This is a genomic window from Burkholderia sp. AU15512 (genome assembly GCF_002223325.1).
Taxonomy (GTDB): Bacteria; Pseudomonadota; Gammaproteobacteria; order Burkholderiales; family Burkholderiaceae; genus Burkholderia.
The window spans coordinates 283,319-338,894 of record NZ_NKEX01000005.1; the positions used below are offsets into that span (position 1 = coordinate 283,319).

Annotated in this window: 53 protein-coding genes and 1 pseudogene (1 of these 54 only partly in view); 18 read left to right on the top strand and 36 right to left on the bottom strand. The window is 66.8% G+C overall.

Annotation, left to right across the window (positions count from 1 at the left end; all coding sequences use genetic code 11):
- Positions 1–75: 75 nt before the first annotated feature.
- The 7 genes from CFB43_RS18825 to CFB43_RS18855 all read right to left on the bottom strand — a co-directional run bounded on the left by CFB43_RS18825 (position 76) and on the right by CFB43_RS18855 (position 6,473).
- Entirely contained in the window at positions 76–612 is a 537-nt protein-coding gene (locus CFB43_RS18825) for a DUF3455 domain-containing protein (RefSeq protein WP_089496091.1), read from the bottom strand.
- A gap of 177 nt (positions 613–789) precedes the next feature.
- Entirely contained in the window at positions 790–1,794 is a 1,005-nt protein-coding gene (locus tag CFB43_RS18830; RefSeq protein WP_089496092.1) for an aldo/keto reductase, read from the bottom strand.
- A gap of 22 nt (positions 1,795–1,816) precedes the next feature.
- Entirely contained in the window at positions 1,817–2,932 is a 1,116-nt protein-coding gene (locus tag CFB43_RS18835; protein ID WP_089496093.1) for an alkene reductase, read from the bottom strand.
- A 72-nt stretch (positions 2,933–3,004) separates the two neighbouring features.
- The gene (dkgB, locus tag CFB43_RS18840; RefSeq protein WP_089496094.1) at positions 3,005–3,811 is read right to left on the bottom strand and encodes a 2,5-didehydrogluconate reductase DkgB; all 807 of its coding nucleotides are present in this window, start codon (positions 3,809–3,811) and stop codon (positions 3,005–3,007) included.
- A 133-nt stretch (positions 3,812–3,944) separates the two neighbouring features.
- Entirely contained in the window at positions 3,945–4,904 is a 960-nt protein-coding gene (locus CFB43_RS18845; RefSeq protein ID WP_089496095.1) for a TIGR03571 family LLM class oxidoreductase, read from the bottom strand.
- A gap of 13 nt (positions 4,905–4,917) precedes the next feature.
- A complete protein-coding gene (locus CFB43_RS18850; protein ID WP_089496096.1) occupies positions 4,918–5,241 on the bottom strand; it encodes a MoaF-related domain-containing protein in 324 nt (107 codons plus the stop codon).
- 29 nt (positions 5,242–5,270) lie between these two features.
- Complete coding sequence (locus tag CFB43_RS18855; RefSeq protein ID WP_089496097.1) at positions 5,271–6,473, bottom strand: MFS transporter; 1,203 nt, start codon at positions 6,471–6,473, stop codon at positions 5,271–5,273.
- Positions 6,474–6,584: 111 nt separating this feature from the next.
- Between CFB43_RS18855 and CFB43_RS18860 the strand changes: the two genes are divergently transcribed.
- A complete protein-coding gene (locus tag CFB43_RS18860) occupies positions 6,585–7,532 on the top strand; it encodes a LysR family transcriptional regulator (protein ID WP_089496098.1) in 948 nt (315 codons plus the stop codon).
- 90 nt (positions 7,533–7,622) lie between these two features.
- On the opposite strand, the gene zwf is transcribed toward CFB43_RS18860, so the two are convergent.
- Together zwf and CFB43_RS18870 are read right to left on the bottom strand one after the other, a co-directional pair.
- On the bottom strand, positions 7,623–9,098 hold the full coding sequence (gene zwf / locus CFB43_RS18865) for a glucose-6-phosphate dehydrogenase (RefSeq protein WP_089428943.1): 1,476 nt from the start codon (positions 9,096–9,098) through the stop codon (positions 7,623–7,625).
- Positions 9,099–9,380: 282 nt separating this feature from the next.
- Positions 9,381–10,001 carry an FMN-dependent NADH-azoreductase gene (locus CFB43_RS18870; protein WP_089496099.1) on the bottom strand — a complete coding sequence of 207 codons (621 nt, stop codon included), beginning with the start codon at positions 9,999–10,001 and terminating at the stop codon, positions 9,381–9,383.
- Between the two features lie 111 nt (positions 10,002–10,112).
- On the opposite strand from CFB43_RS18870, the gene CFB43_RS18875 reads away from it, so the two are divergent.
- Entirely contained in the window at positions 10,113–10,547 is a 435-nt protein-coding gene (locus CFB43_RS18875; RefSeq protein ID WP_089496100.1) for a winged helix-turn-helix transcriptional regulator, read from the top strand.
- A gap of 41 nt (positions 10,548–10,588) precedes the next feature.
- On the opposite strand, the gene CFB43_RS18880 is transcribed toward CFB43_RS18875, so the two are convergent.
- The 3 genes from CFB43_RS18880 to acuR form a co-directional block, all read right to left on the bottom strand.
- Positions 10,589–11,167: a peroxidase-related enzyme gene (locus CFB43_RS18880; protein ID WP_089496101.1), complete on the bottom strand. Its 579-nt coding sequence runs from the start codon at positions 11,165–11,167 to the stop codon at positions 10,589–10,591.
- Positions 11,168–11,252: 85 nt separating this feature from the next.
- Complete coding sequence (acuI, locus tag CFB43_RS18885) at positions 11,253–12,236, bottom strand: acrylyl-CoA reductase (NADPH) (protein WP_089496102.1); 984 nt, start codon at positions 12,234–12,236, stop codon at positions 11,253–11,255.
- A 45-nt stretch (positions 12,237–12,281) separates the two neighbouring features.
- A complete protein-coding gene (acuR, locus tag CFB43_RS18890) occupies positions 12,282–12,920 on the bottom strand; it encodes an acrylate utilization transcriptional regulator AcuR (RefSeq protein WP_089496103.1) in 639 nt (212 codons plus the stop codon).
- A 184-nt stretch (positions 12,921–13,104) separates the two neighbouring features.
- Here acuR and CFB43_RS18895 point away from each other — a divergent pair, with 184 nt between their 5' ends.
- Together CFB43_RS18895 and CFB43_RS18900 are read left to right on the top strand one after the other, a co-directional pair.
- On the top strand, positions 13,105–14,295 hold the full coding sequence (locus CFB43_RS18895) for a M20 aminoacylase family protein (RefSeq protein WP_089496104.1): 1,191 nt from the start codon (positions 13,105–13,107) through the stop codon (positions 14,293–14,295).
- Between the two features lie 55 nt (positions 14,296–14,350).
- Positions 14,351–15,682, top strand: a complete 1,332-nt coding sequence (locus tag CFB43_RS18900) for an MFS transporter (protein WP_089496105.1) — start codon at positions 14,351–14,353, stop codon at positions 15,680–15,682.
- 46 nt (positions 15,683–15,728) lie between these two features.
- On the opposite strand, the gene CFB43_RS18905 is transcribed toward CFB43_RS18900, so the two are convergent.
- Positions 15,729–16,649 (bottom strand): LysR family transcriptional regulator, encoded by a 921-nt coding sequence (locus tag CFB43_RS18905; RefSeq protein ID WP_089428962.1) that lies wholly within the window; start codon positions 16,647–16,649, stop codon positions 15,729–15,731.
- Between the two features lie 136 nt (positions 16,650–16,785).
- Between CFB43_RS18905 and CFB43_RS18910 the strand changes: the two genes are divergently transcribed.
- Both CFB43_RS18910 and CFB43_RS18915 read left to right on the top strand, forming a co-directional pair.
- Positions 16,786–17,559 (top strand): transporter substrate-binding domain-containing protein, encoded by a 774-nt coding sequence (locus CFB43_RS18910; RefSeq protein ID WP_089496106.1) that lies wholly within the window; start codon positions 16,786–16,788, stop codon positions 17,557–17,559.
- Positions 17,560–17,618: 59 nt separating this feature from the next.
- Positions 17,619–18,734, top strand: coding sequence for a succinylglutamate desuccinylase/aspartoacylase family protein (locus tag CFB43_RS18915; RefSeq protein WP_089496107.1), 1,116 nt, complete (start codon positions 17,619–17,621; stop codon positions 18,732–18,734).
- Positions 18,735–18,994: 260 nt separating this feature from the next.
- Here CFB43_RS18915 and CFB43_RS37795 read toward each other — a convergent pair.
- Positions 18,995–19,078 (bottom strand): annotated as a pseudogene (locus tag CFB43_RS37795) (IclR family transcriptional regulator); the annotation flags it as partial.
- A 102-nt stretch (positions 19,079–19,180) separates the two neighbouring features.
- Here CFB43_RS37795 and CFB43_RS18920 point away from each other — a divergent pair.
- Positions 19,181–20,305: a PDDEXK nuclease domain-containing protein gene (locus CFB43_RS18920; protein WP_226274766.1), complete on the top strand. Its 1,125-nt coding sequence runs from the start codon at positions 19,181–19,183 to the stop codon at positions 20,303–20,305.
- A gap of 179 nt (positions 20,306–20,484) precedes the next feature.
- Here the strand turns inward: CFB43_RS18920 and CFB43_RS18925 are convergent, their stop codons facing one another.
- The gene (locus tag CFB43_RS18925; RefSeq protein WP_039367952.1) at positions 20,485–21,273 is read right to left on the bottom strand and encodes an IclR family transcriptional regulator; all 789 of its coding nucleotides are present in this window, start codon (positions 21,271–21,273) and stop codon (positions 20,485–20,487) included.
- A 228-nt stretch (positions 21,274–21,501) separates the two neighbouring features.
- On the opposite strand from CFB43_RS18925, the gene pcaF reads away from it, so the two are divergent.
- Positions 21,502–22,704, top strand: a complete 1,203-nt coding sequence (gene pcaF / locus CFB43_RS18930) for a 3-oxoadipyl-CoA thiolase (protein WP_071331902.1) — start codon at positions 21,502–21,504, stop codon at positions 22,702–22,704.
- A gap of 92 nt (positions 22,705–22,796) precedes the next feature.
- Here the strand turns inward: pcaF and CFB43_RS18935 are convergent, their stop codons facing one another.
- The 3 genes from CFB43_RS18935 to CFB43_RS18945 all read right to left on the bottom strand — a co-directional run bounded on the left by CFB43_RS18935 (position 22,797) and on the right by CFB43_RS18945 (position 24,821).
- A complete protein-coding gene (locus CFB43_RS18935) occupies positions 22,797–23,297 on the bottom strand; it encodes a DUF523 domain-containing protein (RefSeq protein WP_373452554.1) in 501 nt (166 codons plus the stop codon).
- 109 nt (positions 23,298–23,406) lie between these two features.
- The gene (locus CFB43_RS18940; RefSeq protein ID WP_089496110.1) at positions 23,407–23,967 is read right to left on the bottom strand and encodes a GNAT family N-acetyltransferase; all 561 of its coding nucleotides are present in this window, start codon (positions 23,965–23,967) and stop codon (positions 23,407–23,409) included.
- Entirely contained in the window at positions 23,964–24,821 is an 858-nt protein-coding gene (locus CFB43_RS18945; protein ID WP_089496111.1) for a class I SAM-dependent methyltransferase, read from the bottom strand. The genes CFB43_RS18940 and CFB43_RS18945 overlap by 4 nt, the downstream gene beginning before the upstream one ends.
- Positions 24,822–25,145: 324 nt before the next feature.
- On the opposite strand from CFB43_RS18945, the gene CFB43_RS18950 reads away from it, so the two are divergent.
- Positions 25,146–26,690 carry a methyl-accepting chemotaxis protein gene (locus CFB43_RS18950; protein ID WP_089433395.1) on the top strand — a complete coding sequence of 515 codons (1,545 nt, stop codon included), beginning with the start codon at positions 25,146–25,148 and terminating at the stop codon, positions 26,688–26,690.
- 412 nt (positions 26,691–27,102) lie between these two features.
- Positions 27,103–28,647, top strand: coding sequence for a methyl-accepting chemotaxis protein (locus CFB43_RS18955; protein WP_089496112.1), 1,545 nt, complete (start codon positions 27,103–27,105; stop codon positions 28,645–28,647).
- Between the two features lie 118 nt (positions 28,648–28,765).
- On the opposite strand, the gene CFB43_RS18960 is transcribed toward CFB43_RS18955, so the two are convergent.
- The 12 genes from CFB43_RS18960 to CFB43_RS19015 form a co-directional block, all read right to left on the bottom strand.
- Positions 28,766–29,344: a TerD family protein gene (locus tag CFB43_RS18960; protein WP_089496113.1), complete on the bottom strand. Its 579-nt coding sequence runs from the start codon at positions 29,342–29,344 to the stop codon at positions 28,766–28,768.
- A gap of 32 nt (positions 29,345–29,376) precedes the next feature.
- On the bottom strand, positions 29,377–29,952 hold the full coding sequence (locus CFB43_RS18965; RefSeq protein WP_089428971.1) for a TerD family protein: 576 nt from the start codon (positions 29,950–29,952) through the stop codon (positions 29,377–29,379).
- A gap of 28 nt (positions 29,953–29,980) precedes the next feature.
- A complete protein-coding gene (locus CFB43_RS18970) occupies positions 29,981–31,012 on the bottom strand; it encodes a TerC/Alx family metal homeostasis membrane protein (RefSeq protein WP_089496114.1) in 1,032 nt (343 codons plus the stop codon).
- Positions 31,013–31,023: 11 nt separating this feature from the next.
- Positions 31,024–31,473, bottom strand: coding sequence for a tellurite resistance TerB family protein (locus tag CFB43_RS18975; RefSeq protein WP_089496115.1), 450 nt, complete (start codon positions 31,471–31,473; stop codon positions 31,024–31,026).
- 47 nt (positions 31,474–31,520) lie between these two features.
- On the bottom strand, positions 31,521–32,729 hold the full coding sequence (locus tag CFB43_RS18980; RefSeq protein WP_089496116.1) for a TerD family protein: 1,209 nt from the start codon (positions 32,727–32,729) through the stop codon (positions 31,521–31,523).
- Complete coding sequence (locus CFB43_RS18985; protein WP_089433390.1) at positions 32,726–33,319, bottom strand: TerD family protein; 594 nt, start codon at positions 33,317–33,319, stop codon at positions 32,726–32,728. Before CFB43_RS18985 ends, CFB43_RS18980 begins: the two co-directional genes overlap by 4 nt.
- 256 nt (positions 33,320–33,575) lie before the next feature.
- A complete protein-coding gene (locus CFB43_RS18990) occupies positions 33,576–34,526 on the bottom strand; it encodes an HpcH/HpaI aldolase/citrate lyase family protein (protein ID WP_256990047.1) in 951 nt (316 codons plus the stop codon).
- The gene (locus tag CFB43_RS18995; protein ID WP_089496117.1) at positions 34,523–35,617 is read right to left on the bottom strand and encodes a cysteine protease StiP domain-containing protein; all 1,095 of its coding nucleotides are present in this window, start codon (positions 35,615–35,617) and stop codon (positions 34,523–34,525) included. Before CFB43_RS18995 ends, CFB43_RS18990 begins: the two co-directional genes overlap by 4 nt.
- Complete coding sequence (locus CFB43_RS19000; protein WP_089496118.1) at positions 35,610–36,368, bottom strand: trehalose phosphatase; 759 nt, start codon at positions 36,366–36,368, stop codon at positions 35,610–35,612. Before CFB43_RS19000 ends, CFB43_RS18995 begins: the two co-directional genes overlap by 8 nt.
- The gene (locus tag CFB43_RS19005; RefSeq protein WP_179254854.1) at positions 36,358–37,485 is read right to left on the bottom strand and encodes a phosphoribosyltransferase domain-containing protein; all 1,128 of its coding nucleotides are present in this window, start codon (positions 37,483–37,485) and stop codon (positions 36,358–36,360) included. Before CFB43_RS19005 ends, CFB43_RS19000 begins: the two co-directional genes overlap by 11 nt.
- A gap of 448 nt (positions 37,486–37,933) precedes the next feature.
- A complete protein-coding gene (gene gabD, locus CFB43_RS19010; RefSeq protein WP_021156413.1) occupies positions 37,934–39,403 on the bottom strand; it encodes an NADP-dependent succinate-semialdehyde dehydrogenase in 1,470 nt (489 codons plus the stop codon).
- A 92-nt stretch (positions 39,404–39,495) separates the two neighbouring features.
- Entirely contained in the window at positions 39,496–40,785 is a 1,290-nt protein-coding gene (locus CFB43_RS19015; protein WP_179254855.1) for a 4-aminobutyrate--2-oxoglutarate transaminase, read from the bottom strand.
- A 119-nt stretch (positions 40,786–40,904) separates the two neighbouring features.
- On the opposite strand from CFB43_RS19015, the gene pdxR reads away from it, so the two are divergent.
- Positions 40,905–42,416: a MocR-like pyridoxine biosynthesis transcription factor PdxR gene (pdxR, locus tag CFB43_RS19020; protein ID WP_089496120.1), complete on the top strand. Its 1,512-nt coding sequence runs from the start codon at positions 40,905–40,907 to the stop codon at positions 42,414–42,416.
- Between the two features lie 118 nt (positions 42,417–42,534).
- On the opposite strand, the gene CFB43_RS19025 is transcribed toward pdxR, so the two are convergent.
- The 3 genes from CFB43_RS19025 to CFB43_RS19035 are packed head-to-tail and all read right to left on the bottom strand — an operon-like array spanning position 42,535 to position 45,767.
- The gene (locus tag CFB43_RS19025; protein ID WP_089496121.1) at positions 42,535–44,067 is read right to left on the bottom strand and encodes an SLC13 family permease; all 1,533 of its coding nucleotides are present in this window, start codon (positions 44,065–44,067) and stop codon (positions 42,535–42,537) included.
- 30 nt (positions 44,068–44,097) lie between these two features.
- Positions 44,098–44,871 (bottom strand): IclR family transcriptional regulator, encoded by a 774-nt coding sequence (locus CFB43_RS19030; protein WP_089475750.1) that lies wholly within the window; start codon positions 44,869–44,871, stop codon positions 44,098–44,100.
- Positions 44,868–45,767, bottom strand: a complete 900-nt coding sequence (locus CFB43_RS19035) for an N-formylglutamate amidohydrolase (RefSeq protein WP_089496122.1) — start codon at positions 45,765–45,767, stop codon at positions 44,868–44,870. Before CFB43_RS19035 ends, CFB43_RS19030 begins: the two co-directional genes overlap by 4 nt.
- Before the next feature lie 349 nt (positions 45,768–46,116).
- On the opposite strand from CFB43_RS19035, the gene CFB43_RS19040 reads away from it, so the two are divergent.
- Entirely contained in the window at positions 46,117–47,220 is a 1,104-nt protein-coding gene (locus CFB43_RS19040) for a porin (RefSeq protein ID WP_179254856.1), read from the top strand.
- Between the two features lie 36 nt (positions 47,221–47,256).
- Here CFB43_RS19040 and CFB43_RS19045 read toward each other — a convergent pair whose 3' ends face one another.
- On the bottom strand, positions 47,257–48,093 hold the full coding sequence (locus tag CFB43_RS19045; protein WP_089496177.1) for a DMT family transporter: 837 nt from the start codon (positions 48,091–48,093) through the stop codon (positions 47,257–47,259).
- Between the two features lie 115 nt (positions 48,094–48,208).
- Here CFB43_RS19045 and selD point away from each other — a divergent pair, with 115 nt between their 5' ends.
- The 3 genes from selD to CFB43_RS19060 all read left to right on the top strand — a co-directional run bounded on the left by selD (position 48,209) and on the right by CFB43_RS19060 (position 51,271).
- Positions 48,209–49,273 carry a selenide, water dikinase SelD gene (gene selD / locus CFB43_RS19050; RefSeq protein WP_076841442.1) on the top strand — a complete coding sequence of 355 codons (1,065 nt, stop codon included), beginning with the start codon at positions 48,209–48,211 and terminating at the stop codon, positions 49,271–49,273.
- Positions 49,274–49,345: 72 nt separating this feature from the next.
- Positions 49,346–49,936, top strand: coding sequence for a LysE family translocator (locus CFB43_RS19055; RefSeq protein WP_089496124.1), 591 nt, complete (start codon positions 49,346–49,348; stop codon positions 49,934–49,936).
- A gap of 255 nt (positions 49,937–50,191) precedes the next feature.
- On the top strand, positions 50,192–51,271 hold the full coding sequence (locus tag CFB43_RS19060) for a purine-nucleoside phosphorylase (protein ID WP_089496125.1): 1,080 nt from the start codon (positions 50,192–50,194) through the stop codon (positions 51,269–51,271).
- A 219-nt stretch (positions 51,272–51,490) separates the two neighbouring features.
- On the opposite strand, the gene CFB43_RS19065 is transcribed toward CFB43_RS19060, so the two are convergent.
- Together CFB43_RS19065 and ceoR are read right to left on the bottom strand one after the other, a co-directional pair.
- Positions 51,491–51,784 (bottom strand): DUF4148 domain-containing protein, encoded by a 294-nt coding sequence (locus tag CFB43_RS19065; RefSeq protein WP_089496126.1) that lies wholly within the window; start codon positions 51,782–51,784, stop codon positions 51,491–51,493.
- Positions 51,785–52,191: 407 nt separating this feature from the next.
- Positions 52,192–53,196, bottom strand: a complete 1,005-nt coding sequence (ceoR, locus tag CFB43_RS19070; protein ID WP_039367883.1) for a putative multidrug efflux transcriptional regulator CeoR — start codon at positions 53,194–53,196, stop codon at positions 52,192–52,194.
- 174 nt (positions 53,197–53,370) lie between these two features.
- Here ceoR and CFB43_RS19075 point away from each other — a divergent pair, with 174 nt between their 5' ends.
- The 3 genes in view from CFB43_RS19075 to ceoB are tightly spaced (at most 45 nt apart) and all read left to right on the top strand, a layout consistent with a single transcriptional unit that may run on beyond the window.
- Complete coding sequence (locus CFB43_RS19075; RefSeq protein WP_089496127.1) at positions 53,371–54,231, top strand: alpha/beta hydrolase; 861 nt, start codon at positions 53,371–53,373, stop codon at positions 54,229–54,231.
- A 32-nt stretch (positions 54,232–54,263) separates the two neighbouring features.
- Positions 54,264–55,481: a multidrug efflux RND transporter periplasmic adaptor subunit CeoA gene (gene ceoA, locus CFB43_RS19080; RefSeq protein WP_069252569.1), complete on the top strand. Its 1,218-nt coding sequence runs from the start codon at positions 54,264–54,266 to the stop codon at positions 55,479–55,481.
- A 45-nt stretch (positions 55,482–55,526) separates the two neighbouring features.
- Positions 55,527–55,576, top strand: the start of a protein-coding gene (gene ceoB / locus CFB43_RS19085) for a multidrug efflux RND transporter permease subunit CeoB (RefSeq protein WP_089433382.1). The gene runs 3,151 nt beyond the window's last position; only the first 50 of its 3,201 coding nucleotides appear in the window; its start codon is at positions 55,527–55,529; the stop codon falls past the right edge of the window.

Here is a 55,576-nt window from a genome sequence, read left to right on the forward strand (position 1 = left end):
AGGATAACTGATCAATGTGATGCGAAAGTCGGACAATACCGCAGCGGCGCCCGGCGCGTCGGGCGCCGTCGCGCGTTATTTCAGGAACACGTAGCGCGCGAAGTACGGAAAGCGGCCGACCGCATGCTCGGTCGAACACGCTGCATCCGGCGGCATGCCGCCCGCGGTATCGAGCCGCTGCACGAAGCGCACGCCGGCGAGCGTGCCGGCCGCGGCCTTCGCGTCCGTTGCGGTCGGCGTCGCGGCGAGCAGGAGTTGCGGAATGCTGCCCGGGCGTGCGCTCGGCGCTTCCGCGAGTTTCTTGCCGGTGATGCGGCTACCGTCGAGCGCTTCCCATGACGGCCCCGTGCCGTGCCGGACGACGAGCGTGCCGCTCGCGTCGAACAGCATCGCTTCCGGGTGCTGGAACACCCACGCGAGCTTGTGTCCGGCATCGTAGTCGCACGTGTAGACCTGTAGGCCAGCCGCGGTCGTCGACAGCACGGGCGTGGCCGGCTGCGGCGGCGCGAGGCCGGCGGCGGCGTCGGCGCGGGCGGACGACGCGCAGAAGGCGAGTGCAACGCAGGCCGCGGCGGCCGGCAGCATGGGGCGTTTCGGGAAGCGGCTTCGCATGGCGAGGCATCCTTTCAGGGCGGGTGACGGGTATTCGTCGACGAACCCGTAAACGCTAGACGCCAATTGCACCGGCTGCAATGCGCAAATGGCAATCGTGCCGATAGCCGTTGCGATTGCGTGCGGCCCCGGATGCGCGGCCGTAGGGTGACGCGGCCGCGCCTGCGCGATTCAACCTCAATCCGAGCCAACCGGCGTCGGTGCCTGCGCGGCAATCAGGCGTTCGGCCTTCAGCACATCCCACAGTTCGGCCGGGATCGACATCGCCGCGAGACGCAGGTTGTCGGCGATGCGATCGGGCCGGCTTGCGCCGGGAATCGCGGCCGCCACGGCCGGGTGCGCGAGCGAGAATTGCAGCGCCACCGCGCGGACATCGACGCCGAATCGTTCGCAGATCCGGCGGATGCGCGCGACGCGGTCGCGCATGGCCTGCGTGGCCGGCTGATACTCGTAATGGGTGCCGCCCGCCAGCACGCCCGAGTTGTATGGGCCGCCGACGATGATCCCGAGCCCGCGCGCGGCGCTTTCCGGCATCAGCCGTTCGAGCGCGCCGGCATGGTCGAGCAGCGTGTAGCGGCCGGCGAGCAGGAAGCCGTCGGGGTCCGCGCGTTCGAGCGCGCGTTCGCACGGCTCGACGCGGTTCACGCCGAGGCCCCAGCCCTGGATCACCTTCTCGTCGCGCAGCCGCGTGAGCGCCCGGGCCGCGCCCGACATCGCGACGTCGAACACGTCGCGCCACGCGTCGCCGTGAAAGTCGACGGCCGGGTCGTGAATCCACACGGTGTCGAGCCGGTCGGTGCGCAGCCGCTTCAGGCTCGCGTCGATCGAGCGCAGCGTGCCGTCTTCGGTGTAGTCGTAGACGATCCGGTTCGGCAGCCCGTGGCGGAACAGGCCGCCTTTTTCGCCGAGATCGCGTTGCGATGCGTCCTCGTGTTCGTCGAGGACGAGCCGGCCGACCTTGGTGCCGAGCGAATACGCGTCGCGCGGGCGACCCGCGAGCGCTTCGCCGAGGCGCAGCTCGGCGAGGCCGGCGCCATACAGCGGTGCGGCGTCGAAGTAGCGGATACCGCTTTCCCACGCTGCGTCGACCGTGGCCAGCGCTTCTTCGTGCGGGATGTCGCGGTACATGTTGCCCAGCGGCGCGGTGCCGAAACCCAGGCGGGAAGGGAGCGTGATTCTCATGAGCAGTCTCGGGTAGGCCGATTCAGGCCGCGGCCTGGGCCAGCGTCGGATAGTCGGTCAGCCCGCGCTCGCCGCCGCCGAACAGCGTATTGCGGTCGTGCGGTGTGAGCGCGGCACCGGTGCGCAGCCGCTCGGGCAGGTCGGGGTTCGCGACGAACGGGCGGCCGAACGCGACGAGGTCGGCCCAGCCGGCGGCGATCGCTTCGCGGGCGCGCTCGGCGGTGTACGCGCCGGCATAGATCAGCACGCCCGGGAACGCGGCGCGCAGTTGCCGCTTGAATTCGACCGGCATCAACGGCGCGTCGTCCCAGTCGGCTTCCGCGATGTGCAGGTAGCCGACGCCGAGTTCGCCGAGCAGCGTTGCAGCGGCGAGGTAGGTCGTTTCCGGATCGTCGTCGACGCAGCCGTTCAGCGTCGTCAGCGGCGCGAGGCGAATGCCGACGCGCGACGCGTCGCCCGTGCCGTCGATCAGCGCCTGCGTGACGTCGCGCAGGAAGCGCAGCCGGTTTTCGAGCGAACCGCCGTACGCGTCGGTGCGCGTGTTGGCATTCGAGTCGATGAACTGGTTCACGAGATAGCCGTTCGCGCCGTGCAGCTCGACACCGTCGAAGCCGGCCTCGATCGCATGGCGCGCGGCGGCGCGGTATTGATCGCCGATCTCGCCGATTTCGTCGATCGTCAGCGCGCGCGGCTCGGACGCCTGCACGAAGCCCGGCGTGCTGCCGTCTTCACCCGCGATGAACACGTTCACGCCTTTCGCCTGGAGCGGCGAAGACGACACCGGCTGCCGGCCACCGAGCAGGCTCGTGTGGCTCAGCCGGCCGACGTGCCACAGCTGCGCGAAGATCCGGCCGTGCGCGGCATGCACGGCGTCCGTCACCTTGCGCCAGCCGGCGACCTGCGACGGCGTGTGAATGCCGGGCGTCCACGCGTAGCCCTTGCCGAGCGGCGCGATATAAGTGCCTTCGCTGACGATCAGGCCCGCGCTCGCGCGCTGCGCGTAATACGCGGCCATCAGTTCGTTGGCTTCGTCGCCGGGCTGGCTGGCGCGCGAGCGCGTCATCGGCGGCATCACGATGCGGTTCGGCAGCGTCAGCGCGCCGAGTCGCAGCGGTTGGAAAAGCGGGTCCTGGGTCATGGTGCTGATGTCCTGTCGGTGCCGCGCCCGGCGGGCCACGGCGAATCAAAGGGTGAGTGGCGGGCGGCGCGTTCAGTCCCACTTCGGCGCGAGGCCGGCCGGGTCGACTTCGCGGCCGTTGCGTTCGAGCGCGGCGATCTGCGCCATGTCTTCGTCGGTCAGGCGCAGCGTCTGCGCGAGCAGATTGCTCGCGAGGTTCTCGCGCTTCGTCGACGACGGGATCACCGAGTAGCCGAGTTGCAGCGCCCACGCGAGCGCGACCTGGGCGGGCGTCGCGTCGTGACGCTGCGCGATCGCGCCGATCACCGGATCGCCGAGCACCTTGCCGTATGCGAGCGTCATGTACGACGTGACGTGGATGCCTTCGGCGTTCAGGAATTCGACGAGCTTGCGGTTCTGCAGGTACGGGCTCAGCTCGATCTGGTTCGTCGCGATCGTGTCCTTGTCGACGGCCGCGATCGCTTCCTTCGTCAGCGCGATGTTGAAGTTCGAGATGCCGATCCGGCGCGTGAGGCCCTGCGCCTTCGCATCGGCGAGCGCGGTCATGAACGTGTCGAGTGCGACGCCGTTGTCGGGGGCCGGCCAGTGGATCAGCGTCAGGTCGACGTGGTCGGTGCGCAGCTTGCGCAGGCTTTCCTCGAGGCTCGGCACGAGCTTGTCCGGCGCGTAGTGGTCGACCCAGATCTTGGTCGTGAGGAACAGCTCGTCGCGGCGTACGCCCGACGCGGCGATCGCTTCGCCGACTTCGGCTTCGTTGCCGTAGATCTGCGCGGTGTCGATCGCGCGGTAGCCGACTTCGAGGCCGTTGCGGACCGAGTCGATGACCGTCTGGCCTTGCAGGCGGAACGTACCGAGGCCGAATGCGGGAATCTTGCTCATCAGGTGCTCCTGGGAGAGTGGAACGGGTTCGCTATGGAAGTCATTCTGGCGTGTTGGATTGGTGAGATAAACGCCGTTGCAGGTCAAAAATATTTGATCTGGAATCAAGTATCGGGAGCCGCTCGGGGCGGTGTCATGCAGCGCGCGTCCGTGCGTTTTCATCCGCATGGAACACCGGCAGCACCTCCGCCGCGATCTCGGCCATCGTCTCGTCGAGCGGACGCAGGTTGCGGCGGAAATGCAGGCCGATGTGCCGCACGCCCGCGTCGCGCATGGCCGCCAGCTCCCCGATGAGCGCGAGACGCCCCGCGCGGGCGCCGAAGCGGTGACGCTGCAGCGGCGCGTGCGGGTCGTCCGCGAGGTCGAGGTGGAGGAAGCTCACGTACGGCTTGTCGCCGGCCACCGCGCGCCAGTTCGCGGCGCGCTGCCGGTGGTCGTCCGGCGTGCCGGGATACGCGAGGCAGCCGTCCATGTGCTCGCCGATCCACGCGGGCGTTTGCTGCGCGAGACCGGCGACGAGCAGCGGCAGCGGCGCACGGGCGGCGGGCAGCACGTCGAGGCCGGGCGGCAGATGCCCGCGCGCGCCGGCGCGCAGCAGCGCGATCTGGTCGCGGAAATTCGCGCCGCGCGATGCGAAGTCGCGGCCGAACAGCGAATATTCGACCGGCCGGTCGCCGCTGGCGACGCCGAGCAGCAGGCGGCCGCCGCTCAGTTCCTGGATCGTCGCGGCCGATTTCAGCGTGAGCAGCGGCTCGCGCAGCGGCAGCACGACGGCCGCCGTGCCGAGCAGGATGTCGTTCGTGATGCCGGCGAGGTAGCCGAGATACGAGAAGGTTTCGAATACCTGCGCGGCGTCGCCGAACGCGGGGTCGTACACCGGCACGTCGCGCACCCAGAGCGCGCGGAAGCCGAGCGTGTCGGCCCGTTGCGCGAGCGTCGCGTGGCGCGCGAGGTCGGGTACGCCGGGGTAGCGACGGTCGTGCTGGCGCTTCGCGTTGCCGGCCGGCGACCAGTCGTTGTCGAGCGGCAGTTCGATGCCGATGCTGAAGCCGCCATCGGCGAGTTTGTCGAGTGCGGTGAGGGAAGGGGACATGGTCGGGCTCCGTTCAGATCGCGCGCAGGCTGCCTTCGAGCCGATAGAAATCGAGCGACGACGCGGTGAAGAAAGACCGCGACGTGCCGGCGGCGAAGTCGTCGAGATGTACGACCGTCGCGCGGTCGGCTTCCTGCCACGAGATCGCGTAGGTATCGCCGGCGATGTGCAGCCACGTGTAGGCGACTTCGCCTTTCGCACCCGCGTACGGGCCTTCGGTGATCTCGTAGCGCATGTGGCGGCCGTCGTCGTCGTACGCGTTGAGCGCGGTGAGGCCGTCGTAGCGCACTTCGAACGTCTTGCCGGCGAACGGCGGGCGTGGGCTCGATGCGTTCATGTGTGCACACTCCTGCAAGAAAGTGACGTTCAGTGCGCGAGCTGGACGGGTTCCGCCGTGCGTTCCGGCAGGCCTGCGCTGCGGTCGAGGCGACCGCTCAGTGCGGTGAGTGCGAATGCGCCGAGCGTGACGGCTGCCGCGATCCATGGCGTATGGCCGAGGCCGACGTGCGCGACGATCACGCCGCCGAGTGCCGAGCCGCCCGCGACGCCGAGGTTGAACGCGGCGATGTTGAAGCCGGATGCGACATCGATGGCGTCGGGCGCGAAGTGCCGTGCCTGCTTCACGACGTACACCTGCAGGCCCGGCACGTTGCCGAACGCCACCGCGCCCCACGCGAGCATCGTCAGCACGGCGAGCCATTTCACGTGGATCGTGAAGGTGAGCGCGAGCAGCACGATCGCGAGCAGCAGGAAGATCCGCTTGAGCGCCTTCACGGGGCCGACGGCGTCCGCGAGCTTGCCGCCCCACACGTTGCCGAACGCGACCGACACGCCGTAGCCGACGAGCACGAGGCTCACTTGCGACGGCGTGAAGCCGGCGATCTGCTCGAGCAGCGGGGCCATGTACGTGAACGCGATCAGCGAGCCGCCGTAGCCGACGGCCGTCATCGCGTAGACCAGCAGCAGGCGCGGCTGCGCGAGCACGCGGAACTGGCGGCCGAGCGGCGCGGGCGCCGTTTGCGGCAAGCCGCGCGGCACGAAGGCCACCGCGCCGACGAACGCGACGAGGCCGAACAGCGCGACGACCAGGAACGTCGCGCGCCAGCCGAAGTGCTGGCCGATGAAGGTGCCGAGCGGAATGCCGGCGACGAACGCGACGGTCATCCCGCTGAACATCGTCGCGATCGCGCTGGCGGCCTTCTCCTTCGGCACGAGCGTGGTCGCGATGATCGAGCCGACCGAGAAGAACACGCCGTGCGCGAGGCCGGTGAGAATGCGCGCGACGATCAGCGATTCGTAGCCGGGCGCCTGCCACGCGACGAGGTTGCCGACGGTGAACAGCGCCATCAGCGCGGCGAGCAGGGTCTTGCGCGGCACGCGGCCGGTGAGCGCGGTGAGGAGCGGCGCGCCGATCGCGACGCTCAGTGCGTAAAGGCTGACGAGCAGGCCGGCGGACGGCAGGCTGACGCCGAGGTCGGCGCCGATCGTCGGGATCAGCCCGACGATCACGAATTCGGTGGTACCGATGGCAAATGCGCTGATGGTCAGCGCAAGCAGGGCGAGTGGCATGACGGGTGCTCCAGGGTCCGGTGAGGATGGAGCGCAGTGTGCCGACTTTACTTTTGCTGAAAAACAGGTCTATAAACCAAATTGTTTTGATTTGAAATCAAGAATGCAGCGATGAAGATTACGCTCGACGAACTCCAGGCCTTTGCCGCCGTGGTCGATTCCGGTTCGATCACGGCAGCCGCGCAGCAGCTCGACCTCACGGTGTCGGCGACGAGCCGCACGCTCGGGCGGCTCGAGGAGAAGCTGAAGACCACGCTGCTGCGCCGGACCACGCGCCGGCTCGAGCTGACCGAGGAAGGGCGCGCGTTCCTGCAGGATGCGCGCGCGATCATCGAATCGGTCGAGACGGCGGAAGAGCAGATGCTCGCGCGGCGCGAGATGCCGTCGGGACGGCTGCGCGTGGACGCGGCGACGCCGTTCATGCTGCACGTGATCGTGCCGCTCGTGCGCGGCTACCGCGAACGCTTCCCGAAAGTCGAGCTGGAGCTGAACAGCAACGAGGGCATCATCGACCTGCTGGAGCGGCGCACCGACGTCGCGTTCCGGATCGGCCGGCTGAAGGATTCGACGCTGCACAGCCGCCGCATCGGCACCAGCCGGATCCGCATGCTCGCGAGCCCCGCGTACGTGGCGGCGCACGGCCAGCCGCGCAAGGTGGAGGATCTCGACAAGCACACGCTGCTCGGCTTCACGCAGCCCGAATCGCTGAACGTGTGGCCGATCCTCGGCACCGACGGCGAGCCGTGCCGTATCGAGCCGGGCATCCGCTCGTCGAGCGGCGAGACGCTGCGGCAGCTGGCGCTCGACGGCGCGGGGGTCGTCTGCCTGTCGGATTTCATGACCGCGCCGGATCGCGACGCGGGCCGGCTCGTGCAGGTGCTCGCGCGCCAGACGCTCGAGGTCGAGCAGCCGATCCACGCGGTGTACTACCGCAATACCGCGATCTCGTCGCGGATCGCGTCGTTCGTCGATTACCTGATCGAAGCGCTGGGCGGCAGCGGAAGTGGCAACGATGCGCCGGGGCGGCGCAAGGCGGCGTCGTGGATGGAGCCGCGCTAGGCGGCGGCCGGGACGACGGGGCGGGTTACGCCCCGTGCGATTTGGCGTGCGATCCGGCGTTCCGTACTCCGGCACGCCGTCGCGTGGCGGTTACGCCTCTTCGGACCAGGACATCCCGTCGCGCGCGAGCAGCGCCGACGAAGCCGCGGGCCCGAACGTGCCGGCCGTGTACAGACGCGGTCGATCACCGAGTTGCTTCCAGCCGTCGAGGATCGGCTCGACCCACGACCACGCGGCTTCGAGCTCGTCGCGGCGCATGAAGTGCGTGAGGCGGCCGCGGATCACGTCGATCAGCAGACGCTCGTACGCTTCCGCGCGCCGCTCCGGAATCGCCTGCTGCAGGTCGAGGTTCAGGCTGACGGGCACCATGTTCATCCCGCTGCCCGGTTCTTTCGCGAGCATCTGCAGCTGGATCGACTCTTCCGGCTGGAGCTGGATCACGAGACGGTTGCTGTAGTGGCGCGGGCCGGTCGGGATGATCGAGAACGGCATGTCCGCGAACTCGATCACGATTTCCGACTGGCGGCGCTGCAGCCGCTTGCCGGTGCGCAGGAAGAACGGCACGTTCGCCCAGCGCCAGTTGTTGATGTGCGCGCGCAGCGCGACGAAGGTTTCCGCGCGGCTGTCCGCCGGCACGTTGTCTTCCTCGAGATAGCCCTTCACCGGCTGGCCGTCGACCGCGCCGGCCGTGTACTGGCCGCGCACCGTGTCGCGCGCGACGTCGGCCACCGCCATCGGTCGCAGCGAGCGCAGCACCTTCAGCTTCTCGTCGCGCACCGCGTCCGGGTCGAGCGACACCGGCGGCTCCATCGCGACGATGCACAGCAGCTGCAGCAGGTGGTTCTGCACCATGTCGCGCAGCGCGCCGGTATGGTCGTAGAAGCCCGCGCGGCTGCCGACGCCGACCGTCTCCGCCACCGTGATCTGCACGCTGCGGATGCTCGGCGCCTGCCACAGCGGCCCGAAGATCGGGTTGCCGAAGCGCAGCACCATCAGGTTCTGCACGGTTTCCTTGCCGAGATAGTGGTCGATCCGATAGATCTGCGATTCCTCGAAGTGCTTGCCGACCGCATCGTTGATCGCCTTCGCGGACGCGAGATCGTGGCCGAGCGGCTTTTCGAGGACGACGCGCGAGTGCTTGTCGACGAGATGCGCGGCCGACAGGTTGTCGCAGATGGTGGTGAACAGCTCCGGCGACGTCGACAGGTAGAACACGCGGATCGCATCGCCGCGCGCCGCTTCCGCGAGCCGCAGGTAGTCGTCCGGCGCGTTCACGTCGATCAGCACGTACTTGAACAGGTCGAGGAAACGGCTCCAGGCCGCTTGATCGAACGCCTTTTCGTCGATGAACGGACGCGACTGCTCGTCCATGAACTTGCGATAGCCGTCGATGCCCCAGTCGCGGCGGCCGACCGCGATGATGCGCGTCTCGGGCGGAAGGTTGCAGTGCAGGTGCGCCATGTACAGCGCGGGCAACAGCTTGCGGGCGGCCAGGTCGCCGCCGCCGCCGAAGATGATCATGTCGACGGGCCGGTCGGCTCCGGTCTGGGTAGGCTGATTCGTCATGGGAGGTTCGCGGTGTGAAACGGGGAACGTGAAACGAACGTCGGAGGCGTCGGGCGCCGGTACGGCAAAACCCTAATAGTGCACGCTTTTGATGGATTGCGTGCGTGTCCGTTTACGGTCGCGAAGCGGCGGGGGGCGTAGTGCCGTCGAAGGGACAGGAGTGAGCGCTGACATCGGGTTGGCTCGCCGGGAGCGGCAAGCAGCCGTTCGGCCCCGGCGCGTGAGGGCGGGCGTCGGCTGGCGCCCGCCCGCGTGCGGCGATCGACGGGCGCTGCCGTTGCCTCAACCCGCCTGTTCCACCAGCGCCTGCACGTCGTGCCCGGCCTTCGCGATGGCCGCTTGCACCGCATCGGCGCCCAATACGGTGCCTTCCATGCGGACTTCGCGGATGTCGGTGATCCCGATGAACCCGAGCAGATGCTTCAGATAGCCGGACTGGTAGTCGAACGGTGCATACGGGCCTTCCGAAAAGACGCCGCCGCTGGCGGTGACCAGATAGGCCTGCTTGCCTTCCACCGTGCCGGCGACGCCGCTTTCGCCATAGCGAAACGTGACCTGCGGCCAGATCACGCGGTCGAACCACGCGCGCAGCTGCGTGGACGGGCCGAAGTTGGTCATCGCGGAGCCGATCACGACGATGTCGGCGGCGCGCAGTTCGTCGACCAGCGCTTGTGCCAGCTCGACGGCCTGCACTTGCTCGGCGTTGCGCGCGTCGGGCGGCAGCATGCGGCCGACGATGTAGGCATCGTCGATATGCGGCAGCGGATCGGTGGAGAGGTCGCGCAACGTCACGGTGCTGTTTGCGTTGCGCGCCGCGAGTTGCCGCGCGAGGTCGTGCGCGACGCGCGTGGACAGGCTGTCGGTGCTGCGGGGGCTGGAGGTGATCAGCAGGATGCGGCTCATGAGCGTTCCTTTCGGGATAAGATGAGAACCTGGTAACTTTTGATAACTCAGTTACCGAAAAGCATGTGGAATGCTAGGGTTCGCGCCCGGGCCCCACAAGAACGCACAGGCTTGTGCCCCAGTCACATCGATGTTCCTGCCACCATGCCCCGACCCAGCGAAGACGGCTGCCAGGCGACCCGCCAGATCCTCGATCGCATTGGCGACAAGTGGAGCCTCTACATCATCGCGACGCTGAACGACGGTTCGCGGCGCTTCAACGAGCTGAAACGCGAGATCGAAGGGATTTCGCAGCGCATGCTGACGCTGTCGTTGCGCGGACTGGAGCGCGACGGGCTGGTCACGCGGACGGTGTTCCCGACGATTCCGCCGCGCGTCGACTATGCGCTCACGCCGCTCGGCGCAACGCTGCTGGAGCCCGTCATGGCGCTCGTCAGGTGGGCGGAGCAAAACAAGGAGCCGATCGCGCAAGCGCGCGAGCGTTTCGACGAGGCGGCCGATGCGGCGCCGAAGCCGGGCGAGGGCGTCGTTTACCGCAGTCGCTAGGGGCGGGGCGCGGGCGCCGCGTCCCCGAGCGTCGCGTGCGCTCAGCGCCCCAGCGCGTAGAACTCCGCATTCGGCCGCATGTTCGTCACGTTCGCGATGCGGTTGGACATGCCGAAGAAAGCCGAGATCGCCATGATGTCCCACACGTCTTCTTCGACGAAGCCGTGCGACTTGAGCGCGTCGAAGTCCGCTTCGCCCACCCCCTGCGCGGCCTGCGACACCTTCATCGCGAAGTCGAGCATCGCCTTCTGCCGGGCGGTGATATCGGCCTTGCGGTAGTTGGTGGCGACCTGGTCGGCGATCAGCGGATCCTTCGCGCGAATGCGCAGGATCGCCCCGTGCGCGATCACGCAGTACTGGCACTGGTTCGCGCTGCTGGTGGCCACGACGATCATCTCGCGCTCGGCCTTGCTCAGGTTGCCCGGCTTGTCCATCAGCGCGTCGTGGTAGGCCATGAACGCGCGAAACTCGTCCGGGCGATGCGCTAGCGTCAGGAATACGTTCGGGATGAAGCCCGATTTTTCCTGGACGGTCGCGATGCGTTCGCGAATGTCCTCGGGTAAGTCTTCGAGCGCGGGCACGGGAAAGCGGCTGATGGGGGCGGTGTGTGCGGCGGTCATGAGGTCTCCTGGATAACGTGGCGCGGGCGGACTCGATGCGCGAGCCGCCGTTCGAATAAAGAAACGCCGGTGATCGTCAGCGGCGTCACGCGTTGACGTCGACGACGACGCGGCCGCGCACCTTGCCGTTGATCAATTCCCCGGCAAGCGGGACGACGTCGCGCAGGCCGACCTGGTGGCTGATCGCGCCCAGCTTCCCGACGTCGAGGTCGGACGCGAGCCGGCGCCACGCTTCCAGGCGGTCGGCGCGCGGGCACATGACGCTGTCGATCCCGACGAGCGTGACGCCGCGCAGGATGAACGGCATGACGGTCGCGGGGAAATCGAAGCCCGCGGCCAGGCCGCAGGCGGTCACGACGCCGCGGTAGCGCGTGGTCGCGCACACGTTGGCGAGCACGTGGCTGCCTGCCACGTCGACCGCGCCGGCCCAGCGCTCCTTGCCCAGCGGCTTGCCGGGCTCGCTGAATTGCGAGCGTTCGAGGATCTCCGCCGCGCCGAGCTGCCGCAGGTAGTCGGCATCGGCGGGGCGGCCCGTCACTGCGACCACGCGATATCCCAGCTTGGTCAGGATGGCGGTGGCGACGCTGCCCACCCCGCCTGCCGCGCCGGTCACCACGATCTCGCCGTCGTCCGGGCGCACGCCGTGTCGCTCCAGCGCCATCACGCAGAGCATCGCGGTGTAGCCCGCCGTGCCGATGGCCATCGCCTGTTGCGGCGAAAAGGCGGACGGCAGCGGCACCAGCCAGTCGCCGTCGACGCGGGCTTTCTGCGCGAGGCCGCCCCAATGCGTTTCGCCGACGCCCCAGCCATTGAGCACGACCTGATCGCCGGGGCGATAGTCCGGGTGCGTGCTCGCTTCGACTTCGCCAACCAGATCGATGCCGGGCACCATCGGGAACTTGCGGACCACCGGGCTCTTGTCGGTGATCGCCAGCCCGTCCTTGTAGTTCAGCGTCGAATAGGCGACGCGGATCGTCACGTTACCCGCGGGCAACTGCGCGTCGTCCAGCGTATGCAGCCGCGCGTGCTGGCCGGTTTCGTCCTTGTCGATCACGATGCCCTGGAACATGCGTCCTCCTTTCTAGACCGATCGTCTAATAAATGGTAAAAAAATTCAGTGGCGAGGCAATCCATTGAAGAAAAACTGCGCGAACAGCACGAGCGGCCCGTCGCTGCGCTCCAGCTTCGCGCGCAGCACGGCGCCTTCCCAGCCGATCCAGAAGAATGCGGCCAGCTCGGCGGGATCGGCCGAACCCGCCAGTTCGCCGGCTTGCTGCGCGGCGACCAGGCATTCGGCGAGGCGCCGTTGCCAGTCCTCGAACGTGGTGCGCAGGCGTTCCCGGAAGCTTTCCGGCAGCGTGCCCATTTCCTGTCCGAGGTTACCGATCAGGCAGCCGCGGCTGTACGCGTAGCGGGCCATGCCGTCGCGGGCGTCGTCGACGAACGCGCGCACGCGCGCCAGCGGCGAGCGTTCTGGCTGGCTGAAATGGCGATCCAGCTTGCGGGCGAAGAACTCAGCGTAACGGTCGATCAGTTCGAGGCCGAACGCTTCCTTGCTGTCGAAGTAGTGATAGAAGGAGCCCTTCGGCACGCCGGCGCGCCCGAGGATCTCGTCGAGCCCGGTGGCGGAAAAGCCTTTTTCGGTGAGGATCTCGAGCCCGGTGCGCAACAGCATGTCACGCGTGGCGACGAGATCGTCGTGCTGCTTGGGTGGCCTGCCGCGGCGGCGAGGCGGATCGATTCGAGCGTCCATGGCCGAATAATAGACCGTTCGTCTCGAAAATCAATGGGTCGTGTGTCGTCCGTACTAACCCTGATTAAAAAACCTTATCGCGGTGAAAAATTCCGCATCTTATTGAACCGATATCGGCTCGCTATAGTGGCTCGCTTTCCCGCACGCACCGTTGCGTGCGCAGACAAACAGCAGGAGCCTCTTGATGCCCACCGATACCCGATTCACCGAAGTCGAGGATCTGTTGCCCGCCGCCGGCGGGTTGCGCGAGATCCGTCACCACATCCATCACCACCCCGAACTCGCGTACGAGGAGCACGACACGGCCGCGCTCGTCGCCGAGAAGCTCGAACAGTGGGGCTGGCAGGTGACGCGCGGGGTCGGCAAGACGGGCGTGGTCGGCACGCTGCGCGTGGGCGACGGCACGCGCAGCATCGGCATTCGCGCCGACATGGATGCGCTGCCGATCATCGAGGCGACGGGGCTGCCCTATGCGAGCGGCACGCACGGCAAGATGCACGCGTGCGGCCACGACGGCCACACGACGATGCTGCTCGGCGCCGCGCAGCACCTCGCGAAGACCCGCAACTTCTCCGGCACCGTGCACCTGTATTTCCAGCCGGCGGAGGAGCATGGCGTCGACAGCGGCGCGAAGAAGATGATCGACGACGGCCTGTTCGAGCGCTTCCCGTGCGACGCGGTGTTCGGCATGCACAACCATCCGGGCGCGGCACCGGGCGTGTTCCTCACGCGGCGCGGCCCGTTCATGTCGGCTGGCGACAAGGCGATCATCACGATCGAAGGCGTCGGCGGCCACGCGGCCCGGCCGCACCTGACGGTCGATCCGGTGGTCGTCGCGGCGAGCATCGTGATGGCGCTGCAGACGATCGTCGCGCGCAACGTCGATCCGTCGCAACCGGCGGTCGTCACGGTCGGCTCGATGCACGCGGGCACCGCGAACAACGTGATCCCGAACGGCGCGCGCCTCGAACTCAGCGTGCGCTCGTTCAGCCCCGACGTGCGCGCGCTGCTCAAGCGCCGCATCACCGAGCTGGCCGAAACGCAGGCCGCGAGCTACGGCGCAACCGCGCACGTCGAATACATCGAAGGTTATCCGGTCGTCGTCAATACGGATGCCGAAACGGATTTCGCCGCGCAGGTCGCGCGCGAACTCGTCGGCGACGCGCATGTGGTCGAGCAGACCGACCTGCTGATGGGCAGCGAGGATTTCGCGTTCATGCTGCAGCAGCGGCCGGGCTCGTTCGTGCGGCTCGGCAACGGCGAAGGCGAGGACGGCTGCATGGTGCATAACCCGAAATACGACTTCAACGATCGCAACCTGCCGATCGGCGCGGCGTTTTGGACGCGCCTCGTCGAGCGTTACCTCGGGCAGTGATCGCGGCGGCGGCGCGGGGCCGGCGCTTCCGGCGCATTGACAGGAGAGGATAGCGATGCAGAAAGACCATCTCGCGCTGCACCCCGCGTCGACGGGCGTGGCCGAAGCCGGCGCGCCAGGCGCACCGGCCGTCACGCGGCGCGGTGCGATTGCCGCGGCCGTGATCGGCAACTGGCTGGAATTCTTCGATTTCACCGTGTACGGCTTCTTCGCGGTGCTGATCGGCAAGCTGTTCTTCCCGTCGAGCGACCCGACCACGTCGCTGCTGCTGTCGGTCGCGACGTTCGCCGCCGGCTTCTTCACGCGGCCGCTCGGCAGCGTCGTGCTCGGCGTCTACGCGGACCGCAAGGGGCGCAAGGCCGCGCTGAACCTGACGATCATGCTGATGGCGCTCGGCACGGGCCTGATCGCGATCGCGCCGACGTATGCGCAGGTCGGCGTGGCCGCGCCGCTGCTGGTCGTGTTCGCGCGGCTGATGCAGGGCTTCTCGCAGGGCGGCGAATTCGGCGCGGCGACGTCGACGCTGCTCGAACAGGGCGGCACGTCGCGCCGTGCGTTCCGCGCGAGCTGGCAGCTCGCGACGCAGGGCGGCGCCGCGCTGATGGGTTCGGGTTTCGCGGCGCTGCTGTCGAACACGATGACGAAGGATGCGCTGGAAGGCTGGGGCTGGCGCTTGCCGTTTCTCGTCGGCGTGCTGATCGCGCCGGTCGGGATGTTCTTGCGCCGCCGGCTCGCCGACGATGCGCCCGGCGACAGCCATCACGGCATCGAACGCGGCGTGCTGCACGAGCTGTTCTCGAAGCACACGCGCACGGTGCTGCTGCTGATGCTCACGGTAATGGGCGGTACGGTGTCGACCTACATCCTGACGTTCTACATGCCGACCTACGCGATTCACACGCTCGGCCTGCCGATGAAGCTGTCGATGTTCGTCGGCGTCGCATCGGGCTGCGTGATGCTGGTCACGTGCCCGCTGTTCGGCTGGCTGTCGGACAGGCTCGGCAGCCGGCGCCTGCCGATCTTCGTCGGCCGCGGCGTGCTGGTCGCCTTGCTGTTCCCGGCGTTCTGGCTGATGAACCATCACCCGACGCTGTCGGTGATCCTGCCGCTGACCGCGCTGATGCTGCTGTTCTATTCGCTCGGCTCGGCGTCGGAAATGGCGCTGATGTGCGAGTCGTTGCCGCGCCACGTGCGCGCGACCGGCATCTCGATCGCGTATGCGCTCGCGGTAACGATCTTCGGCGGCACCGCGCAGTTGATCGCGACCTGGCTCGTGAAGACGACCGGCAGCAAGCTCGCGCCGGCCGGTTACGTGGCCGCATGCGTGGTGCTGTCGCTGATCGCGGTGGCGATGCTGCGCGAGACGGCGGGGGATTCGATCGACTGATTCGCGGCGCAGCGCAGCACGACGGGCGGCCGGCGGCAATACGCGCTTACCGCCCGCGCACCACCCTCAGGTACGACGCGAGCATCGTCGCGAGTTCCTGCGCGGCCGGCGTCAGCGGCACGGCCGCGCGCTGCAGCAGGCAGATGTCCTGCGATTCGGCCTGTTCGCGCACGGGCACCTTCGCGAGCGCGCCGGCAAACGGCCCGTGCCGCGTCACGGCTTCGGTTTCGAGCGACAGGCAATCGGTCTGCGTGACGAGCTGCAGCGTCTCGAACATTCCTTCGACGGTGGCGAGGATCTTCGGCGGCGGCAGGCCGTGCACGTCGAAGTACGCGAGCAGCCGGTTGACGACGGGATCGGCGCTGAGATTCGGCGAGCGTGTCGACACCCACGCGTAGTCGGCCAGTTCGGCGAGCGATTGCGCATGCATCGCCGGATGCCCGTTGCGGCACACGACCACCGGCGCGGATGCACGCAGCGGCGTAACCGCGAGATCGGTCGTGTCGGTCTGCTTCGCGACCAGCGCGATCGCGAAATCGACCGCGCTTTCCCGCAGCCAGCCGATCATCATCCGCGACGTGCCGGTGCGCAGGTGCACGTCGACCTTGTCGAAGCGCGCGCGGAACGCGCTCAGCACCGGCGCGAACGCATCGATCAGCGGTTCGGCCACGAGGCCGAGCGTGACGGTGCCTTCATACGCGCCGCTCAGTTGCCGGATTTCCCGCTCGACCTGCTCGCATTCGCCGAGGATCGACCCGGAGCGCGCGAGCAGCCGCTGGCCGACGGCCGTCGGCACGATCCCGCGATTGGTGCGCGTGAACAGCGTCGCGCCGAGCGTCGCCTCGAGGCTCTGCAGCTGCTGCGTGACGCCGCTCTGCGCGAGGTCGAGCGCGCGTGCGGCCGCGCGCAGGCTGCCGTGCTCGACGACGGCCTGGAAGATGCGGAGCTGGGAGAGCGTGAACGCCATGGGCAAGCGCGGGGCCGGTGATCGGGAAAAGTGATCATGATAAGGCAGCGGGCGATTCCGGCGGCGGCGTGTGCGCACTACGATCGCAGGCAGTCCGCCTCGTGCCGTTTGCCCATCGTCCCGCCCTTCGTCGACCATGAAACGTCCCTTCCTGTCGCTCGTTTCCCTATGCCTTGCGCTCGCGGCTGGTTCCGCGCACGCACTCGATGCGCGCCCCGTGCGCCTCGGCATCGATCCGACCTATCCGCCGATGGATTCGAAGGCGCCCGACGGCAGCCTGAAGGGCTTCGACGTCGATCTCGGCAACGAGATCTGCCGCCGCGCGCAGTTGCGCTGCCAGTGGGTCGAGCTCGAATTCTCCGGGATGATTCCCGCGCTGCAGGCGCGCAAGATCGACGCGATCCTGTCGTCGATGGCGATCACCGAGAAGCGCGAGAAGCAGATCCTGTTCTCGTCGAAGCTGTTCCGCTTCAAGTCGCGGCTCGTCGCGCGGCCCGGTAGCGGCGTCGACAGCACGACCGCATCGCTTGCGGGCAAGCACGTCGGCGTGCAGTCGGGCACGCAGTTCGAATCGTGGGCGCTCGCGCACTGGGCGCCGGCCGGTGTCAGCGTGATGCCGTACAAGAGCCAGGACGACGTGTTTGCCGATCTCGTCAACGGCCGCCTCGACGCGGCGTTGCTCGGCACCGTGGAAGCCGACTACGGCTTCCTGCGCACGCCGAAGGGCAAGGGCTTCGCGTTCGTCGGCGCGCCGCTCGACCTGGGCGATCGCGGCGTCGGCATCGGCATGCGGCAGTCGGATACGGCGCTCAAGGCCTCGATCGACGGCGCGATCGCATCGATGCTGACGGACGGCACGTACGACCGGATCGCCAGGAAGTATTTCGACTTCAACCCGTACGGCGACTGAGCGCCGAGTCACGCCGCCGTTTCACCCGCTTCCCCGTTTTCATCCGTTCGAGACCATCGATGCAGATTCGCACCACGCCGCTCCTGTCACCGTCGATCGGCACGCAGCGCACGCTGACGAGCTTTCATTTCGGGCCGGCCGACACCGGCCGCAAGATCTACCTGCAGGCCGCGCTGCACGCGGACGAGACGCCCGCGATGCTCGCGGCGTTCGTGCTGAAGCGGCGTCTCGCGCAGCTCGATGCCGACGGCCGGCTCGCGGCCGAGATCGTGCTCGTGCCGGTGGCGAACCCGGTCGGCCTCAATCATCATCTGCTCGGGCAGTTCATCGGCCGTTTCGATCTGGCGAGCGGCCGCAACTTCAATCGCGGCTTCCTGCCGCTCGCGGAGATCGCCGCGCGTGTGCGTGACCGCCTCGGCGACGACGGCGAACACAATCGCGCGATCGTGCGCGAATGCGTCGGCGTGGCGCTCGACGAGATCGCGCCGCGCACGGAGTTCGATGCGCTGCAGCTCACGCTGCTGAAGTTGTCGCTCGATGCCGATGTGGTGATCGACCTGCATTGTTCGCTCGAAGCGGTGATGCACGTGTACACGAGCGACACCGCATGGCCGGAGGTCGAGCCGCTCGCGCGTTATCTCGGTGCGGACGTGTCGCTGCTCGCCGAGGATTCGGGCGGGCACGCGTTCGACGATGCGCATCACCTGCTGTGGACGCAATTGCGGCAGCACTTGCCGGCAGGCACGCCGATGGCGGCGGGCACCGTGGCCGTGACGGTCGAGTGCCGCGGCCAGCGCGACGTGACCTACGAATATGCGGAACGCGATGCCGATGCGCTCGTCGACTATCTCGTGTGGCGCGGCGCGGTACGCGGCGAGCGCACGCCCCTGCCGCCGCTCGCCGCGCCCGCCACGCCGCTCGCAGGCAGCGAGCAGTTCCATGCGCCGGTGAGCGGGATACTCGTGCACCGCGCGGCGATCGGCGCGACGATCCGCGCCGGCGATCCGCTGTTCGATATCGTCGATCCGCTGACGGACGCGATCACGACGATTTCGAGCGGCACCGACGGCGTGTTCTACATGCGCCGCGCGATTCGTTTCGTCACGGCTGGCGCACCGCTGGGCCGCGTGACAGGCACGGTGCCGGTACGCAAGGGGATGTTGCTGGGCGCGTGAGCGGCGCGGTGTCCTACCCGTGTGCGACGCGGTTTCGTTCTTGTCAAATTGACTGCGGTTCCGTGCGTCACTAAATTGTGCGGCGCGGAGTTCGCTCCGTGTTCCGTGAGAAGAACGTTGTAACCAAGTGGAGTTGATACGGGCAGCCCTGGGCTGCCCGTTTTTTTGCTCGAATTGTCGTATTGCTGATACGACAATTCGAGCCGGATGCGTCGTTGCCCCGGTCATTCGGGAAGCCGCACGTCATGCCGGCCCGTTGTTTACCCCCGCCGCGCCACCAGCTCCGACACCGTCTGCGCGGCCTGCTGCAGCGGCCCGAGAAACTCCTTCACCATCTGCTTCGCGTACAGGTGCAGCGTATTTTCGTTCGTGTCAGATAGACCGAGTCTTGCCCCGTCACTAAATTGTGTTGCGCGGTCATCTCCGTGTTCCGCGGAGGGGATCGCATGGGCAACAGGACGCTTTCTATGACAACCGCGAAAAGATCTGTCGTGCCGGCCGGCTATGCCGGCATCCATAGTGGCATCGTCGAATTGCTCGAGGCCGCACGCCATGCGGCGGCCCGCAAGGTCAATGCGCTGATGACGGCGAGTTATTGGGAAATTGGTCGCCGTATCGTCGAGGCTGAGCAGCAGGGAAGGCGGCGCGCAGGATATGGCGAGCAGTTGATCGAGCGCCTCGCGAACGATCTCACCGGGCGGTTCGGTCGCGGGTTCAGTCGCCAGAACTTGCAGCAAATGCGGTCGTTCTTCGTGACCTGGCCAATTCGCCAGACAGTGTCTGGCGAATCTTCCCCGGCACCGGTACACCCGAGGCGGCTCGACGAACTGGCGCAGTGCTTCACGCTGCCGTGGTCGGCCTATGTGCGGCTGCTGTCGGTCAAGGACGACCAGGCCCGTCGGTTCTACGAGGCCGAAGCCCTGCGTGGTGGATGGAGCGTGCGCCAGCTCGACAGGCAGATCGGCAGCCAGTTCTACGAACGCACGGCGCTGTCCCGGGACAAGGCTGCGATGCTGGTCAAGGGCGCGGTACGCAAGCCGGCGGACGCCGTTACCCCCGACGACGCGATCAAGGATCCTTATGTGCTGGAGTTTCTGGACCTCAAGGACGAGTACTCGGAGTCGGACCTCGAAGCTGCGCTGATCGAGCGGCTGGAAGATCTTCTGATCGAGCTCGGCGAGGAGTTTGCTTTTGTCGGGCGTCAGCGCCGGTTGCGTATCGACCAGACCTGGTATCGGGTGGACTTGCTGTTCTTCCATCGTCGGCTGCGCTGTCTCGTCATCGTCGACTTGAAGCTCGGCAGCCTGACCCACGCGGACGTGGGCCAGATGCATCTGTATTGCAACTACGCCAAGGCGCACTGGACGCTTCCTGACGAGAACCCGCCGGTGGGTCTGATCCTTTGCGCCGACAAGGGGCACGCACTTGCGCGGTATGCGCTGGAGGGTTTGCCCACCAAGGTCATGGCAGCAAACTATCGAACCGTGCTACCGGATGCGGAGTTGTTGCAACGAGAGTTGGAGAACACGCGGCGCATGCTGGAGTCTCGCGTCAAGCCGCTCCGAAGATAGCGGAGCACGCCGATACGGGCGGCCGCGTCGGCTTGGCGGGAGTGTCTCGGTCTGCATCGGAGCGCCATCTCTGCCGGCGCAGTGTTGACGACGATACCCACAGCGTTGCCGCTCCGCCCATGTCGAAGAACCAGCAGGGCGGCAACGGCTTCATCGTCGCCGTGCGTGGCGGCTTGTACTCACCCCCGCCGCGCCACCAGCTCCGACACCGTCTGCGCGGCCTGCTGCAGCGGCCCGAGAAACTCCTTCACCATCTGCTTCGCGGTATGCCGCTGCGCGTTGCCGCTGATGTTCATCGCCGCGATGATCTGCCCGCGCCGATTGCGGATCGGCGCGGACAACGACATCAGGCCCACTTCGAGTTCCTGGTCGACCACCGCCCAGCCCTGCTGGCGCACCTGCGCGATCGCCGCCTTCAGTTCGCCGAGATCGGTGATCGTGCGCGGCGTATGCGCGCGGATGCCGCTTTGCGCGAGCGTCTCGTCGAGCTCGGCGTCGTCGAGCGCGGACAGCAGCACGCGGCCCATCGACGTGCAGTACGCGGGCAGCCGGCTGCCGATCGACAGGTTGATCGTCATGATCTTGCGCGTCGGCACGCGCAGCACGTAGACGATCTCGGTGCGGTCGAGCACGGCCGCCGAGCAGCTTTCGTGGATCTGCGCGGACAGCTGCTCCATCACGGGATCGGCGAGATTCCAGAACGGCATCGACGTGAGGTACGCGAAGCCGAGCTCGAGGATCTTCGGCGTGAGCCGGAACAGCCGGCCGTCGGCCTCGACGTAGCCGAGCGTCTGCAGCGTGAGCAGGATCCGGCGCGCGCCCGCGCGCGTGAGCCCGGTGGCCGAGGCAACCTCGGTGAGCGTCTGCTCGGGACGGGCCGCGTCGAATGCGCGGATCACCGCGAGGCCGCGCGCGAACGACTGGACATAGGAGTCGCCGGGTTTCGTCTGAGTGTCTTCGGTTGTCATGAGCGCCTGGAATATCGTGCAGCCGAGAAGATAGCGCATGGGGCCTGACACGCCAACCGCGCGGCGGACCGCGCGCTTGACAGGTCGTCCCCGCACTCCCTATGATGCGGTGAACGTTCGATACACGATCTTATGTTCGTATATAGAACATTTAAGCGCATCCCGACGGGCAATGCAAGGGGCGCGCCCTGTTCATTCCCCCAGCCTGTCCTGGGACCGGAGACACTGATGACCGAAGCTTTTCTGTGTGATGCGATCCGTACGCCGATCGGGCGTTACGGCGGTGCACTGTCCGGCGTGCGCGCCGACGATCTGGGCGCGGTGCCGCTCAAGGCGCTCGTCGAGCGCAACCGCGACGTCGACTGGACGGCGATCGACGACGTGATCTACGGCTGCGCGAACCAGGCCGGCGAGGACAACCGCAACGTCGCGCGCATGTCGGCGCTGCTCGCAGGGCTGCCGCAGGGCGTGCCGGGTTCGACGATCAACCGCCTGTGCGGTTCCGGGATGGATGCGGTCGGCGTGGCCGCGCGTGCGATCAAGTCCGGCGAGGCCGCGCTGATGGTCGCGGGCGGCGTCGAGAGCATGACGCGCGCGCCGTTCGTGATGGGCAAGGCCGCGAGCGCGTTCGCGCGCCAGGCCGACATCTACGATACGACGATCGGCTGGCGCTTCGTCAATCCGCTGATGAAACAGCTGCACGGCGTCGATTCGATGCCCGAGACGGCCGAAAACGTCGCGGTCGACTACAACATCAGCCGCGCCGACCAGGACCTGTTCGCGCTGCGCAGCCAGCAGAAGGCCGCGCGGGCGCAGCAGGACGGCACGCTGGCCGAGGAAATCGTCGCGGTCACGATTGCGCAGAAGAAGGGCGATCCGCTGGTCGTGTCGCGCGACGAGCATCCGCGCGAGACGTCGCTCGAAACGCTGGCGAAGCTGAAGGGCGTCGTGCGCCCGGACGGCTCGGTGACGGCCGGCAATGCGTCGGGCGTCAATGACGGCGCCGCCGCGCTGCTGCTCGCGAACGAGGAAACCGCGAAGCGCTTCGGCCTGACGCCGCGCGCTCGTGTGCTGGGTATCGCGACGGCCGGCGTCGCGCCGCGCGTGATGGGCATCGGCCCCGCGCCGGCCACGCAGAAGCTGCTCGCCCGGCTCGGGATGACGATCGACCAGTTCGACGTGATCGAGCTGAACGAGGCGTTCGCGTCGCAAGGTCTCGCGGTGCTGCGCATGCTCGGCGTGGCCGATGACGATCCGCGCGTGAACCCGAACGGCGGCGCGATCGCACTGGGCCATCCGCTCGGCGCGTCGGGCGCGCGTCTCGTGACGACCGCGATGTATCAGCTGCATCGCACGAACGGCCGCTTTGCGCTGTGCACGATGTGCATCGGCGTCGGCCAGGGCATCGCGATCGCGATCGAGCGCGTCTGACCTGCGTCACACGGCGAAGGGGCAGCGCACGCGCCGCTTCGCGCTATCCGAATCGATGCGCGGCACGAGGGTTCTCGTGCCGCGCATCGTCGTTAACCGGCCTGCGACAACTGCTTGAGGCGCGCATCGAGCGCGTCGATCTCGGTGTCAGCGAACACTTCGATGCCGTGCTCGCGCAGCAACGCCGCCGTGACACCGGCGCCCGCGTGCCGCCGGTTCTCGAAACTTCCGTCATAGATGAACGTGCTGCCGCACGACGGACTGCCGTCGGCCAGGATCGCGAAGCGGCAATCGTGCGTGCGCGCGAGGGCCAGCGCGGTGTGCGCGCCGGACACGAACGGCGCCGTCACGTCGGTGCCGTTCACGTCGACGATGCGCGCGGCGCCAGCCAGCACCCGCTGCCCCGATTCGCCGCCGGCGATTTCGGCGGGCGGGCGCGGCACGCTGAAGCCGCCGGCCAGTTCGGGGCAGACGGGCACGAGACGCCCTTCGCGCTGCCACCGTTCGAGCGCCTCATACGCGGCGGTCTTGGCCGAGCCGTTGTAGCGGACCGGATGACCGATCACGCACATGCTGACGAGGATCTTCGGCATGGCTTGCGGCTGCGCTTCGTTTTGCAATTTCACTCTCCGTGATGCGGCGATAGCCGATAGCGGCCGTGGCAAAGCGGGAAATTCCACGCTTCAACCGTGCGCCGGTGCGTCAGGCCGTCGGTCCTTCCAGGTGAATGTCTTCCGGCTCGAGCGCGTACAGCGCCGGGTCGGGCGATGTGCTGACCGTGAAGCCGAGCCGCAGGTAGAAGTCGATCGTGTTTTGCGACGGCGTCGCGGACACATACAGGCGCGCAGCGCCCATCGCGCGCGCCTGCTCGCGGGCCGCGCGGTAAAGCTGCTCGCCGAGCCCGCAGCCGCGCCAGTCGTGGCTCACGTGCAGGAACTTCAACTGCAGCATGTCGCCGTGCGGGCCGAGCGGCTGGCTGTCGACGAAGACCGCCGCGACGAGCCGCGCGCCGTCGAACCTGCCGACGCACCAGCCGCCGCGATCGTGGCAGTCGAGCAGGATCGGCGTGTAGTGGTCGGCTTCGCCGTCGGGCCAGCCCGCGACGTCATAAAAGTCGGGAACGAGATGCAGCGTGCCGTCGCGCAGCACGTACAGGTGCTCGATGATCTCGCGCCGGTCGATGGTCCACACGAGCGGCACGTCGTCGCGCGTGAGCAGGCGGGTGGACAGTGCGTCGCGTTCGGCAGCGGTGCGGCGCGTCATGCGGCCTCCCGATGCGCGGCGATCGCATACATCAGCGGCAGGCGCGGCATGTGATCGGGCGGCACCATCCGGCGGCCGTCCAGCTCGCGCATGTCGTCGAAACCCTTCCAGCCGTTCGCGTACGGATATTCGGTCAGGCGGTCGATCGCGAGCCCGGCCGATACGAGCGCGTTCACGACATCGCCGATGCCCCACATGAACTCGTAGCTCGGATGCGGGTTCGCGAAATCGACGACGCCCGGATGGTCGTGCTGCGCGCCGAGCCCCGTGCCGGATGCGGCAACGTAATCGCCGACACCTGCCGGCTCCTCGGTCGCATCGCCATTGAAATAGTCGTAGTGCGGCTTCCAGTGTTCGTCGAAATACAGCGCGAACGGATGGAACTCGACCATCGCGAAACGGCCGCCGGGCGCGAGCAGCGCGGCGATCCCGCGGGCCCACGCGTTCAGGTCGGACAGCCAGCAGATCGCGCCGTACGACGTGAACACGCGCTCGAAGCGCTCGCCGCGCGCCGCGGCCTCGGGCATCCAGTCGAGCACGTCGGCGCGCTCGAAGCGTGCGGGCAGGCCCGCGTCGGCCGACAGTTGCCGTGCGAAGGCGATCGCTTCGTCGGAGATGTCGACGCCCGTCGCGTCCGCGCCGTCGCGCACGAGGCTCAGCGTGTCCTGCCCCGCGTTGCACTGCAGGTGCAGGAGCCGCAGCCCGCTGACGTCGCCGAGCAGTTCGCGTTCTTCCGGGAAGAGCGTCGAGCCGCCCGCGCGAAAAAATGCGGCCTGATCGCCTTTATGACTGTTATGCGCGACTGTCGCCGTATTCCAGGACAGCCGATTCAGTTCGTGCAATGCCTTTTTCATCGAATTCGAATACCGATTGAATGGAGCAGGATAGACGGAATCGTTTCGCCGCGTGCAACGGCCGACGGCGTTGGCGTGCCGTGCGGCCTGGCTGGGCGGTGCGGCGTGACATGCGGATGAACACGCGCAGCGAATATTGCCGGATTATTTGATCGAAATCATGGTGGCCGCCGAATTGAATATTTTATGCGATCAAAGGGTAAGGTTTTTCCCCAATATGCCGACAGTAAGATGAAGACCGTCGTAAAGCGATAAACCGTTTTTCGGCTACTGAGCGTGAAGTCAGCGCGACGCGGACGTCAGATCCGCTTTTCGGAGCCTTGCATGCGCAATAACCAGCCCGTTACCCAACAGGAATTCGATTTTCCCGACGACGTCACGCTGATGTCGACGACCGACGCAGACAGCATCATCACCTACGCCAACACGACGTTCGCGCAGGTGAGCGGCTTCACGAACGAGGAACTCGTCGGCCAGCCGCACAACGCGGTGCGCCACCCGGACATGCCGCGCGAAGCGTTCGCCGATATGTGGGCGACGCTCAGGCGCGGCGAGCCCTGGACCGCGCTGGTGAAGAACCGCCGCAAGAACGGCGATCACTACTGGGTGCGTGCGAACGCGATTCCGGTGATGCGCAACGGCGAGCCGCAAGGCTACATGTCGGTGCGGACGAAGGCGCCGCACGACGAGTCCGAGGCCGCCGACGCGCTGTATCGCGCGTTCCGCGAAGGCAAGGCCGGCCAACGCCGGTTCCACAAGGGGCTGGTGATCCGTACGGGGCTGCTGCGCATCGCATCGCTGTCGCAGACGATGTCGGTGCGCGCGCGCGTGCACTCGGCGCTGTGCGTGCTCGCGCCGGCGGTCGTTGGCGCGGGCTGGGCATGCGGGCTGGCGGGCGGCGGGCTCGCGGCGTTTGCCGGCGTGACGGTTGGCGTGGCGGCGGCGGCCGGCCTGTGGCTCGATGCGCAGATCGTGCGTCCGCTGAAGCGGCTGCACGACCAGGCGCTGAACGTCGCGACCGGCGAAAGCCGGCGCGGCGTGCGGATGAACCGTGTCGACGAGATCGGCATGACGCTGCGCACGATCAACCAGCTCGGGCTGATGTTCCGCTGGCTCGTCGACGACGTCAGCGAGCAGGTGCACAACGTGCAGCGCGCGAGCAACGAGATCGCGCAGGGCAACAACGACCTGAGCGCGCGCACCGAGCAGGCGGCGTCGAGCGTGCAGGAGACGGCCGCGTCGATGGCCGAGATGACGGCGACCGTCGACAGCAACGCGGAGACCGCGCTGCAGGCGAACCGGCTCGCGATGTCGGCGAGCGAGGCAGCGGGGCGCGGCGGGCAGGCGGTGGGCGAGGTCGTCACGACGATGAGCGACATCACGGCCAGCTCGCGCAAGATCGCCGACATCATCGGCGTGATCGACGGCATCGCGTTCCAGACCAACATCCTTGCGCTGAACGCGGCCGTGGAAGCGGCACGCGCGGGCGAGCAGGGGCGCGGCTTCGCGGTGGTCGCCGGTGAGGTGCGGGCGCTCGCGCAGCGCAGCGCGAATGCGGCGAAGGAGATCAAGACGCTGATCGGCGCGAGCGTCGAGCGCGTCGAATCGGGCGCGCGGCGCGTGGACGAGGCGGGCAAGACGATGGAGGACATCGTCGCGCAGGTGAAGCGCGTGTCGGACCTGATCGCGGAGATCAGCTCGTCGACGGTCGAGCAGAGCACGGGCGTGTCGCAGGTGGACCAGGCGGTCGTGCACCTGGACAACATCACGCAGCAGAACGCGGCGCTGGTCGAGCAGAGCACGGCGGCGTCGGAGAGCCTGAAGCAGCAGGCGACGCGGCTGGTGGATGCGGTGAACGTGTTCCGGTGATCGTCGGGGCGCGCACGTGATGTGCGCGCCAAATCAAACCATCCGCGGTGACGCGCGCAATGCGCGTTCAGGTTTTTCGATTCATTAAAAATGCCCCAAACGAGAAATATTCGTATTCAAGATTTCACGATTTTGCTTTGAATCAATTCGAGAAAATTACGTTGAATCATCAGGTGAATATCCGCCAAACCGTTGCCTGTCTTGGCGTTTAGTTTCATCCATAAACAATTTGTTCGGTAAAAACAAGACAATGCATTTCTAATGCATATTTACCCGAATACACCATAATGTTTTCGTGGAATGTGCCGAAAGCGCAGGGGTAAGACCAACGTGCATGCGGACAGACCGCAATGCGCGGGTCTCGAATCAATCGACAAGCGGACGCAAGATCCGTTACCCGGAGCTCCACACCATGCGCAACAACCAGCCCGTCACGCAACGCGAATTCGATTTTCCCGATGACGCGACGCTGATGTCGACCACCGACGCGAACAGCTACATCACCTACGCGAACGCGGCGTTCATCCAGGTCAGCGGATTTTCCCCCGAAGAGATCGAAGGCCAGCCGCACAACGTCGTGCGGCATCCGGACATGCCGAAGGAGGCGTTCGCCGACATGTGGGCGACGCTCAAGGGCGGCGAGCCGTGGACCGCGCTCGTGAAGAACCGCCGCAAGAACGGCGATCACTACTGGGTGCGCGCGAATGCGATTCCGGTGATGCGCAACGGCGAGCCGAAGGGCTACATGTCGGTGCGCACGAAGGCGACGCGCGACGAGATCGCGGCCGCGGAGGCGCTCTACAAGGCATTCCGCGAAGGGCAAGCTGGCAACCGGCATTTTCACAAGGGGCTGATCGTCCGCAAGGGCGTGGCCGGATTCACGTCGCTGTTCCAGACGATGTCGGTGCGTGCGCGGCTCCATGCGTCGCTGTGCGTGCTCGCACCGGTCGTGGTGGCCGGCGGCTGGGCGTGCGGGCTGGCCGGCGGCGGGCTCGCCGCGTTCGCGGCGGTGACGGCCGGCGCTGCGGCGGCCGCGGGGCTGTGGCTCGATGCGCAGATTGCGCGCCCGCTCATGCAGTTGCGCGACGAGGCGCTGCGCGTGGCGACGGGCGAGAGCCGCAGCGGCGTGCGGATGAACCGTGTCGACGAGATCGGCATGACGCTGCGCACGATCAACCAGCTCGGGCTGATGTTCCGCTGGCTCGTCGACGACGTCAGCGAGCAGGTGCTGAACGTGCAGCGTGCGAGCAACGAGATCGCGCAGGGCAACAACGACCTGAGCGTGCGCACCGAGCAGGCGTCGACGAGCGTGCAGGAGACGGCGGCGTCGATGGCCGAGATGACGGCGACCGTGTCGAGCAATGCGGAGACGGCGCTGCAGGCGAATCAATTGTCGGTATCGGCGAGCGAAGCGGCGGGGCGCGGCGGGCAGGCGGTGAGCGAGGTGGTCGCGACGATGAACGACATCACGGCCAGCTCGCGCAAGATCTCGGACATCATCGGCGTGATCGACGGCATCGCGTTCCAGACCAACATCCTTGCGCTGAACGCGGCGGTGGAGGCGGCGCGGGCCGGTGATCAGGGGCGTGGTTTCGCGGTGGTCGCGGGTGAAGTGCGGGCACTCGCGCAGCGCAGCGCGAACGCGGCGAAGGAGATCAAGACACTGATCGGCGCGAGCGTCGAGCGCGTCGAATCGGGTGCGCGGATCGTCGATGGCGCGGGCAAGACGATGGAGGACATCGTCGCGCAGGTGAAGCGCGTGTCGGACCTGATCGCGGAGATCAGCTCGTCGACGGTCGAGCAGAGCACGGGCGTGTCGCAGGTCGACCAGGCGGTGGTGCACCTGGACAACATCACGCAGCAGAACGCGGCGCTGGTCGAGCAGAGCACGGCGGCGTCGGAGAGCCTGAAGCAGCAGGCGACGCGGCTGGTGGATGCGGTGAACGTGTTCCGGTGAGCGTGGCTTGCCTCGTTGGCCTTCACGCATGTCGACCGGCTTCATGCGTGGATCGCGCCGTTCAGTGACGAACTGAACGGCGCGATCGGCCACGCTGGAGATTTTCCTGCCTTTCGGATTAACCGATGCTTACCCCGTGAGCTTCTGCCAGAGGCTTCAGGCCACCCGTGAAACCTTGTCCGATCGCCTTGAACTTGAACTCGTCGTTGTGGCGATACAGCTCGCCGAAGATCATCGCGGTTTCGGTGGATGCGTCTTCAGACAGGTCGTAGCGGGCGATTTCCTTGCTGTCGGCCTTGTTGACGACGCGGATATAGGCGTTGCTGACTTGACCGAACGACTGCTTGCGGGCTTCTGCGTCGTGAATCGTGACGGCGAAGACCAGCTTCTTCACGTCGGCCGCCAGACCGGTCAGCTTCACGTTGACCTGCTCGTCGTCGCCGTCGCCCTGGCCGGAACGGTTGTCGCCCAGGTGCTCGATGGAACCGTCGGCGGACTTCTTGTTGTTGTAGAAGATGAAGCTGGCGTCGTTCAGGACTTTGCCGTTTTCACCGGTGACGAAGATCGAGGCGTCGAGGTCGAACTCGGTGCCGTCGGTGACGCGCGGGTCCCAGCCCAGGCCGACGACGATTTCGCTCAGGCCCGGGGCCTCTTTCGACAGGGAGACGTTACCGCCTTTGGACAGACTGACAGCCATGGTGTGATTCCTTGTTCAGGTGAGGAGACCGTTCAGAAGTTCATGCCGTAGCCGTTTGCCAGGGCACGCAGGCCGCCGGCATAGCCTTGGCCAACGGCGCGGAATTTCCATTCGCCGCTGCTGCGATACAACTCCGCGAAGATCATCGCGGTTTCGGTGGAGGCGTCTTCCGCCAGGTCGTAGCGGACCACCTCGGCACCGGAGGTCTCGTTCACGACGCGGATGAACGAATTGCTGACCTGGCCGAAGTTCTGCTTGCGCGCTTCCGCGTCGTGGATGGTGACCGTGAAGGCGATCTTGTCGATGTCGGCCGGAACGCGGCTCAGGTCGACCTTGATGACTTCGTCGTCGCCGTCGCCCGCGCCGGTACGGTTGTCGCCGGTATGCTCGACGGAGCCGTCCTGGCTGCGCAATTGGTTGTAGAAGATGAAGTCGGCTTCACCGCGGACTTTGCCGTTGGCCCCCAGCAGGAACGCGCTGGCGTCCAGATCGAACTCGGCGCCATCGGTCGCGCGCGGGTCCCAGCCCAGGCCAACCAGGATTCGGGTCAGGCTCGGGTCGGCTTTGGACAGGGAGAGGTTGCCGCCTTTTTGAAGAGTCAGTGCCATGAAAACAGCTCCTTTGGGTTGTGACGGGTTACTGATTTTCGGCTTGCGCGTCTTCCTTGTTCGGGAAGATCACGCTGGCCAGGATTCCGATTGCCAGGACCACCATGACGATGAGCAGGCTGGTGTTCGGGGAGATGCTGATACCGTGGTGGAACAGATGGTCCGTCGCGTTCAAGCCCAGCTTCGCCGCGATGAAGAACAGCAAGACGACCACGGCCTTTTCCAGATGCACCACGTAGCGCTTCAGCGCTTCCAGCACGAAATACAGCGTGCGAAGGCCAAGAATGGCGAACAGCATCGCCGAGTAGACGATCAGCGGTTCACGGCTGACTGCGATGACCGCGGGGACCGAGTCGAACGCGAACAGGACGTCGGACACTTCGATCACGACCAGGCAGAGGAACAGCGGCGTAGCGAACAGGCCGCCTTTGGCCGCCAGGCTCATGTCCCGCTCGGCCGTCCGTGCTTCCGCCTCGAGCTGCTTGCGGCTCACGAAAAATTTGTGGCCGTGCAGCCTGGGCCATACGGGGAAGAGCTTTTTCGCGAAGCGGCAAGCAAGATGCTGCGAGTAGTCCTTCTCCTCGTCATCGTCGTCACCGCCCTTGAGCATCATGACGGCGGTCCACGCCACGATCAGCGCGAAGGCGATCTCGACCCATGGGCCGAATGCCAGCAGGCCGGTACCGATGACGACAAAGACCCCACGGAAGACGATGGCCCCGATGATGCCCCAGTGCAGGATGCGGTGACGCATGCCGTCCGGGACCTTGAACCACGCGAAGATCGCCATGAAGACGAACAGGTTGTCGACGGAGAGGACCTTCTCCAGCGCATAACCGGTCAGGAACAGGCTGGCCACTTCCGCGCCGTGCTGCACGTACAGGAAGCCGGCAAAGGCAACGGAGATGGCCACCCAGAATACCGACCAGATGGACGCCCGGGCGAGGGTGATCGGCTTGTCGTCGCGGTGGGTCACCATGTCCAGCACCAGGGCGGCCAGCGCCAGGCCGATGAATACCGCCATGGTCAACGGCGGGAAGCCAATGTGTGTCGTTTCCACGTTTCGGTTTCCTACAGTTCGAAGTCAACCGGGTTCAAGCCGAGCTCGAGGCAAATCAGGCGGCAAGCTGCTTTTTCCTTGTCGTCGAAATGACCGTCGGATGCGCCAATGGCACAGGCCACGCGCACCAGCAAGCGTGCTTCGCCCTCCTTGCCCTTGATCTTGCCGATCGCCTTCAGCGCCTCGGCCTGGCCGATCTGGAAATCGAATTCGAACTTGCCGCAGGCGTCGTTGAACACCGCGATCACGTCGCTCAGGTTGAAGACCTTCAATTCCGGGGAATTGTTGATGAAGCCGACCATCTTCAGCTTCTCTTCGGATTTGATCTCGCCATCCGCGGCGGAGATCAGCGCGCAAGCATTGGCGGTTGCCTCCATGAACGTCCGGTTCTTGAATTTGGCGACTTCGATGGTCAAGGTTTCGCGGGCTTTGGCCGCGTTGGTTTTCAGCCAGTCGAGCATGTGTTTCCTCTCAGTGAGCGGGGCCGGCCGGCCCCGCCGGTCAATGGTTACTTGGAGCCTGCTTTCCAGCGCATCCCCCAGCCGTAGGCACGATCCATTTCCTCGTGTCCGGGATGGAAGTCGACTCGACGAGAGACCTTGACGGCCCCGTTCACGTTTTCAAGCAGGGCAATCGCGCACATGCCGTGGCGGCCGCCCTCCTCGTTCATGCGAACTTCGATGTCGGACTGGCCGGGCACGAAAATGGTGACGACACCATCCGTTGCCTTCCAGTTCGGCGCGCCGTCGTAGATGAACGCGAAAATCAGGATGCGTTCGATCTTGTTCCACTGTTGCCCATTGATGCGAAGCCACTCGCCATCGGCCACCGAGCCGGTGCGGTCATCTCCCATCAGCTGGATGTAGGGTTCCTCCCGCAGATCGCCGAAACGCTTGCCGAGCGCCTGCACGGCGCCTTTGAATCCGTCCTGCATTTCGAACAGGCAACCCAGGTCGAGGTCGATGGCGCCGCGTTTTCCCAGGAAGCCGCCGAGCAGGCCACTCGTACCCTGGTTCCAGTTGAGGTTCACCTTGATTTCACCGAAGCCGGCAGCTGTCTTCTCCAGGCTGATGCTGGGGCGTGATTTGTCGAGCGTGACTTTGCCGAGTCGGATCGTGGACGTCGGTGCGCCAGGCGGTACCGGTGCGAGCGCGGGCGCCGGGACGGGCGCCGGAGCCGGCGCGGGAGGGCTCTGCGTCGGGCTACCGGAAGGTGCGGCAACGTCGACGCCGAAGTGCCTGGCCAGCGGCTCCAGGCCGCCGGCAAAGCCTTGTGCGACACAGCGGAATTTCCATGCGTCCTGACGGCGGTAAAACTCCCCGAGGATCAGCGCAGTCTCCTTCATCCCGGTAGTCGGGATCTGCGCCTCGATCCCTCCCGTCACGGCCAGCGCCAGCGTCGAGACGCGATCGAAGGTCGCCTTGTTCTCATGGATGGTCGCGGTGAGCGCGACTTTCTCGACGGCAGGGTCGATCCGGGCGAGATCCACGATGAACGTTGCCCGGCCGGCCGTCGTGGCGGTCAACTGAACCGCGCCGCCCAGGACACTGGTTTGGCCGTAGAAGCACATGTCGCCATCGCCCCGGACTTTCGCCGTAGCGGTGAGCGCGAATGCGGAGATATCGATCTCCGCGCCTGGAATCGGCGCGTAGTTGATGTCCACGCGCAATTGACCGGTGGCCACCGGTGCATTGCCGCCAGGTACCAGTGTCGTCATGCTCGCACCGCCTGAATCGCCAGATTGACGAGATCGTCCGCGGTGCGGCCGTGGGTGGACTGGCCGATCGCCTTGAATTCCCAGCCGCCGCCGCCACGGCTGAGGCTGGCCATGACAACACCGGTGTGGCGGCCCTTCTCCGCCAAGTTGAAACGCGCCAGCTCCTTGTCTTGGGCGTCGTCGAGGATGCGGCAGTAGGCGTTTTCGACTTGGTCGAACGTCTGACCGCGGAAGCTGTTCACGGTGAACACCAGATGCTGGATGGTGCCCGGCAGGCGCTGCAGGTCGACGTGGATGGTTTCATCGTCGCCATCGCCTTCACCCGTCAGGTTGTCGCCGGAGTGCTCGATGGCGCCGTCCCTGGATGCCAGTTGTCGGAACCAGACCAGGTCGACGGATTTCATGTCGCCGTCCAGCAGGATGCAGGAAGCATCGAGGTCGATGTCGTTGCTGCCGCCGCCCAGCATCTTGGAGAAGAAGCCGCTGGGCTTTACCGGGTCCCAACCCAGGCCGAGACTAATCGAGGTCAAGCCACGGCCCGCGGTTTTTTCCAGCGAGATGCTCTGATTCTTGCTCAGGGTGAGTGCCATCTTTACGCTCCTTGTTGATCTTCAATGTTCAGTGTTCGTGCGAGGGATCGGACGGAGTCACGTTGCCAAGTCCCGGCTTGGCCAAACGGCGAGCGGGATTGCCGCCACACGGGGAAAGCGTCGCCATGACTCGTCTTGTGCGGCAGCCGCTCACTCACGGTCCGGATGCAAGTCGCCGCTGCTGCTCGGCCGACATCGCGTCGGCGGACAGCAGACCGTGCGCCTTTGGGGGCAGCCTCATGCATTTCCGCGCGCATCAGCCGGCCTCCGCCAGTCGGACGCCATGCTCGCCATGACTCGGGGCGGTGGGCTTCACCCCGTGCCACTTGGCGCGTTCGAGGATGTTGACCGCCCACTTGTAGTGGGTTGCCGGCTCGCACATCGCGTCGTTGTGCTTGAAAACGGCAGGCGCCGCATCGTTGACGATCAGCGTGGCGCAGTTGAAGTCCTCGAGGCTCACGCGCAGCGCCTCCTGGATGATGCGGATCTGGCTCGGATGAATGGCCGTCTTCCCTACCAGGCCATGAGCGATGTCCAGTTCCAGTTCCTCGTTCAGGAGATGGGGCGTGGCGAGTTGCTCGAAGACGGGCGCGGTCAGGGCAAATCCCTGCGCCCCCATGATTCCGGCAAGCATGGGAATCACGTAGCTGAGAGGCGTGCTGTAGAGCGTGGTGGCCGGATTGCGCCGCAGACCAAGACAACCCATCAGGTCGTTGCCGCCGATGCGCAGCGCGATGATGCGTCGGTTCAGGTTCGCCTTCAGGGCCGAGCCAAGCTCCACCATTGCGCCCGGGTCGTAAACGTCGGCTGTCTCCAGTGTCGGCATGAGGTACAAGTCAGGACGACTGACCGCGTTCTCCCACGACGAAAGGGACTGCAGCGTCAACTTGGGCACGACGAACCCGTCGACGTGCTTCATCAGCGGCCAGTCGTTCAGCACCGCCGCCATCGCGGCATCACGTGGCCGAACGAACAGCAAGGGACCGGATTCGGCGCGCCCGCCCCGGGCATCGATATTCATGAGGAGCGCCCGCAGGTTCGCCAGCGCGCTGTCGACGTCGATTGCCGCCACCGCGTCTTCCAGACAGACCACCAGCGAGCGCAGCTCAGGGAATCGGGTGCCGGAAACCACATCCAGAATGTCGCTGCGGGTGGCCGGCATGTACAGCGTCGCGCCGAGGGCGAACGGAGAGAGGGTTTTAATCAATTCGCGCTCCGAATGATGGTGACCGCGCAGTACGGCCCCAGATCGGCGCCAGCTTCCTCTACGGTCACGCCCGCGCGTTCGGTGAGGTGCAGCAGCAACTGAACGTCGCAGTCATCGCGGTCACGTACCAGCACGCGATCCGGCACACGGCGCAGGACCGCCCGGGTTGCCTCGGCGATACCCGGTTTCACGCGGTTCAGGTTGCCGATGTCGAAGCGGGTTGCGAGCGCGGACACCACGTCGTCCGCGGACGCCTGAAGCGTCAGTCGCTGATCGTTGGTCCATGGAGCGGCAGGTCGGGCGCCTGCCAGCGCCCGACGTTCGGCGTCGATCCTGTCGATGAACGCGCGCGTGACATCGTGTTCGCGCAGGTGTTCGTAGACCACGCAACCATGCAGGCCGCCTTGAGCCGGCCAGATGGAGCGGGACACCAGCCCGGAAACGGTTGCACCGAGAATGCCGGACGGAATGGTCCAGTCTTGCGCGGAGGCAGCCAGCCACGCGCGGCCGCAAGGATCCGCCAGAACCACGAGGCGGGGACCTTCAGGGAAGCGCGTGTCGTCCGCGAGGGTCCGTGCGAGCTCGCCGGAAATAGCGCCTTTGCCGGTCCAGCCGTCGACGAAGACGATGTTTTCGGCGCCATGCAGCCGGATGATGGCTTCCAGCGCAACCGTGTCGATCCCGCGATCGCGAATGATGCTGATCCCGTAGTGGCGGGCGTCGCGCCCCATCTCCACGAGTGCCCGGCGCAGCAGCACGCCAAGCGGCAGGCCCGCGCGCACAAACGAGACCAGCGCGATGCCCGGCCCGGTGCAAGCGGCAGTCAGCGCCAGCGCCAGGGACTGCACCTCCGAAGCCATGCGGGCGCCGTTCTGCACCAGCGCGCGGGCGTAAAGGCGCTGGTGCACGTCGCTGGGCGCCTGCTCGAGGCCGATCATTTCCGAGTAGTGTTTTTGATTCGTCTGGATCAGACGCTCCTTCTCCTCGACGTCGGTGACGCTCATCCGCACGTGTTGCAGCAGGACGTGCACATCGTCGGGGGCATAGCTGCCGCTGCCGACGGTGTTCAGGCTCGCGAGGCGATTACCCATGGATCGTCCCCGTCACCCAATTCGCAAGCTGGCTGCGCGCCGGTGTCGCCCACATGTGGCAGAGATCCATGTACCCCAGATCGGTGATGCTGTCGCCGAAGCCCAGGACCGGCCGCTCGCCGTGGATCTCACGGTCGCGGCGCAACCATTCCTGAACGGCTGCACGCTTGGCCAGCCCCGTTGGCAGGAAGGCGAGGTTGTTGCCGTTGGCGTGAACGTGCATGCCGTCCACCATGCGCCGGGACCGCACGCCGGCCAGCACTTCGGCGAGCACCGCGTCGTCGGACGCGTTGTGCTTGATCACCACGTAGTGGCGCAAGCCATCTTCTTCCACGACCCAGCCGCGGAGCGAGTGGCCGAGTTCCTCGCCGATCGCCAGCGTGGCCTCGCACAGTGCCGGCAGTCGCTCCTGAACGCTCTGGAGAACCTCGACCATTTGCCCGTGCCAGCTTCGATCGCGTAATCCGTCGGGGCGGAGCATGACGCCCCCATGCGAGCAGATTGCGCCTTCGGTGAAGGGAAGCATGACGCGGCCGTATGCCTCCACGCTGCGCGCGGTGACCGGAACGACGTCGGCGGTGGCGAGCAGCCACGTGATGAACGCGTGCTGGACCGGGTCCATGAAGCCGTTTGGCTGACCGTGCACGTCCAGCGTGGCCGCCGTGCGCGGGACGCCTTCCGCCATCTTGCGGGCGGTCTGGAACAGGGTGTCGTCGAGGTCGACGAATGCCAGGGGGCGGTTACCGCTCATCGACAATCACCTCTGCGTTCAGTGCATCGACGAGTTCCACGGGGAGTGCCTGAGCGGGCGTTTCCGTGCAGATCAGGACCCGGTCGAACTGGCCGGGCTTCACGTTGTAGAGGAAGTTCGGAATACCGAGGCCGTAGTTGTCGGGGAACGACAGCGCGTGCTCGATGGCATGGCCCAGGGCGATGGGGGACCGCGTGGTCGAGCTGAAGTGGACATCCGCGCCAGATCGCTCCAGGCGTTCCGCCAGCAGAAAAGGACGCCAGACGAACTCGCCGGTACCGACGACAATGACTTTCTCGCCGGGCCGGACCTGGACGTCCGGCGCAAGCGTGTCGTCCACCTCCCGAACGCCCAGACGTCCCCAGTCATTGCGGGGCGAGAGCGGCCATTCGCCCATGGAAACGGTGCCGACGTTCGGCATATCCGGGAGGGGCGCGGACTGATCCTCGTGGAACTGGTAGGAGCCGGTCAGCAGCGATACCGCGGTGGCCGGTTCCCCGATCGCGTGACGCGCGGCACCGGCAGTCCAGTCCGTCAGGACGCAGGTGACCACTCGCTCGACGTTGCTCAGGCCTGCTGCGACCAGTGCGCGGTGCAGGTTCAGGAAGGTCTTGCCGGTGGAGGCTTCGTCATCCACCAGGATCAGCGATCGCGCCTTCAGCATCAGGTCACGCATCTCCGGATCGACCGGCCAGTGGATCAGATGAGCGCTCGCATGGCTGTGTTCTTCCTCGAATCGAGCAAAGACGCGCGTACCCAGCGGATGCCGGGTACTGGTGAGGTACACGCTGTCAGGGCGGCCCGCACGATAGGCGCGGTGCACGCCGGCACCGAGACCCACCGCGGTTTCGGCCATGCCGATCACCAGTACCGGTCCGGGCAGGTCCGCCGGAATGCCGGCAGCCAGGCGCTCGAAGCTGGCCGCCATGATCGACGGGCGTACCGGGATGTGACGGCCCAGGACCTTGGATACGAAGAGGAAGGCTCGCTTGGGATTCCGGCGCTCCGCGAAACCGAACAGGTTCGCAGGAGGCAGCGCGGCGGCGTCGACTCTGATCTCGAGCAGCCCCCGCTTGAGTTGGGCGCGCAGGCACGTTGGTCCTACGTGGCTTTCCATGAACAGCATCCTCGTTGAGCGTGGCTCGAAGACTGACGACGACCGCTTGCGCCGGTTGCGCGGTCGGTCGAACCGCGTTCGCGCCGGGCGCCGGCACCGTCGGTCCGGCATCCCGAAACCTTTCAAAATGAAATTGAATCGTATCAAATTTGAAAGGTTGGTGGGTGAAGGCGTGTGCCGATGTCGCGAGGGCTTTGGTTTTTCGGTTTTGTTCGAGAGGATGGGCGTTGCGGGCGTGGCGTGGCCTGATGACGACGGTCAGCCGTTCGATCAAGGCCGATGCGGTGATCGCGGTCTGGTGAAAGCGCTGCGGAAGGGGAGGGGGAAGGCGAGAGGGGGAAGAGATGACGCGGGCACGACGGAGAGAGAGGGACGCCGGCCCGCGTCGGACCGCCCGGTTCCGGCCGGGCGGTCAGGACCTGTCGCCGAAGCGCCAGGCCCTGAACCGTCAGACGGCGAGGCAGAGGTACTTGATCACGACGTAGTCGTCGATGCCGTAGTGCGAGCCTTCGCGGCCGAGGCCCGACTGCTTCACGCCGCCGAACGGCGCGACTTCGTTCGAGATCAGGCCCGTGTTCACGCCGACCATCCCGTATTCGAGCGCTTCCGCCACCTTCCACACGCGGCCGATGTCGCGGCTGTAGAAGTACGCGGCCAGGCCGAACTCGGTGTCGTTCGCGAGGCGGATCACTTCGTCGTCGCTGCCGAACTTGAACAGCGGCGCGAGCGGCCCGAACGTCTCTTCCTTCGCGACCTTCATCGCCGGCGTGACACCCGTCAGCACGGTCGGCTCGAAGAAGCCATGGCCGAGCGCGTGGCGCTTGCCTCCCGTCACGACGGTCGCACCTTTCGCGAGCGCGTCCTCGATATGCGCCTCGACCTTCAGCACGGCGGCTTCGTTGATCAGCGGACCTTGCGTGACGCCCGGCTCCGTGCCGCGCCCCACCTTCAACTGGCCGACGGCTGCCGCGAGCTTCTGCGCGAACTGGTCGTACACGGCCTCATGCACGTAGAAGCGGTTCGTGCACACGCAGGTCTGGCCGCTGTTGCGGTACTTCGATGCAATCGCGCCCTGCACGGCCGCATCGAGGTCGGCGTCGTCGAACACGATGAACGGCGCGTTGCCGCCGAGTTCCAGCGACACCTTCTTGACCGTCGCCGCGCATTGCGACATCAGCAGGCGGCCGACCGGCGTCGAGCCGGTGAACGACAGCTTGCGCACGATCGGGTTCGACGTCAGCTCGCCGCCGATCGCCTTCGGGTCGCCCGTGACGACGCTGAACACGCCCGCCGGCACGCCCGCGCGCTCGGCCAGCACGGCCATCGCGAGCGCGGAGAACGGCGTCGCCTCGGCCGGCTTCACGACGATCGGGCAGCCTGCGGCAAGCGCCGGGCCGACCTTGCGCGTGATCATCGCCGCCGGGAAGTTCCACGGCGTGATCGCCGCGCACACGCCGATCGCTTCCTTCGTCACGACGATGCGCTTGTCGCTCGCCGGCGTCGGGATCGTGTCGCCGTACACGCGCTTGCCTTCTTCCGCGAACCACTCGAGGAACGATGCGGCATAGCCGATCTCGCCCTTCGCTTCGGCCAGCGACTTGCCCTGCTCGGTGGTCAGGATCAGCGCGAGATCGTCGGCGTTTTCCATCATCAGGTCGTGCCACTTGCGCAGGACGACCGCACGCTCCTTCGCGGTCTTCTTGCGCCACGCCGGCCAGGCGGCGTTCGCGGCTTCGATCGCGTGACGCGTCTCGGCCGTGCCCATCGCCGGCACCGTGCCGAGCAGGCCACCCGTCGCCGGGTTGCGGACTTCGAACGTCTCGCCGTTCGTCGCGCCTTGCCATTCGCCGTTGACGTACGCCTGCTGGCGGAACAGCGACGGGTCTTTCAGTGCCAGGGTTTCCTGAACCGTGCTCATATGAATCACCTGCTTCGAAAAGGACGGATGAAACGGCCGCCGCCGTCATGAAGACGGCGGCGGCGCATTCAATGGATGAAATCGACGGACACTCAGGCCGGCACGCCGACCGTTTCCTTCAGCACTTCCTCGAGGATCACGAGCGCTTCGTCGAACACGGCTTGCGGGATCGTCAGCGGGAACAGGAAGCGCACGACGTTCGAGTACACGCCGCACACGAGCAGCAGCAGGCCGCGCTCGAGCGCACGCGCCTGCACGCGCTTCGTGAATTCCGCATCCGGCTCGCCCGAGCCCGGCTTCAGGAACTCGACCGCGATCATCGCGCCCGGGCCGCGCACGTCGGCGATCTGCGGCACGTCGGCCTGCAGTGCGTTCAGCTTCGCCTTCAGCACGTCGCCGAGTTGCGTCGCGCGCTCACACAGCTTCTCTTCGTCGATGATCTCGAGCACCGCGTGCGCCGACGCGACGGCCAGCGGGTTGCCCGCGTACGTGCCGCCGAGGCCGCCGGGCGCTGCCGCGTCCATCACGTCCGCACGACCGACGACGCCCGACAGCGGCATGCCGCCCGCGAGGCTCTTCGCCATCGTGATCAGGTCGGCCAGCACGTCGTAGTGCTGCATCGCGAACAGCTTGCCGGTACGCGCGAAGCCCGTCTGCACTTCGTCGGCGATCAGCAGGATGCCGTGCTCGTTACAGATCTTGCGCAGTGCGCGCACGAACTCGGCCGGCGCCGCGTAGAAGCCGCCTTCGCCCTGGACCGGTTCGAAGATGATCGCGGCGACGCGCTTCGGATCGATGTCGGCCTTGAACAGCATCTCGATCGCCTTGATCGAGTCGGCGGTCGTCACGCCGTGCACGGCGTTCGGGTACGGCGCGTGGAACACGTCGCCCGGGAACGGGCCGAAGTTCAGCTTGTACGGGGCGACCTTGCCGGTCAGCGCCATGCCCATCATCGTGCGGCCGTGGAAGCCGCCCGAGAACGCGATGACGCCCGGGCGGCCGGTCGCTGCACGCGCGATCTTGATCGCGTTCTCGACGGCTTCCGCGCCGGTCGTGAAGAACGCGGTCTTCTTCGGGAAATCGCCCGGCGCGCGGTCGTTGATCTTTTCAGCCAGCTCGACGTACGACGCGTACGGGACGATCTGGTAAGCGGTGTGCGTGAAGTTGTTCAGCTGATCCGCGATCGCCTTGACGATCTTCGGGTGGCGGTGGCCGGTGTTCAGCACCGCGATGCCGGCGGCGAAATCGATGAAGCGGCGGCCTTCGACATCCCACAGTTCCGCGTTCTCGGCGCGGGCTGCGTAGAAATCGCACATCACGCCAACGCCGCGCGGGGTGGCGGCGTTCTTGCGGGCCTGCAGGTCGGCATTCTTCACGGTCATCTCCTTGATGTTCTTTCCGGTGAATAGAAATCGGGCGCTTCGACCGCCCATGGAGGCGACTATAATCACATTTGGCTCTGGCAATCAGAGCCATTTCAATAAATATTCAGGAGCCAATCATGCGCGCGAGCGTGTTGTCGGACTGGCTGGCGCAGCGCCTCGTGCGCGGCGGCGAACAGCCGATCTACCGGCAGCTTCACCGGCTGCTGCAACAGGCGATCCTGTCGCGCGAACTGCCGGCCGGCACGCGTGTGCCGTCGTCGCGGCTCCTGGCCGCCGAGCTCGGGATCGCGCGCAACACGGTCACGCAGGTTTACGAGCAGCTTGCGCTCGAAGGCTATGTGAACTCGGCGACCGGCCGCGGCACGTTCGTCGCCGACAGCGCGCCGGACGAGATCGTCGGTGCGCCGACCGACGCGGCCACCACCCACGCGGCGCTCGTGCAGCCGTCCGCGCGGCGGCTGTCCGCGCGCGGCACGCGGCTCGTGGAAGGCGCCGGCGTGTCGAAGCGGCAGGGCGGCGCGTTCATGCCGGGCGTGCCCGATGTGTCGCGATTTCCGGCGCGGGTGTGGACGCGGCTGCACAACAAGTACTGGCGGCGCCTGCGCCCCGACCTGCTGACCTACGCGCCGGGCGGCGGGCTCGCGCTGTTGCGCGAGGCGCTGGCCGACTACCTGCGCACGTCGCGCTCGGTGCGCTGCACGCCCGAGCAGATCGTGATCACGACCGGTATCCACCAGTCGATCGACCTCGCGGTGCGGCTGCTGACCGACCCGGGCGATGCAATCTGGACCGAGGATCCGTGCTACTGGGGCGTGCGCAGCGTGCTGAACGTGTCGGGGCTGACGACGCGGCCGATCCCGGTCGACGACGAAGGCATCGCGCCATCGGCCGCCGATCTCGCCGAACCGCCGAAGCTGATGCTGGTCACGCCGTCGCACCAGTATCCGCTCGGGATGGTGATGAGCCTCGCGCGGCGGCGGATGCTGCTCGAATACGCGCGCCAGCACGGCTGCTGGATCATCGAGGACGACTACGACAGCGAATTCCGCTACGGCAGCCGGCCGCTCGCGTCGCTGCAGGGTCTCGATACGGCCGGGCAGGTGATCTATGTCGGCAGCTTCGGCAAGACGCTGTTTCCGGGGCTGCGGGTCGGTTATCTGGTTGCACCGGAGCCGCTCGCGGAAAGTTTCGCGACCGCCAGCGCCGAGCTGTATCGCGAAGGGCAGTTGCTGCAGCAGGCGGTGCTGGCCGAATTCATCGCGGAAGGGCACTTCGTGTCGCATATCCGCAAGATGCGCACGTTATATGGGCAGCGCCGCGAGGTGCTGCTCGACGCGGTCGCGCAGCGCTACGGCGACACGCTGCACGCGCTCGGCAGCGATGCGGGGCTGCATCTGGTCACGCAGTTGCCGGACGGCGTCGACGATCGCGCGGTCGCGCAGGCCGCGCTCGAACGCAATATCGTCGTGCGGCCGTTGTCGGGGTATTACGCGGACCGCGACCGTGCGGCGTCGGGGTTGCTGCTTGGCTATGCGTGCGTGCCGGAGGACGAGATCGCGACCGCGTTCGCGACGCTCGCCGAGGCGATCGACGAGCGGGCGTTCGGTCGGGCGGTCGAGGTGGCTTGAGCGGCGTATGCGGTGGCGGTATCGCGTGGCGATGCCCGCCGCGGCCATCGATGCCGGACGGCGGCGTGCGCTGCGCACCGCGAAGCGCACGCGCGTTGTGCAGACCCTGCCGCGAACCTCAATACCCGATCCACACCGCGAACGTCAGCACGACGCACGATAGTGCGAGCAGCGTCAGGAACAGCGGCAGCACGAAGCGGATCCACGCGCCGAAATCGACGCGAGCGGTGGCCAGATACGCGAGCAGCATCCCGGACGTCGGCGTGACGAGGTTCGTCAGCCCGCCGCCGAGCACGAACGCGAGCACCGACGTCTGGCCGCTCACGCCGGAGAGCTGCGCGATCGGCCCGATGATCGGCATGCTGACCGCGGCCTTGCCCGAAACCGACGGAATGAACACGTCGAGCACCATCTGCACGCCCATCAGCCCGTTCGCGACCCACACCGGCGACTGCCCGTCCGCGAGCCGCGTGAAGAAGTGGATCAGCGTGTCGAGCACGAGGCTGTTCTGCAGCAGCAGTTCGACGGACGCGGCGAGCCCCATCAACAGCGCCGCGAGGATCATGTTCTTCATCCCGTCGACGAACGCGTCCGCCGCGCTGCGCGAATCGAGCCCGCCGATCACGGCCGTCACGATGCTCACGAACGTATAGAACGCCGCCAGCTCGACGTTGCCCCACTTCAGTTCACGCGTGCCGTAGATCAGCATCGCGACCGCTGCGGCGAACACGGCCAGCGTCGCCTTGTGGCGTAGCGACAGCTTCGCGATTGCGTGTGCGGCGTGGCCGGCGGCGGTCTGCCCGGCGCGATAGCCGGTGCTGCGCACGTAGCGCAGCAGATACAGGATGCCGATCGTCAGGAAGACGACGAACACGGCCGCGCGCAGCGCGACGCCGCTGAACAGCGGCACGCCGACGAGCGGCTGCGCGACGGCCAGCGCGAGCGGGTTCGTCACCGACGCGATATAGCCGATCTTCGCGGCGAGCGCGACCAGTGCGACCGCGAACAGGTCGGAGAGACCCAGGCGCCGCGCGATCACGACCACCATCGGAATGATCACGAGGTACTCGGAGATGAAGCCGAGCAGCGTGCTGCCGAGCCCGATCAGGATCATCAGCATCGGTGTGAGCAGGTACGCATTGTTGCCGGTGAGCTGCAGCAGCCGGTCGATACCCGCGTCGACCACGCCGGTGCGGCGCATCACGCCGAACATCCCGCCGACGAACATCACCATCACGATCAGCGGCGCGTTCTTCAGCAATCCTTCCGGTATCGCGACGAATGCCGAGACGAGGCTCGCGGGCATCGCATGCGTGGGCGTGCTGTGGCTGACTGCCGGTGCAACGAGCGTCGTGAGCGCGGTGGTCTTCGGTACCACGTGATAGGTGCCCGGCACGACGAGGCGGCCGTTGCGCTCGAAGCGGCCGGAATCGACGATCCACGTGAGCGTGATCGCGACGGCCAGCACCCACAGCATCATCACGACCGGATGCAGCATCTTGCCGTGCGGATGCGGCGCGCGGCCGGCGTGGGCTGATGCGTCGCCGGGCGCATTGCCGGCCGCGTCGTGGGGCGCTGCTTCAGCCGGTGCCGCGAGCGTGGTGGCGTCGGCGGCGCGTGCGCCGGCAGGGTTCGGGGAAGAGGCGGACATCGGATCCTCGTCGGTGAGGGAAGCGGGCCGTCAGGCCGGTTGCAGCGCGGCACGCGCCGGGACGTAGCCGAGTTCGGCGGAAATCGCGAGGCTGCACGCCTGCAGTCGTTCGAGATAGTCGGGGATGTCGGCGTGGCTCACGCGCACCTCGGGCCCCGTCACGCTGACCGATGCGACTGTCGCTCCCGTCAGGTCGCGCACCGGCACCGCGATCCCGACCGCGCCGGGCGTCACCTCGCCGCTGCTTACCGCGTAGCCCTTGCGCGCGACCGCGTCGAGTTCGCCGGCGAGCTTCGCCGGATCGTCGGCGTGCCCGTTTCGACGCAGTTGCGCGAGATAGTCGTCGCGCACCGGATCGGGCGCGAATGCGAGCAGCACCTTGCCCGATGCGCCGAAATTGATTGGCCGGCGATTGCCGACCGCGCCGACGGTGCGCACCGCATGCGTCGTTTCGCAGCGCGCGACGCACACCGATTCGAGCCCTTCGCGCACGCGCAGCACGATGGTCTCGTTGATCGCCTGGTTGAGCGCGAGCATGTGACGGTGCGCGGCGCGCACGAGCGCGTTCTGCTGCGACGCGGCCACGCCGATCACGAACGCCTGCGGGCCGAGCGCATAGGTGGACGTGCGCGGGTCCTGCACGACGAAGCGGTGCAGTTCCAGCGTGCACAGCATCCGGTACGTGCGCGACTTGTTGATGCCGAGCTGCGATGCGAGCTCGGTCACGCCAAGGTTCGGATGCTCGGCCACGTAGGTCAGCAGCTTCAGCGCGCTGTCGACGGCGTCGACGATATAGGTCGTCATGCGGGGTCTCCCTGCGGCGCGATGCGCGCGCGGACGTAATCGGCGAGTGCATCGAGATACGCATCGACCGAGCGCTTCAGCGTGGCGAAGCCCGCGTGTTTCGCGAACGCGGCCTCGTCCATGTACAGCGCGCGGTTGAATTCGATCTGGATGCTGTGGCGCTGCCGCGCGGGATCGGCGAGCGCGGTCAGCAGGTCGCCGCCCTGGTACGGGTCGTTGATCTGCACGCGATAGCCGGCGTCGGCGAACCACTGCGCGGTCCACGCGGTGAAGGCCGGGTCCGCGGTCGTGCCGCGCCGGTCGCTGACGACGACGTCCGGCCGCCATGCGCCCGCGTCGACGTTCATCGCGTTGCCGCGCGACTTCATCGAATGGCAGTCGATATGCCACAGCGCCCCGTGCGCGGCATGCAGCGGCTCGGCGATGCCGGCGAGCGCGCGGCGGTACGGCAGGTAGTACGCGTCGATCCGGTGGCGTACTGCTTCGAGCGACAGCTTGCGGTCGTACAGCGGCACGCCGGGCAGCGCGTCGCGCCGGATCAGCCCCATCCCGCGCTGCGTGTACGGCTGCGGCGACAGCGGCTCGGGCCACGGCTCGGCGAGCAGCGTTGCGTCGATGTCGGTTTCCGCGCGGTTCGGATCGATGTACGCGCGCGGAAACGTCGCGCCGAGCAGCGTGCCGCCGCGCGCGGGCGTGCCGGCCCACAGTTCGTCGACGTACGCGTCCCACGTCGTGCGGATCGCGTCACCGGGCGCAACGGTGGCGAAGTCCGGCGGATACGCGATGCCGCTGTGCGGCGAATCGACGACGACCGGCAGGGCTGGCACCGTCGGCGTCGCGACGAAGTACGCAGGCGATGCGCCGGCGGTCGCGTTGTTGCAATTAAACGTCAGCATGGGGATCAGGTTCTTTACCTAGTTTCTCGAAGCGTCTCGTGCGTTTGTTTTAATCATTAAAACAGCGTATCAATATTTCACAACGACTGAAAATCGCGGTCAAGGGCTTTTTGCGATACCGGGATTGCGCGTCGTGATCGGGCTGGAATGCCCGTGTTTATTTGGCTTGTTTCATTCCTTGAAACACCTTTGGATTCACGGCTATCCGACTCCCGTGTGAGATTTTTGGCATCGCTTGACGCTTCAAATCACCGAATTCGACAATGAATAAGACGATGTTTTATTCAATAAAACATGTTTCGAGCGAAATAAATCGCTCCCCATATTCAATCGATAAAAGGGGTCGGAGATGAAGCGAAAAGGAATGGCGGTCGCGCTGGCGGGACTCGCATCGGCGGCGGGTGCGATGCACGCGCATGCGCAGTCGAGCGTGACGCTGTACGGCGTGGTCGATTCGGGGATCACGTACACGAACAACCAGAACGGGCATGCCGCTTGGCAGGCGACCGGCGGCAACGAGCAGGGCACGCGCTTCGGGCTGCTCGGCAAGGAAGACCTCGGCGGCGGCACGCGCGCGGTGTTCCGGCTCGAGAACGGCTTCAACATCGAGAGCGGCGCCGCGAGCCAGGGCGGCCGGCTGTTCGGGCGCCGCGCGTACGTCGGGCTGGAAAACGACCGCTGGGGCACGCTGACGATGGGTCGCCAGTACAACGCGGCGCAGGAAGTGCTGGAGCCGCTGCAGATCGGCGCGACCACCGCGCTCACGCAGTACGCGCTGCACCCGTTCGACACCGACGACCTGAACAACACGTTCCGCACCAACAATTCGGTGCAGTACCAGACGCCCACCTGGTACGGCTTGCGCGCGGTCGGCCTGTACGGCTTCTCGAATTCGACGTCGTTCGCGCAAAACCGCGTGTGGAGCATCGGCACGAGCTACGAGAACGGGCCGCTGCAACTCGGTGCGGCCTATGTGCGCGTCGATCATCCGGCGCTCGACACCACCGGCGCGGCGGCATCCGACAACTACTACACGTTCGTCAAGGGCGTGACGCGCCAGCAGATCTGGGGCGCGGGCGGCGCGTATGCGTGGGGCGCGGCGACGTTCGGGCTGCTGTACACGAGTTCGCTGTTCAACCTGCAGACGGGCGGCGCGATGCGCTTCAACAACTACGAGGGCAGCGTGCGCTACCTGATGACGCCCGCGCTGCAGTTCGCGCTCGGCGAAACCTACACGCAGGTGCTCGCGTCGCAGGGGCCGAAGCCGAGTTCGCACTACCTGCAGACGAGCGTCGGTGCGCAGTATTTCCTGTCGAAGCGCACCGATATCTACGTGAACGCGTTCTACCAGCGTGCGTCGTCGAACACGGTGGCCGCGATCGAAGGCATCTCGAATCCGTCGAGCACGCGCACGCAGATCGTCGCGGTGACGGGCATCCGCCACAAGTTCTGACGCGGCGGCAGGCGCGCGGGCGCGCGCTCGTTCTGCTTACAGCCGGATCAGCGCCGCGCCCGCCACCACCAGCGCGCACGCGGCGAGCCGCTGCGCGCCGGGCCGCTCGCGCATCACGAGCCAGCCGATCGCGACCGCGAAGATCGAGCTCGTTTCGCGCAGCGCCGACACCGTTCCGACCGGCAAGTACCGGTACGCGAGGATCACGATCCCGTACGCCGCGAGCGAGATCGTGCCGGCGATCGCGCCCTGCGTGAGCGCGGTGCGCGAGCCGAGCACCGCGCGCGGGCCGCCGCGCACCGCGCACACCAGCACGAATTGCGGCACGCTCCACAGCACGTACACCCACGCGATGTAGCCGAGCGCGCTGCCGGATACGCGCGAGCCGATGCCGTCGCAGATCGAATACGCGGCGATGAACACGCCCGTGAGCAGCGCAAACGGCACGCCTTCGCCGGAGAACCGGAAGCCGCGCCGCAGTGCGAGCGACATGATGCCGAACGACACGAGTGCGATGCCCGCGAAGCCGAGCGGCGTCGGCTGCTCATGCAGGATCGCGAGCGCGAGTACCGACACGAGCAGCGGAGAAATCCCGCGTGCGATCGGGTAGATCTGCCCGAATTCGCCGCTGCGATACGCGCGCGCCAGCGTGAAGCAGTACGCGACCTCGAGCACGGCCGACCCGGCGATATACGGCCACGCGGCGGGCGCCGGCGCGGGCAGCAGCGTGGCGCCGGCCGCGCCGAACACGAAATACGGCAGCGACATCGTGCCGAGCTGGACGAGCCGGTCTTCGCTCACGTGGAGGAAGGCATTCCAGATCGCGTGCAGCAACGCGGAGCACAGCACGAGGCCGATGAAGAGGTGGTCCATGGACGATGCGGCGGACAGGGGCGGGAGCGGAGGCGGCGCCGTCATTATGTGGGTATCGGGCGCACTCGCATGGAATTGTCGATAATGGCGTGTTGTTATTCACCGGATGCCGACCATGACCGAAGCCACCCAAGCCCAGCCTGCCGTTCCGCGCCTCACGAGCCTGTCACATGGCGGCGGCTGCGGCTGCAAGATTGCGCCGGGCGTGCTGTCCGAGCTGCTGAAGCGCGCGACGCCGCCCGCGCTGTTCCCGGATCTGCTGGTCGGCACCGAGACCTCCGACGACGCGGCCGTCTACCGCCTCAACGACGAACAGGCGATCGTTGCGACCACCGACTTCTTCATGCCGATCGTCGACGATCCGTTCGACTTCGGCCGCATCGCCGCGACCAACGCGCTGTCCGACGTCTATGCGATGGGCGGCAAGCCGATCCTCGCGCTCGCGCTGGTCGGCATGCCGATCAACGTGCTGCCGCACGAAACGATCGCGGCCGTGCTGCGCGGCGGCGAATCGGTGTGCGCGGACGCCGGCATCCCGGTCGCGGGCGGCCATTCGATCGATTCGGTCGAGCCGATCTACGGGCTTGCGGCAATCGGCGTCGTGCATCCGTCGCGTGTGAAGCGCAATGCGGCCGCGCGCGCGGGCGACGTGCTCGTGCTCGGCAAGCCGCTCGGCGTCGGCGTGCTGTCCGCCGCGCTGAAGAAGAACCAGCTCGATGCCGATGGCTATGCGCAGATGGTCGCGACGACCACCAAGCTGAACCGGCCGGGCGCCGAGCTCGCCGCGCTGCCGGGCGTGCATGCGCTGACCGACGTGACGGGCTTCGGGCTGCTCGGCCATACGCTCGAGCTGGCGCGCGGCGCGCACCTCACCGCGCGCGTGCACTATGCGTCGCTGCCGTGGCTCGCGGGCGTCGAGGCGTTCGTCGCCGATGGCGTGTTCACCGGCGCGTCGGGTCGCAACTGGGCCGCGTACGGCGCGGACGTGCAGCTGGCCGCCACGCTGCCGCCCGTCGCGCAGGCGCTGCTGACCGATCCGCAGACGTCGGGCGGCCTGCTGGTCGCGTGCGCACCGGAGGCCGTCGACGACGTGCTCGCGTGCTTCCGTGCCGACGGCTTCGACCGCGCGGGCGTGATCGGCGAGATGGTGGACGGGCCTGCACGCGTCGACGTCGCGTGACGCTCACGCGCCACACAGGATTTTTTTGCGGTCGCTAGAATCGATGCCTTCCATAGAGGGCATCGACGACCGATGAACGACTTCCTGTTCGGGCTGATGATCGCGCTGTCGGTCGGGCCCGTCGCGCTGATGATCGCGAACTACGGAATGCGCGCCGGCACCGCAAGCGGCGTGCGCGCGGCGGTGGGTGTCGCGACGGCCGACGGCTGCTATGCGGTCGTCGCATTCACGCTCGGCGCAATGCTCGCGAGCACGCTCGCCGCCCATCTGTTGCTGTTTCGCCTGGTCGGCGCGCTCATGCTGCTCGCGATGGGCGCGCGGATGCTGTGGCAGGCGCTGCGGGATCGCCGCCGCACGCTCGACGGTGATGCACGGCCGCCAGGCAGCCGCCCGTTTTCATCGATGTTTTTCGTCACGCTGGCGAATCCGCTCACGATCCTGTTGTTCTACGGCTATGCAACGGCTGCCGCCGGTGCGCATCGACACTGGCTGCTGGGTGCCGCGTGCGTGTTTGCCGGCAGCCTCGCGGGGCAGCTCGTGTTCGCATTCGGCGGCAGCGTGATCGGCCGGATCGTCAAGTCGCCGGCGCTGCTCGCGGCGAGCCATGTGGTCGCGGCGCTTGTCGTGCTGGGTTACGGGGTGGCGGGGCTGGCGCGGTTGTAGCGGTTCGCCGGATTACGCGCGTGCCAGTGCGATTGACGCGTCGGTGTCGAGCAACCGGATAGTAATCCTGATGGTGTGTCGACGCGCGGAGACCATTTCCTGCGCCATTCCCGCGCGTAGCGGACCCGCACCGTCGCACCGACGCACCGTCGCCGTTTCGTAGTCGGGTTCCGCATCGGGCACGCGCGTTCTATACTCCGACGCGCAGTCTACGAGAGCCGTTCTCACCCAACATCATCGAAACAAGGAACGCCGATGCTGACTCGCTCCATTCTTTCCGCCGCTGCATTCTCGCTCGCAGCCTGTGCGACCGCGCCGTCGATCGCGCAGGACAACCAGGGCAACAACGCGGGCAACAATGCATTCGCCGAGACCGGTGCACAGAGCCGCCCGGTCAAGGTCATGATCATCACGATGTTCGGTCCGGAGGGCCAGGCCTGGCTCGACCGGATCGGCCCGTGGCGCGACATCGCCGTGCCCGGCCTGTCGCCCGATTACCCGAACGTGCATTGCAACAAGCAGGACGTGTGCGTGGTCACGACCGGCATGGGCTATGCGAACGCGTCGGCGACGATCATGGCGCTCACGTTTTCGCAGCGCTTCGATCTGCGCCGCACGTACTTCCTGATCTCCGGCATCGCGGGCGTCGACCCCGCGCAAGGCACGGTCGGTTCGGCCGCGTGGTCGAAATACCTCGTCGATTTCAGCCTGCAGTGGGAGCTCGATGCACGCGAGATTCCGGCCGGCTGGAATACGGGCTTCCTCGGCATCAACACGAAGAGCCCGAGCGACAAGCCGCCGCTCGACTATCGCACCGAGGTGTTCCAGCTCAACCCGCAGCTGACCGACGCCGCGGTCGCGCTGTCGCGCAACGTCGTGCTCGCCGACAGCGCGCAGGCGCAGGCCGCACGCGCGAAGTTCAACTACGCGCCGGCGAACCGGCCGCCGACGGTGATCCAGTGCGACACGTCATCGGGCAACACGTGGTTCTCGGGCACGCTGATCGGCGAGCGCGCGCGCCAGTGGACGAAGATCCTGACCGACGGCAAGGGCACGTACTGCATGACCGCGCAGGAAGACAACGCGACGTATGAAGCGCTCAAGCGCGCGGCGAGCGTGAAGCGGGTCGACCTGTCGCGCGTCGCGGTGCTGCGCACCGGGTCCGATTTCGACCGGCCGTATGCAGGGCAGACGAGTGCCGACAACCTGCTGAACTACGCGGACCAGGGCGGCTTCGCCCCGGCGACCGAAAACCTGTACCGCGCGGGCAATCCGCTCGTGCAGGACATCGTGACGCACTGGGGCGAATGGCGTGACGGGGTGCCGCGTCGGTAAGTGCCGGACGACGACTCAGCCGCGATCAGTGCGCGTGCTGGGCCGAACGGAACGGCGTCCACACCGGCGTGGTGTCGTCCCAGTGATCGAGCGGCGAAGGGAGTTGATCGTTCATCATGTGCTCCTGCAACTAACTATCTAGCTGACTGACTCGGCGAGTCGTCGATGAAGGGTGCGAAACGCCGCGCGCGGGGCAACCCGTTGCGCGGCGTTGCGCGTTTACCGGCCCCCGCCGGCGAGCTGGTTGCTCTCCGGCGACGAGCGATACGGGCCTTGCGCCAGGTCGAGCCCTTGCGGATACGAATTGGCCTTGCGCAAGTAGGCGAGCGTGCCGTCCTTGCGTGCCTGCTCGACTTCCGCGTTCACTTCGGCGCGGGTACGCGGGCCGTTGTGTTGCGAGTACCACGACGTGTTGCCGTAGTCGCCGGCGTGCGGGGTGCCGGAATCGGCGAAGGCCGGGGCGGACACGGCGAGCGTGAGGGCGAGGGCGGAGAGAAGATGGCGGCGGTTCATGGCGAGACTCCTAGAATGTCGGAGCTGGCGCTCGAGCGCTTACTCCGGTCCCATCAAGTGGGATCTGTTCGATGCGCAACGAGGTGCGCGACAGGGTTTACTCTAGGTATCTGTTCCGTCGCGATAAATGCGGCAGAGGCGAATTGAATTGTCGTGTCAGTGGAACAATCGCCATCCGTACACCCGGCAGGGTTATGCGAAATCGCTCGAACCCGCTTGCAGCGGACCTCGCACGGGAGCGACGACGGCGCGCGACGACGCAGGCGGACGATTGCGTCGCCTGGCACAAAGGTTTGCTGCGGATTCGGGAAGGATCTGGGGCGCCGGGTGGGAAATGGGGCGCTGAGGCGGGACGACACGCGGGCGGGGCAGCCCGCGTGTGCGGTTCAGTTGCTCAGTTCAGGCGCTTACGCAACCCATTCGTTGATGACCGGCGTGTCGAGCGCCGGCGCGCGTTCGGCTTCCTCGAACGTGCGCTTGCTGCACGTCGCGTCGAGGCTGCCCTTGCCGCTCAGCAGCGGGCAGCGGTCGAACACCTCGGCGATCCAGTCGACGAACACGCGTACCTTCGGCGACAGATGGCGGCTGTGCGGATACACGACCGAGATCGGCATCGGCAGCGGCTTGACGCCCGGCAGCACTTCCTTGAGCCGGCCTTCGCGCAGATGCGGCAGCACCATGAAGAGCGGCGGCTGGATCAGCCCGAAGCCTTCGATCCCGCAGGTCACGTATGCATCCGCGTCGTTCACCGACACGATGCCTTCCATCTTCATCTCGACTTCCTTGCCGTCGGTCAGGAATGTCCAGTCGATCGTGCGGCCGGTGCGGCTCGAGAAGTAGTTGACGGCCTTGTGCTGGTTCAGGTCGTCGATCGTCTGCGGCTCGCCGTGACGCTCGAGATAGTCGGGCGACGCGACCGTCACGCATTCGAACAGGCCGACCCGGCGTGCGACGAGCGACGAGTCCTGCAGCGCGCCGACGCGGATCACGCAATCGACGCCTTCCTGCAGCAGGTCGACCGGCCGGTCGGACAGGCCGAGCTGCAGGTCGATGTCCGGATAGCGCGTATGAAATTCGCACAGCGACGGAATCACGAGCAGCCGCCCGATCGAACCGGGCATGTCGATACGCAACTTTCCGTGCGGCTTCCGGTTGTTCGCCTGGAAGCTCGCCTCGGTTTCCTCGACGTCCGCGAGGATCCGCACGCATCGTTCGTAGTACGCGGCGCCGTCCGGCGTGAGCGACAGCCGGCGCGTGGTCCGGTGCATCAGCCGCACACCGAGGAACGCTTCGAGATTCTGGATGATCGTCGTGACGGACGCTCGCGGCAAGCTGAGCGTTTCTGCTGCCTTGGTGAAGCTGCTTGTATCGACGACGCGAGTAAACACCTGCATGGCCTGAAGCCGGTCCATCACAACCTCCGCAATCTAATGAGCCTCCGGAACAAAGAGGCTGCGCTACCTCGTGGGTAAACGCAGCCTCGGATTGTTCGGGGGCGTTGAATTGTGTTGCCGGATTATAGGCATTTATCCCAATGTCTGCCGGACCCAGAATTCGTTCCATCTCGAAATGGATGCTGCATCGTCATGGACGCTTCTGAATTCAGCAAATTCCTGAAGGCCGCGTTGCCCGTGCAAGCCACGGCAGGCGCGGCGCTGACGGTCGCCGAAGTCGAAATTCCCGGCTACGCGCAGGACATCGTGCTGCGCCTCTACCGCCGCCCGGACAAGACCGGGTTGCCAGTAGTGCTTTATTTCCACGGTGGCGGCTTCGTGCGCGGTTCGCTCGAAGACGCCGATTTCGCCGCGCGTTTTTTAGCAGAACGCTTACCAGCGCTCGTAGTGTCGGTCGATTATTCGCTCGCACCGGCCTTTCCTTTTCCGGCCGCGCCGGAGGATGCGTATCGCGCCGCCGTGTGGGCCGCGACGCGCGCCCGCGCGTTCGGCGGCAACCCGAAGAAGATCGGTGTCGCGGGCCACGACGCGGGCGGCCAGCTCGCGAACTGCCTCGCGTTCATCGCGCGCGATCGCGGTGAGGTGCAGATCGTCGCGCAGGCGCTGTTCGGGCCGATGCTCGACCCCAGCATGACGCGCATCGGCGACGCCGATCGCCTTGCCTCCGACATCACCCCGCGCGAATGCGCGGCCTGTTATCGCGCGTATCTGCCGCAGGCCGCCCAACGCATGCACCCGTACGCGGCGCCGCTCGAATCGGTGCGCCTCGCGGGGCTGCCGCCGACGCTCGTCGTCACCGCGCAGAACGACGTGCTGCACGTCGAAGCGGAGAAATATGCGGGCTGCCTGATCTCGTCGGGCGTGCTCACGCAGGTGATCCGCTATCCGGACATCACGCACGCTGCGCTCGCGACGCACGAAGCCGCCTTCGAGGAAGCCGTGCGCTTCTTCCAGTGCCGCTTCCAGGCGCGCCAGCCGAACCGTCCCGAATAACCAAAACCAATCCACGTTTACTGGAGATCCACATGGCCATCCTACGCACCTCCCGTTCCCGAATCGCGACAGCGGCGATCGTGACGCTCGCCGTCGTCGGCCTCGGAACATTCGGCGCGATGCGCGTGAACGCGAACGCACCGGAGAAAGCGGCCGCACCGCTGCCCGAAGTCGACGTCGCGACCGTCGTGCCGCAGACCGTGACCGACTGGCAGAGTTATTCGGGTCGCCTCGAAGCGGTCGAGAAAGTCGACGTGCGCCCGCAGGTGTCGGGCACGATCGTCGCGGTGAACTTCAAGGACGGCGCGCTCGTGAAGAAAGGCGACGTGCTGTTCGTGATCGACCCGCGCCCGTACCAGGCCGAGACCGATCGCGCGGCCGCGCAGCTCGCGGCAGCACAGGCGCGCAACGGCTACGCGCAGACCGACTGGCAGCGCGCGCAGCGGCTGATCGGCGACAACGCGATCGCGAAGCGCGACTACGACGAGAAGCAGAATGCGGCCCGCGAGGCGACGGCGAACCTGAAGGCCGCCGAAGCCGCGCTCGAAACGGCGCGCATCAACCTCGGCTATACGCGGATCACGGCGCCGGTGTCGGGCCGCGTGTCGCGCGCGGAAATCACGCTCGGCAACGTCGTGTCGGCCGGCGCAGCGGCCGCGCCGCTGACGACGCTGGTGTCGGTGTCGCCGATCTACGCATCGTTCGACGCGGACGAGCAGACCTACCTGCAATACATCAACGGCGCGCGCAGCGGCCGCAAGGTGCCGGTCGAGCTCGGCCTCGCGAACGAAACCGGCTACTCGCGCAGCGGCGAGATCGACTCGGTCGACAACCGCCTCGATACGTCGTCCGGCACGATCCGCGTGCGCGCGCGCTTCGACAACGCCGATGGCGCGCTCGTCCCGGGCCTCTATGCACGCGTGAAGGTGGGCGGCAGCGCGCCGCACGAGGCGCTGCTCGTCGACGACGCGGCGATCAACACCGACCAGGACAAGAAGTTCGTGTTCGTCGTCGACCAGCAAGGCCGCGTGTCGTACCGCGAAGTGCAGCAGGGGATGCAGCACGGCAACCGGCGCGTGATCGTGAGCGGGCTTTCCGCCGGCGATCGCGTGATCGTGAACGGCACGCAGCGCGTGCGCCCCGGCGAACAGGTGAAGCCGCACATGGTCCCGATGACGGGCGGTGACGCGCCGTCTGCGCCTTTGGCGGGCAACGCGAAGCCGGCCGCCCCGGCGAAGGCGGATTCGTAAGCGGCCCGCCGCTTCGTATCCGCGTTCAACCAGACAGAGCCACACATGAACATTTCCAAATTCTTTATCGACCGGCCGATCTTCGCAGGAGTCCT

What these genes read in the sequence shown, in the direction of transcription:
- CFB43_RS18980 (WP_089496116.1), bottom strand. Translation starts at nt 32,729, where the DNA reads ATGACGACACTGGTACCTGGCGGCAATGCACCGGTGGCCACCGGTCAA.
- pdxR (WP_089496120.1), top strand. Translation starts at nt 40,905, where the DNA reads ATGCGCGCGAGCGTGTTGTCGGACTGGCTGGCGCAGCGCCTCGTGCGC.
- CFB43_RS19015 (WP_179254855.1), bottom strand. Translation starts at nt 40,785, where the DNA reads ATGACCGTGAAGAATGCCGACCTGCAGGCCCGCAAGAACGCCGCCACC.
- CFB43_RS19030 (WP_089475750.1), bottom strand. Translation starts at nt 44,871, where the DNA reads ATGACGACCTATATCGTCGACGCCGTCGACAGCGCGCTGAAGCTGCTG.
- CFB43_RS18910 (WP_089496106.1), top strand. Translation starts at nt 16,786, where the DNA reads ATGAAACGTCCCTTCCTGTCGCTCGTTTCCCTATGCCTTGCGCTCGCG.
- CFB43_RS19065 (WP_089496126.1), bottom strand. Translation starts at nt 51,784, where the DNA reads ATGAACCGCCGCCATCTTCTCTCCGCCCTCGCCCTCACGCTCGCCGTG.
- CFB43_RS18915 (WP_089496107.1), top strand. Translation starts at nt 17,619, where the DNA reads ATGCAGATTCGCACCACGCCGCTCCTGTCACCGTCGATCGGCACGCAG.
- CFB43_RS18905 (WP_089428962.1), bottom strand. Translation starts at nt 16,649, where the DNA reads ATGGCGTTCACGCTCTCCCAGCTCCGCATCTTCCAGGCCGTCGTCGAG.
- acuI (WP_089496102.1), bottom strand. Translation starts at nt 12,236, where the DNA reads ATGTTCCAGGGCATCGTGATCGACAAGGACGAAACCGGCCAGCACGCG.
- CFB43_RS18855 (WP_089496097.1), bottom strand. Translation starts at nt 6,473, where the DNA reads ATGCCACTCGCCCTGCTTGCGCTGACCATCAGCGCATTTGCCATCGGT.
- CFB43_RS18965 (WP_089428971.1), bottom strand. Translation starts at nt 29,952, where the DNA reads ATGGCACTGACTCTTCAAAAAGGCGGCAACCTCTCCCTGTCCAAAGCC.
- CFB43_RS18945 (WP_089496111.1), bottom strand. Translation starts at nt 24,821, where the DNA reads ATGAAAAAGGCATTGCACGAACTGAATCGGCTGTCCTGGAATACGGCG.
- CFB43_RS19000 (WP_089496118.1), bottom strand. Translation starts at nt 36,368, where the DNA reads ATGAGCGGTAACCGCCCCCTGGCATTCGTCGACCTCGACGACACCCTG.
- CFB43_RS19055 (WP_089496124.1), top strand. Translation starts at nt 49,346, where the DNA reads ATGAACGACTTCCTGTTCGGGCTGATGATCGCGCTGTCGGTCGGGCCC.
- CFB43_RS18830 (WP_089496092.1), bottom strand. Translation starts at nt 1,794, where the DNA reads ATGAGAATCACGCTCCCTTCCCGCCTGGGTTTCGGCACCGCGCCGCTG.
- CFB43_RS18960 (WP_089496113.1), bottom strand. Translation starts at nt 29,344, where the DNA reads ATGGCTGTCAGTCTGTCCAAAGGCGGTAACGTCTCCCTGTCGAAAGAG.
- CFB43_RS18935 (WP_373452554.1), bottom strand. Translation starts at nt 23,297, where the DNA reads ATGCCGAAGATCCTCGTCAGCATGTGCGTGATCGGTCATCCGGTCCGC.
- CFB43_RS18895 (WP_089496104.1), top strand. Translation starts at nt 13,105, where the DNA reads ATGCCCACCGATACCCGATTCACCGAAGTCGAGGATCTGTTGCCCGCC.
- CFB43_RS19025 (WP_089496121.1), bottom strand. Translation starts at nt 44,067, where the DNA reads ATGTCCGCCTCTTCCCCGAACCCTGCCGGCGCACGCGCCGCCGACGCC.
- CFB43_RS18950 (WP_089433395.1), top strand. Translation starts at nt 25,146, where the DNA reads ATGCGCAATAACCAGCCCGTTACCCAACAGGAATTCGATTTTCCCGAC.
- CFB43_RS18955 (WP_089496112.1), top strand. Translation starts at nt 27,103, where the DNA reads ATGCGCAACAACCAGCCCGTCACGCAACGCGAATTCGATTTTCCCGAT.
- CFB43_RS18860 (WP_089496098.1), top strand. Translation starts at nt 6,585, where the DNA reads ATGAAGATTACGCTCGACGAACTCCAGGCCTTTGCCGCCGTGGTCGAT.
- dkgB (WP_089496094.1), bottom strand. Translation starts at nt 3,811, where the DNA reads ATGAGCAAGATTCCCGCATTCGGCCTCGGTACGTTCCGCCTGCAAGGC.
- CFB43_RS18845 (WP_089496095.1), bottom strand. Translation starts at nt 4,904, where the DNA reads ATGTCCCCTTCCCTCACCGCACTCGACAAACTCGCCGATGGCGGCTTC.
- pcaF (WP_071331902.1), top strand. Translation starts at nt 21,502, where the DNA reads ATGACCGAAGCTTTTCTGTGTGATGCGATCCGTACGCCGATCGGGCGT.
- CFB43_RS19075 (WP_089496127.1), top strand. Translation starts at nt 53,371, where the DNA reads ATGGACGCTTCTGAATTCAGCAAATTCCTGAAGGCCGCGTTGCCCGTG.
- CFB43_RS18825 (WP_089496091.1), bottom strand. Translation starts at nt 612, where the DNA reads ATGCGAAGCCGCTTCCCGAAACGCCCCATGCTGCCGGCCGCCGCGGCC.
- CFB43_RS18995 (WP_089496117.1), bottom strand. Translation starts at nt 35,617, where the DNA reads ATGGGTAATCGCCTCGCGAGCCTGAACACCGTCGGCAGCGGCAGCTAT.
- CFB43_RS18985 (WP_089433390.1), bottom strand. Translation starts at nt 33,319, where the DNA reads ATGGCACTCACCCTGAGCAAGAATCAGAGCATCTCGCTGGAAAAAACC.
- gabD (WP_021156413.1), bottom strand. Translation starts at nt 39,403, where the DNA reads ATGAGCACGGTTCAGGAAACCCTGGCACTGAAAGACCCGTCGCTGTTC.
- CFB43_RS19035 (WP_089496122.1), bottom strand. Translation starts at nt 45,767, where the DNA reads ATGCTGACGTTTAATTGCAACAACGCGACCGCCGGCGCATCGCCTGCG.
- CFB43_RS19045 (WP_089496177.1), bottom strand. Translation starts at nt 48,093, where the DNA reads ATGGACCACCTCTTCATCGGCCTCGTGCTGTGCTCCGCGTTGCTGCAC.
- CFB43_RS18900 (WP_089496105.1), top strand. Translation starts at nt 14,351, where the DNA reads ATGCAGAAAGACCATCTCGCGCTGCACCCCGCGTCGACGGGCGTGGCC.
- CFB43_RS18870 (WP_089496099.1), bottom strand. Translation starts at nt 10,001, where the DNA reads ATGAGCCGCATCCTGCTGATCACCTCCAGCCCCCGCAGCACCGACAGC.
- CFB43_RS18920 (WP_226274766.1), top strand. Translation starts at nt 19,181, where the DNA reads ATGGGCAACAGGACGCTTTCTATGACAACCGCGAAAAGATCTGTCGTG.
- ceoA (WP_069252569.1), top strand. Translation starts at nt 54,264, where the DNA reads ATGGCCATCCTACGCACCTCCCGTTCCCGAATCGCGACAGCGGCGATC.
- CFB43_RS18850 (WP_089496096.1), bottom strand. Translation starts at nt 5,241, where the DNA reads ATGAACGCATCGAGCCCACGCCCGCCGTTCGCCGGCAAGACGTTCGAA.
- CFB43_RS19060 (WP_089496125.1), top strand. Translation starts at nt 50,192, where the DNA reads ATGCTGACTCGCTCCATTCTTTCCGCCGCTGCATTCTCGCTCGCAGCC.
- ceoR (WP_039367883.1), bottom strand. Translation starts at nt 53,196, where the DNA reads ATGGACCGGCTTCAGGCCATGCAGGTGTTTACTCGCGTCGTCGATACA.
- CFB43_RS19040 (WP_179254856.1), top strand. Translation starts at nt 46,117, where the DNA reads ATGAAGCGAAAAGGAATGGCGGTCGCGCTGGCGGGACTCGCATCGGCG.
- CFB43_RS18880 (WP_089496101.1), bottom strand. Translation starts at nt 11,167, where the DNA reads ATGACCGCCGCACACACCGCCCCCATCAGCCGCTTTCCCGTGCCCGCG.
- zwf (WP_089428943.1), bottom strand. Translation starts at nt 9,098, where the DNA reads ATGACGAATCAGCCTACCCAGACCGGAGCCGACCGGCCCGTCGACATG.
- CFB43_RS18975 (WP_089496115.1), bottom strand. Translation starts at nt 31,473, where the DNA reads ATGCTCGACTGGCTGAAAACCAACGCGGCCAAAGCCCGCGAAACCTTG.
- CFB43_RS19005 (WP_179254854.1), bottom strand. Translation starts at nt 37,485, where the DNA reads ATGGAAAGCCACGTAGGACCAACGTGCCTGCGCGCCCAACTCAAGCGG.
- acuR (WP_089496103.1), bottom strand. Translation starts at nt 12,920, where the DNA reads ATGGACGCTCGAATCGATCCGCCTCGCCGCCGCGGCAGGCCACCCAAG.
- CFB43_RS18940 (WP_089496110.1), bottom strand. Translation starts at nt 23,967, where the DNA reads ATGACGCGCCGCACCGCTGCCGAACGCGACGCACTGTCCACCCGCCTG.
- CFB43_RS18835 (WP_089496093.1), bottom strand. Translation starts at nt 2,932, where the DNA reads ATGACCCAGGACCCGCTTTTCCAACCGCTGCGACTCGGCGCGCTGACG.
- CFB43_RS18925 (WP_039367952.1), bottom strand. Translation starts at nt 21,273, where the DNA reads ATGACAACCGAAGACACTCAGACGAAACCCGGCGACTCCTATGTCCAG.
- selD (WP_076841442.1), top strand. Translation starts at nt 48,209, where the DNA reads ATGACCGAAGCCACCCAAGCCCAGCCTGCCGTTCCGCGCCTCACGAGC.